This is a genomic window from Streptomyces sp. NBC_00090 (genome assembly GCF_045160815.1).
Lineage (GTDB): Bacteria > Actinomycetota > Actinomycetes > Streptomycetales > Streptomycetaceae > Streptomyces.
The window spans coordinates 8796054-8852493 of sequence record NZ_CP108224.1; the positions used below are offsets into that span (position 1 = coordinate 8796054).

Genomic DNA, 56440 nt, shown 5'->3' on the forward strand with positions numbered 1-56440 from the left:
CCACGGGTTGGGAGCAGCTCCTGTCGATGCAGTTGCGGTAGCAACTGGGGTTCGAGGAGCGCTCGCATGCCGTCACGCACGGCCAGTGGAGTTCTTCCTCGCAGGTGAAGTGCTGGGGTACGAGCCGGTCGTAGGGCGCGGCCGGCGGGCAGGTCGGGGTAAATCCTGGCAGGCTCATATCGGGTCACCGGGCCAGTGGTCACGTGCGTCGCCGATGGAGTCGGCGACGCACCTTGGGTAGTGGTTTCTCCCTTGGACGAGGTGTCTTTGGGCGCACGGTCAGCGGCATGTCTCCATGCAGGAGTCGTAACACTCGGACCACTCGGGCGAGTTGTAGTCGTGGCTGAAGCGGCACTCGGCACGGCACTCCCGTGCGCAGTACGATTCCAGCTGTGGGACGAGCCGGTCGCCCGGCATTTCCGGGGCAGGGTGGGCGCTCCGGGATGCGCTCTCGTGGCGCTCGAATCCGGGGATACGCATCCGGATCACCACTTGTCTCGGCAGGCCTTAGCCAGGCACCGCCGCACGCACACAGGGTAGTTGTAGGCGCCCTTGCACCGGTTGCGGCAGACCGGAGCCAGTTCCTCCTCGCAGGTGAAGAACTGGGGGCGGAGCAGGTCACCGGTGTTCATGCCGCGCGCCGACGACTCGCCGGCGAATCCGGGGATGCGCATGTCCGTTCGCCTCCTTCTCTCTCGTCGGTTATCGGGCGAAATATTCCTGGAACGGGGTCGCCAGGCGGGGGAAGATCCCGGCAACTTCGACGCGGACGAAGAACTTCACGACGACATTGGTCTGGCGGTGGGTGTACGAGAAAACGACCGTGATGACGGTCTGCGATCCGGTGCTGAGCCGTGAGGGTCCGGCTTCCACCGACGAGAGGATGTAGCCCTCGGCGCGCTTCTCATTGGTCTTCTGGTACATCTCCTGGCATCTCACCGCCAGGAAGTTGAAGGCCCGGCCGACCGGGTCGGCGCCCGCACTGTCACTGAGCTGAAGCAACTGGTCGAGCAGAGCTCCGGCGCCCTTCTCGAATTCCTTGCGGGAGGCGCCGTCGGGGCGGTCGATCGCACGGATCAGCTTCTTGCTGTCGAAGCCCCAGACGTGCGCGACGCTTACGACGGGGACGGAGAGCCCCTGGCAGGCGCTCGGGGGCGCGACCGGGCCGAGACGGCCGACGATCACGGCGAGGTCGCGCTTGTCGGTGACCGGGTGCAGGGCCTCCACGAGCTCGTCCAGCTCGGTGGGGTCCTCGGGCTTCAGGATGTAGGTGGCGATGTCCTGGACGGAGAGGACGAAGCACATCTGCCGGGCGATGTAGCGGTTCTCCGGGGCGGAGAGGACGCGGTACATCGCTTCGGCGTCGGTGACGTCGGTTCTGCCGTCGGCCCCCGCCACTTGGAAGAACTCATGCTGGACGGAGAGGTCGGGGAAGACCGCGTGAACTCGGCCCAGCACGTAGACGTACCCGTTGCCGGTGTCGCCGTTGCCTTCTCTGCCGCCGCCGGGGGAGGAGGCCTTGGCACAGCCGCAGGAGGCTTGGGTGACGGTCGGCTCGACGGCGCGAGCCGGGTGGAGATCCTCCGGGGCGAGCTCGGGAGTGGGGGGAGGGGGCCGTACATCGGCCTCCGGCGGGGGACTCGTGGCGGTGACGATGTCAGTGATCTCGGGGTCCATCAGTCACTCCTCACACACACTCTGTCGGGCCGTCAGGCCGGGGCGGAGAGCGCCGCTCGGCGCGCCCTGTCGCGCAGGTGCTTCGGCACGGTGCTCAGAGGTCCCGCTCGCCGCCGATCGCCATCCACTGGTTGAGCGCCTCGGCCCTGCGGGCACAGCCACCGCAGGGGCGGATCCCCGCGGCCGAGGTCACCCGGGCGACGGCGTCGCCCAGCCCGATCTCCGTACCTGCACGCGCGAAGCCGGGGATGCGGACCCGATGGCGGGGGCTGTCGTCGCGGCGGGTGCCACGCGAGTCGCGCGCCGCCTGCTCCCGGGCCACACTCCCACTGCTCGTTGCGCTGTCAACCATCCTGCTCACATCCCGGTGTTGCACCACTCGGCGGACGCCACTGGCGCGTACCCACCCCTTTTCATCTTGCTCCCGGGGTGCTCCCGCCGCACCCTGATCAGACTGGTCTGCTCTGGGCGTCGCCCCGTACGGCGGACGGGTTGCGACGGCGCAGCGCGGAGTCCGCCACCCTGGGGGAGACCCGCGAGGAGGCACTGCGCCGCGTCGACCACAAACGCATCGCCCACCCCACGGTCGGCATCAGCGAAGGCGATGTCCCCGGGTCGTAGGACGGCGTGTCTGCCGTCCTGGATGACGGTGCTCTCGCCCGAGATCTGGAGGCTGATGACGGCGGTCACTGCGGGCCCGCCCACCGCTGGGGCTTCAGGAGCAGCTCCCACTGCGGCCGGCCGGCGCCCGGCCCCGTTCGCAGGTGGGCCGAACCGGCTTCCTAACCCATGGCTGTCCGATGGCGACTGATGCTGTTGGCCTGCCACCCGACTCCTCGTGTTGTACCACTGACGGCCCGACTGCCACATCGGATGGGCGTGGGGTTCCCCAGCCTTCGGCCGGGCGGTACCTCCGGTTGACTGTGGAGGAGGACAAACCGTTGTCCCGGGCGAGCCGGCCCGGCGGGCGCCGGCAACGGCGACGAGGCCCGCCCCCGGAGGGGAGCGGACCTCGTCCTTCACCCGCGTGCCGTGCCGCGGCCCGTCAGGGCCTCAGGCGCAGGCGGGGTTTCAGGGGGTGACGATGATCGAGACGTCGTCGATCATGAAGGAGGTCTGTCGGCGGTAGTCCTCCGTGCCCGTGAACTTCAGGGTGACGCTCTGTCCGGCGAAGGAGGAGAGGTCGTAGGTCTTCTGCACGTAGCCGGAGTTCGCGTCCAGGTTGGAGAACGAGGCCAGGTAGGTCCCGTTCGCCTGGACATCCAGATGGTCGACCCGGGCCGTGGTCGTGTTCTCGGCGGTGTCGATGTTCTGCCAGTACGTCAGGGTCGCGTGACATCCGGCCGGGATGGTCACCGTCTGCGAGACGGTGTCGATGTGCAGGTTGCCGTAGCCGTTCAGCCATGCCTTCCACGAACCGGTGCGCGCCGGCCGGCCGGTGCTGTTGTCGATGACATCGGCGGTGCCGGCCCACACGGTGTTACCGGACTCGAAGCCGGAGTTGCCGAGCAACTGCGTGGGGTTGCAGGGGCCGGGCGTGTAGACGTTCCAGGTGAAGGAGCCTGTGCCGGTGGCGCCTGTGGAGTCCTTCACCGTGAGCTTGACCTTGCGGCTACCCGCGGCGGTGGGGGTGCCGGAGATCAGGCCGGTGGAAGCGTTGATCGACAGGCCCGCGGGCAGGCTGGTGGCCGAGTAGGTCAGCGGGCCCGGGTTGGTGCTGGTGGCCTGGATCTGCAGGCTCGCGGCGGCGTTGACCAGGCCGTACTGCGTGTCCGGGCTGGTGACCGTCACGCCCAGGACGACGCGGGGGCCGACGTTGATCGCGGCCCAGGCGTTGGTGGCGTTGAAGTAGGTGGGGCTGTACAGGCCGTACAGGTCGGCGGCGGCCTGCAGCGTCGCGGTGCGGGCGCCGGCGTAGGTGGTGGAAGAGGTCATGTACGTGCTCAGCGCCCGGTACCAGATCTTCGCGGCGGCGTCGCGGCCGATCGCGGTGACCGGCAGCCCGTCGGAGGTCGGGGAGTCGTAGCTCACCCCGTTGATCACCTTGGCGCCGCTGCCCTCGGAGGCCAGGTAGAACCAGTGGTTGGCCGGCCCGGAGGAGTAGTGGACGTCGATGCCGCCGATACCGGGGTACCAGGAGTCCTTGGAGCCGCCGTCCTTGGAGGGCTTGTCCATGTAGCGCAGCGGGGTGCCGTCGCCGTTGATGTTGATCTTCTCGCCGACCAGGTAGTCGCCGAGGTCGGAGGCGTTGTTCGCCCAGAACTCCACGGCGGCGGCGAAGATGTCGGAGGTGGCCTCGTTGAGGCCGCCGGACTCGCCGGAGTAGGTGAGGTTGGCGGTGTTGGCGGTGACGCCGTGGGTCATCTCGTGGGCACCGACGTCGATGGAGGTGAGCGGCCAGGCGTTGGCGTCACCGTCGCCGTAGGTCATGCAGAAGCAGGAGTCGTCCCAGAAGGCGTTGACGTAGGCGTCGCCGAAGTGGACGCGGGAATAGGCGGCCACGCCGTCGTTCTTGATGCCGTTGCGGGCGTGCACGTTCTTGTAGTAGTCCCAGGTCAGCTGGGCGCCGTAGTGCGCGTCCACACCGGCGGTCTGGGTGTTGGAAGGAGTGCCGTCGCCCCAGGTGTCGTCGGCGTCGGTGAACAGCGTGCCGGTACCGTCGGAGCCACCGCCCAGGTCATAGGTCTTGTTCCCGCCGCGGGTGGGGTCGCTCATCTGGTAGGTCGAGCCCGCCGACGAGGTGCCGATGGCGGCCTGGCCGCTGTACATGCTGTTGCCGACGCCGGTCCTGATGCCCTGGTACTCGAAGAGCTTGGCGCCGGTGGTCGCGTCGGTGATGACGTGCAGCTCGGAGGGGGTCTTGTCGTGCTGGATGCCGCCGACGACGGTCTCCCAGGCCAGGGTCGGCCTGCCGGCGGCGGCCCAAACGACCTTGCGGACCGAGTTGGCCTTCGGCGAGGTGGCGCCCTCGGCGTTGGCACGGCCCAGCGCGAAGGACTTCGCCGAGTCGGCGGTCTTGGCGGCGTTGGTGGAGGCAACCTTGACGGTGGCCTTGGTGGCCTTGGTCACGCTCTTCACGGCGCCCTTGGCGTCCGCGTGCACGACCAGGTCGCCGCCGAGGACCGGCAGGCCGGCGAAGGTGCGCTCGTAACGGGTGTGCAGCGTGCCGTCGGCGTCCTTCAGGACGGACTTCGGCCGCAGCTCCTCCTTCGCGCCCAGGCCCAGGGCCTTGGCCGTGGCAGCGCGGGTGGCGGTGGCGTCGGCGATCAGGGCGGCCCGCTCGGCCGGGCTGAGCTTGACCTGCAGCGCACCGGCCCGGGGGGTGGTGCTGACGGAGGCACCCTGAGCCGGGGCCGGAGAGCCGGTGCCGGCGGTGGCAGCGCCGGCGGGAAGCGCCACGGCAACCATCGCGGCACTGACTATCAGCACTCCCGCGGTGACAGCCTTGCGGGGGGAACGTCTCACTCTTAGCTCCTTGACTGGCGGCCGATGGTTTCGGCCGATTGACGAACCGGGCCGATGGGGATCGAGCCGCCCGGGCGGAACCGACGAAGTGGTGCGCGATCAACTGCCACTGGGAGCACGTGCGTTGTGCGCACTTCCCTGCGTCAGATTGCTCGGAAGACTGCCATGGTTACGTGAACATGTCATTCAAATCGCGAAAATTGGACGCACCCATCCACTCAGGGGACCCGTGCGTCCGATAACCGGAACGGCGAGCGTGGAACGCTGACCTCATGAGGCTCCGTTCACGACCTCCGAAGAGGCGCCACCGTGTACAGGGTCGGCGTGGCAGGACCGTGGTCCGTGGCCACGTACGGCCGCAGGACGTACCCGGTGCCGTCCGGAGTGATCGGCTCGAACTGTCCGACGCCCCTGGCGAGTCCCACATCGGCGACTTCCCCGACGACGTTGCCATCGCCCTGCATGGCGGTCTCACGCAGGTCCCGGAGCTGGGGAACAGGGCATGGCAGGAATCCGGGCTCGGCGCACCGGTCGACCTCGCCGAACTGCAGAGCGTCAGCACCTGCCTGGAACAGCACAACGCCGAACTCAAGCTGCACTTGGAGGAGCTTCAGGAGGAACACGACGCCGCGAGAGCTGCCAACCGCGACCCGACCAGAGCCCTCACCCAACGTGGATGGTCCAACCGCGAGAGTGCTCCAGCCCTCCACCGGACAGCAGGCAGTCAACCGGTCCCACGCCAGGATCCGTGCCCTCGTCGAACAGGCCGTCGCCATGCTGAAAGCCTGGCGGATCCTCCGCAAGCTCCGGTGCTCGACCACACGCATCACCGGACTCGTTCAGGCCGTCCTCTGCCTATATCTGGCCAGCTCGGCTTGAAGTTGGAGAGGGCTCACGGTGCTTGCGTGCGCGATTCCATCGCCGCGTCCAACTCCACGTTCCCGGTGCAGTCCATGAACCAGTGCGCGCGAAAGTCCACCGGCATCGGGATCGGGTGCTGGGGGTCGGTGAGCTGACGGAACAGGTACTCCGTAGCCGTGCAGTCGAACCGATCCCCTGCCTCCGGTTCCGCTCCGGTGACATAGACGGGCCACTGGTCGGGGTCAGGGCCCTCGGTGATCCAGTGAAACGACTGCTCGTGCTCGTTGCCCATCCAAGGCACCAGCCCACCCAAGGCCGGGAACGGCGGATGAGGCTCCCAGGCTGCCTGGCCCAGTCTCGCCGTCGACTCGGAGTTCTTGATCAGGTCATCCGGCATGAACACGCAGTGGAAACCGTCGAACATGCCATGGCCGAACGTCTCGACGAGCGCCTTGTAGTCTCTCGGCAAGGGCGTTCCCAGGCGGGACTCGACTGCCACCCAGTCAACCTGTCCCGCAGTTCTCGGCATCCATCCGGTCACAGCGACGAGTTTTTCCAGCCAGGAGTCCTCCATGGGCAACTGCTCCGCAACGGGCGTGCCGCGCAGGGCGATCACCAGGGTAGGTCCAGCGCCCTCGCTTTGAACGGTCTGGCCGAAGGCGACCCATCGGTTGCTGAACGGCCAGGCGTATTTCCAGTCAACCTGCCCCGACAAGGGCAGGGGCGGCAGCCGGTTGGCGCCGACGGAAGGCTCGCCGTACCGGTCAGAAAGCGTCGCGACGAGGTTCCCCAGGTCGGCACGAGCGGAGACGGGAAGGCAGACATGACCTGGCACACGCCAGTGTTCACGGCAGGCTAGGTCACGGAGATCCGGCCAAAGGATCTCGGCCACGGCAGTCAGGAGTTGTTCGTCGTCCATGCCCGCGAGTCAAGCACTCGCCGCCGACAGCAAAGCTCAGTGAGGCAGCCTCGTACCCTCTGGCCGACCATCCCGCCACCTGACCTGCTCCAACTGAGGTTGGAAAAGGCTCAGTGCTTCCTCGCGACCCTCAGCTGTGCAGCCCTTCCCATCCCTGACTGAAAGGAAGAAATGGCTCGCCCCCTTGCGGTGAAACTTGCTGAGCTCTTGGCGGAGATCCGCATGATTCCGTCGGCATCCTACCGTTTGCGTGCCCGCAATCAGGCTCCTCGAATGCTCAAGCTCCCGAACGGCGAACTCCATTGTCGTCGTGCGGACCTTGACGCTTGGTGGCAGGCGTGCGAAAGGGAGACGCCCGAGTGGCGATGAGTTACAAGGTCCGTTTCTGGGACATCCGGGAGCGGCCGAGGCGTCGGAAGCCGTTCGAGGTCCGATGGACGGTCAACGGCCGCGAGCGGTCGGAGTCCTTTATTACCAAGGGGCTGGCCGAGAGCCGGCGCGCGAAGCTCATGACGTCCGCTCGCGACGGTGAGGCGTTCGACGAGCGCACTGGTCTGCCAGCTTCCGAGATCCGTGCTGTTAGGCAGCAGACCACCTGGTACGACCTGGCTCATGCCTACATCGATGAGCGGTGGGACCGAACGCCGGGCAACACCCGTCGTACTCTCGCTGATGCCCTCGCCACCATCACTGCCTAGGTTCTGTCGTCAAATGTCACGCCCACATCAGGAGTGAGGCGAGGGCGACGGCGGCTTTGTAGGATTCGGCGGTCTTGTCGTATCGGGTGGCGATGCCGCGCCACTGCTTCAGACGGTTGAAGCAGCGTTCCACGACGTTGCGGTGCCAGTACGCCTCGCGGTCGAAGGCCGGCGGGCGGCCGCCTCGGCTGCCTCGCCGGGCCCGGTTGCGGACCTGGTCGGCCCGCTCGGGAATGGTGTGGGCGATGCCCCGACGGCGGAGCCAGGTGCGGATCGCTTTCGAGCTGTAGCCCTTGTCTCCCAGGACGTGCGCCGGTCGGATCCGGGGCCGTCCCGGTCCGATGCGGGGCACCCGGATCGCCTCCATCACGGCGGTGAACCGGGGGCAGTCGTTGGTGTTCCCGCCCGTGAGGACGAAGGCTAGCGGACGGCCCCGCCCGTCGCAGGCCAGGTGGATCTTGCTGGTCAGGCCGCCGCGGGACCGGCCGAGGGCCGGGTCACGGAGCCCCCTTTTCGGGCCCCGGCCGCATGCTGGTGAGCGCGGACGATCGTGGAGTCGACCGACACCAGCCACTCGATGTCGCCCGCCGCGTCCGCCTTCGCCTGCGCGGCCCGCAGCATCCGGTCGAACGTCCCGTCCGCCGCCCACCTGCGAAAACGCGTGTGGAGCGTGGCCCACGGCCCGTAACGCTCAGGCACGTCCCGCCAGGCCGTCCCGGTCCGGAACTTCCACACGATCCCGTTCAGGACCCGGCGGTCGTCCAGCCGCTTCCGCCCCCGCAACGACTCGGGCAGCAGCGGCCGGACGAACTCCCACTCGGCATCAGACAGTTCATGACGACGTATCACGACCCCATGATCCACCAGCAAAGATCATTTGAAGACACTGCCTAGTAGTGCTTGGTCATGTTGGTGCGGGGTCTGGCATGTCGCGGTGACAGGTGGGGCAGGCGCCGGTCCAGATCGCGAGGCCTGGCAGTTGGTGACCTTGCCCGCCGTGCCGGTGTACTGCCGGGTCACGCACGCGGACGCGTCCCCGTCCTTGAGGAACCCGGTGTCATCAATGATCAACGCGGTGGGCTTGATGACCGGCTGCATACGCCAGGCCAGACGGGCCCGCACATGCACCGCATCCCACGGGCTGGAAGTGACGAAGTGGGCCAGGGCCTGCCGGTTTCCGTCCTCGCCCAGGCGGGCGGCCATCGGCTCCACCGACTTGCGCCCGCCGTCCATCAGCAGGCCCCGCAGATAGACCTCGCCCCACCGTCGCTGGTCCGCTCGCGCGAACGGCTCGAACATCTCTGCCGCGAAGTCCTCCAGATCACACCGGACCGCAGCCAACTCCCCACCCAGCACATCCGGTCAACGACACGACCGATCAAGAAGACACGCCATCACAGAACACACATGACCAAGCACTACTAGGGGCTGTCGAGACGTTGTACGAGCTTCCAGCTCCGAGGATCCCGCGCGAGCGGCATGAGACCCCAAACGGCACGACGACTCCGCGATCGAATGGCCTTCCGCAGACTCGAGAACCAGCCGGGGACGATATCGAAAGATCCTGAGCCGTTGAGCGACGCCGAACCCACCTCTCGAGCACCGCCCGCTGGGCATCGGTCACAGACGACTCTGACTCAGGTCACTTGAGGGGTTCAAGTTGACGCTTCACCCCATCGGCGTAGCGTGAACCTAGGCCCTGTCCAGTGGCAGACGGCCTCGGAGCTCGCGGGAAGTTCCACCGTTCGCCGCCGCGCCGCTGCCACAGGCACCACGCCTTCCGAACCAGGGCAAGAGGAGCGATGGCCATGGGCAACCTCTCTGTGGACCAGCTGCGCCAACGGGTGCGCGGCGCGGTCGTCACTCCCGAGGACGAGGCCTACGACGAGGCTCGCAAGGTCTACAACGCCATGATCGACAGACGGCCGGCCGCCGTCGTGCGCTGCGCCAACGCGGGCGACGTCATGGCGGCCGTCGACTTCGCCCGGGAGAACGAGCTCGACCTGGCGGTACGCGGCGGCGGGCACAGCGTTCCCGGCTTCGGCACCTGCGACGACGGTGTAGTCGCCGACCTGTCCGCGATGCGCGGCGTCCGTGTCGACCCCGTACGCCGGACGGCGCGTGCCGAGGGCGGCGCGACCTGGGGCGACTTCAACGCGGCCACCCACGCCTTCGGCCTGGCGACGACCGGCGGGATCATCTCCACCACCGGCGTCGGCGGCCTCACCCTGGGCGGCGGCATCGGTTACCTCGACCGCGGACTGGGCCTGAGCTGCGACAACCTGGTCTCGGCCGACGTGGTGACGGCGGATGGTCGGCTCGTCGTGGCCAGCGAACAGGAACACGAGGACCTCTTCTGGGCGCTGCGCGGTGGTGGTGGCAATTTCGGCGCTGTGACCTCCCTCGAATTCCGGCTCAGCCCCGTCAAGGACATCTACGGCGGGCCGATCCTCTTCGAGCTGGACAGCGCCGGCACAGTCCTGCGTTCCTTCCGGGACTTCATCGCCGACGCGCCGGAGCAGCTCGGCGGGTTCCCGGCCTTCCAGATCGCCCCGCCGCTGCCGTTCATCCCTGAAGACCGGCACGGCGAGCCCTTCGTCCTGATCGTGTCGTGCTGGGCGGGTCCGCCGGAGGAGGGCGAGCGGGCGCTCCAGCCCTTCCACGACTTCGCCCCGGTGGTCGCGGAGCACGTCGGCGTCATGCCGTACCCGGCGCTCAACAGCGCCTTCGACGCGCTCGTGCCGCCCGGTCTCCAGCACTACTGGAAGGCCAACTTCGTGACGGAGCTGAGCGACGCCGCGATCGAAGCGCACCTGGTGCACGGCCCGCGCCTGCCCGCCGTGAACTCGACGGTCCACATCTACCCGATCAACGGCGCCTGCCACCGGGTCGCCCCGGATGCGACGGCCTTCGCCTACCGGGACGCCTCCTTCGCCACCGTCATCGCGGGCATGTGGCCGGACCCCGCCGACAACGAGGCGAACACCGCCTGGGTCCGCGACTACTACGAGGCCACCGCCCCGCACTCGGAGGAGGGCGGCTACGTCAACTTCATGGCCGACGACGACCAGGGCCGCATCCGCGCCAACTACAAGGGCAACTACGACCGCCTGGTCGAGGTCAAGCGCACGTACGACCCGGGGAACCTCTTCCACCTGAACCAGAACATCAGGCCCTAGCCTCGCCGTTTCGGTTGGGCGTGGCGGTTGTCGAGGCGGAAACGCGAAAGTGCCTTCCTGACAAGGTGGCCCTTACGGGATCGTCTGGAGGTTCCCGGGCCGGGGCGGCTTGACCAGCAGGATTCATCTGGCTTGCGACGCCTTCGGTTGCCCGCTCACGCTGCTACGCCGTCGGAACGAATCCACAGGCCGACGGGATTCCGGGCCCGGCCCGAAGGAGGAGACTCAGCATTGTGACAGGCCATGCAGCAGGACACGTAATCCCGTATGAGGTACAGGGCAACGGTCCGGAGCGAGTCCTCGCACTCCACCACTGGCTCAGCGACAGGTCGAGGCCATCTGCGCCCGTACCTCGACGGGAGCGCGTTCAGCTACGCGTTCTTGGACTGCCGTGGGTACGGCGAGGCAATGGACACCCCCGGCACGTACACGATGGAGGAGGTCACGGCGGACGTCCTCGCCGTGGCCGATGACCTCGGCTGGAACACCTTCTCGGTCATCGGTCACTCCATGGGCGGCAAGGCGGCCCAGCTGATGTTGCTGGACGCCCCCTCGCGGGTCCGCTCGATCGTCGGCATCTCACCGGCACCCGCGTCCGGGTTCCCGCTCGAAGGGGAGATGTGGGAGCTGTTCGTCGGGGCCGTGGAGGATTCCGGCAACCGCAGGACGATCTTTGACGTCACCACCGGCGGCTGGCACAACGATGCATGACTGGATGCCAGGGTGAGCGGCTCGGAACGCCCCCGGCGGGCGTCTGCTGCGCCGTTCGGCCGCCGCACCGGACCTGCCCGCCGCCTTCGCGGCTCAGTTCTCCCTCACCCACGCCTGCTGGCTGATCACCTACCCGCTCTCGGGGTGGCTCGCCTCCCAGGCCGGACTCGCTGTCTCGGCAACCGTGCTCACCACGCTCGCGCTCGCCGCCGCCGTGACCGCCGTACGCCTGTGGCCGCGTGAGGACCCGGCCGAGCTGGAGCACGTACACGCCGAACTCGCTCCGGATCACCCGCACCTCGCCGATGCCGGAGGACGCAGCCACCGCCACGACTTCCACATCGACGCCCTGCACCGACAGTGGCCGGCGCAGGCGCCCGTACGGGAGAAGTCCGCGGCTTAAGGGCCACCCAAGGTGCACCGGAGCCTGGCGGGGGCCGGCCACGGGCTCGTTCCTCATCGCGACAATCTTTGTACGAGGGAACCGGTGTCGTTCATGATGGGGCGGCCATGTCATGGAGAGCCGGCACCCGTTCCGCGCGCCGGCCCGGTCGGAATCCGGTGAGCGGTGCGTCGCATCGTTGTATCCGCGCGGGCCTGTTCAGCCTCGTCGGTACGGGGCTCGCGATCACCGGGCACCACCTCGTGTCCGGACACCCCGTGTCCTGGCAGGCCGCAGTCCTGGGGGCCGCACTGCTCTTCGTGCTTGCGGTGCCGTTCGCTCGCACCCCGCGGTCGCTGACCGTCGTGGTAGTGGGCACGACGGCCGCGCAGGCGGCCCTGCACTACTGGTTCCAGCTGGCCGGAGTCCACGGTGCGCACCCACCGCATGTGACGCACGGAAGCGACGCGGCCTGGCACACCGGCCACCACGGCACCTCGATGCTCGTCGCGCACGTTGTCTCAGCTCTCGTCGTGGCCTGGCTGCTGCACGGTGCCGACCTGGCCCTTCACCGTGCCACGTCTTCCACCGGGCGCCGCTTGGGCGCTCTCGTAACCGACCTTCTCGTACGGCTCACTCCCTTCGGCCACGTGCCGGCGCCCCTCGGCGTCGTGCGGTACGTGCCGACCAGGGCACAGCCTCCTCCGGGTCGCTTCTTGGTGCTGGCGCACGTGGTGGTGCGTCGCGGGCCGCCCGTCGGACGATTCCTCGCCGTCTGACCGAGGGCGTGCTCCGGCATGCCCGTATCCCGCGAACACCCCATGGAGTCATCTGTGTCCCGCACTACTCGTGCCCGCGCACCCTTTGTCGCCCTCGCCGCACTCGCTGCCTCCGTCGCGCTGGCGACACCCGCCTCGGCCCACGTCGAGGTCGAGGCCGAGGGCGCCCGAGCGCTCGCGCAGAACGTCGAGATCTCCTTCGACGCCGAGTCGCCCACGGCCGGCATCACCAAGCTGGAGGTCATCCTCCCCTCGGGCATCACCCCCGCCGACGTGGCGTTCAAGGAGGGGCCGAAGGGCTGGGCATTCACCACCACCGCTCGCGGTTACGTGGTCACCGGCCCGGCCGTGACGGCGGGGAAGGACGCCGCGTACGCGGTGATCGTCCGGCAGCTTCCCGACGCCAAGTCGCTCGCCTTCAAGACCCTCCAGACCTACAGCGACGGCCGCGTCGACCGCTGGATCGAACTGGAGCAGTCCCACGGCGGCGGCCACGGCAACTCCGCACCGCTCCTGGAGCTCAAGCCCGCAGCCGCCGGGGCCACCCCGGTCCCGGCCACAACCGCCCCCACCGCGACGGCCGCACCGACCACCGCCGCACCTTCGACTCCGGCGCCGACCACCTCGTCCGCGGCGGCGCCCTCCCCGACCGCCGACGACAAGGTGGCGAAGGAGTCGAAGGCAGAGGAGACCTCGCCGAACGTCGGGCTGGTGATCGGCGGCCTCGTCGTGCTCATCGCGGCTGCGGCCGGAACCTGGTGGTGGCTCCGCCGCAAGGGCGCCGACTCCTGACGGAGACAGCCCCCGGCCAGGCATCCGGCAGCACCGGGTGCCTGGTCAGGGGCTGGCGGTCACGGGTGTCGTAGAGCCGGGCGGGTGTGCCTGCGCTCACGCCATCGGCTGCCGCGCCGTCATGAGACGGCGAGCTGGCCGAGGACCGGCGTCAACAGGCGTTCCCCGGCGAGGCGTCTGTCGAGGCGCCGGGTACCCGCGGCGCCCTCGGCGGATCGGCTGACTCTCTCGCGTACTGGCGGCACTCGCCGGTGAAGACGACGGCGAGTTCGGCCTCGAGCAGGGGCGCCACGAACGGGACCACCGCCGCTTCGGCGGCGCCCTCGGGCTCGCGGTAGACCTGGAGTGCGAGGCCCTCCATCACGGCGGCGAGGCGGACGGCCGCCGCCGACGGATCCACGTCCTCGTCGACCTCGCCGCACTCCTTGCCGTTGTGGACGGCGCGGGCGATGTCCTCGCGCAGCTTACGAGCGGCCTCGGTGTCGACGGCCGCGAGGGCGGGGGCGTCGAGGGCTCGGCCGGCGAACGCGCGAGTGACGCGGTATTCGGCGCGGCGGGCCTCGTCCAGGGGGATGTACTCGGTCATCACCTCCGCCATGACCCGTGCGAGGGGCCGCTTGTGCTCGACCCCGTCCCTGATCCGCTCATCGACGCGCGCGCGGATGCGGGCCGAGACCTCGCGGAAGGCGTGGAGCAGCATCTCGTCCTTGGTGCGGAAGTAGTGCTGGACGAGCCCGACGGACATGCCTGCGGTGGCGGCCGTGCGGGCGACGGTGACGGCGTCGAGCCCGTGTGCGGTGATCAACTGGCTGACAGCGCCGGCGATCTGACGGCGGCGTTCTTCGTGGTCGGCGGTTCGCGGCACTTGATAACCGTACCAGCGTACGGCTATAACCGTATCCCCATATGGTTATTTGGCGTGCCTCACGGAAGGACGAATCCCCATGCTCAACCCGCTCCGCCGCGCCGCCGCAGCGACGACAGCCCTCCTGCTCGCTCTGCTTCCCTTAGGTCATGCGCCGGCCGCGGCCGATTCACCCATCCCCGCGGACCGCTTGGCGGCCGTGGACGCCTACGTGCACAACCGCATGGAGGCCACCCGTACGCCCGGGCTTTCCTACGCCGTCGTCGGACCCGACGGGCCGATCCACGCACGCGCCAGGGGAACGGACGGATCTGGCGAACCGGTCACGATCGAAACCCCCTTCCTCTGGGGCTCGGTCGCCAAGCCGATCGCCGCGAGTGCCGTGATGACCCTCGTGCAGGACGGGCGCCTCCGGCTCGACGACCCGGTCGTCGACCACTTGCCCGGCTTCCGTTTCGGCGGCTCCGGTCACGCTTCTCGCGTCACCGTCCGCCACCTGCTCCAGCAGACCACCGGCCTTCCCGAGTCGGCCACCTTAGAGGTCGCCGACTGTGTCGACGCCGGCTGCCCGGGAGCGGTGGAGCGCGTCACCGAACTGGACGACGTACATCCGCTCGGGCCGCCCGGCACCACGTACGCGTACAGCAGTGCCAACTACCTCGTGCTGGCCGCCGTCGTCGAGTCCGTGACCGGTCGCCCCTTCGCCGACCACCTTCGGGACAGCGTCCTGCGCCCGGCCGGCATGGACGGGGCGATCGCCGACCGGGCGTCCGCACGCGAGCGAAACCTTCCGCCCGGGCACCATCTCCTATGGGGCATACCGTCCGCGATCGCCGACGGCGTGGACGACGACGGCGCCGCCTACGGCTACACGGGCGGTGACCTGAACGACCTCGCCGCGTTCGCCTCCCTCCAGCTCCGGTCGGGGAGGACCGGCAACGGCACGACGATCCTGACGCCCGAGTCCGTCCGCCTGATGCGGCAATCCGGCCGACTCCACCCGTCCGGCGCCGACACCGGATACGGACTCGGCTGGCGCGTCGGGGGCCTTGAGGCTCCCCTCGACAGCGCGATCTGGCACACCGGTGCCACCCCTGGCTACTCCGCGATGCTCTTCCTCCTGCCGAAGCAGAACATCGCCCTCGTCCTCCAGCAGAACCTCCACGGCCTCCTCCACGACGGTGCCGTCATGGAGGTCGGTTTCGGTGCGGCCCGCATCCTCGCCGGCGGCACCGCCCCCACCGACTCCCCCTCGGCCGCGACGTACCACGCCACCGTCTGGGGCCTCACCGCCCTGGCCCTCACCCTCCTCGCGGGCACCTTCCAGTCCGCCCGCCTGCTCCGCCGACGGCCCGTGCCCCGCTGCATCGTCCCCACCGTCCTGTGGTGTCTGGCCGGCGCCCTGACCTGGATCGCCATGGGGGCAGCCCTCGCCCTCATCGGCCCCAGAGCGCTGTGGACCTGGACACCCGACGCCTTCATCGCCCTCTGCACGGCAACCGCCGCCGGGACCGCCACCATCGTCCTGCGGCTCACGACCGCGTACGTCGGCAGAGGCGGTGCCCGGTCTCCCCGGGGCGAGTCCGCAGTGCCTGAAGGGTGAGGATCGCGCGACCGTACGAGGAGCGGGCAGGTGCGTCGCAGTTGCGCGGCTCGTCAGCTCACCTGCTGCTCCGCAGGGCCGTCGGACTGCCCGCCTCCGCCGCGAAGAAGCCTGCGGGTGGCTCTGTTCACGAGAACGGGTTCTGGCTCAACTTCCGTGATTGGTGACAATCCGTCACGGCTACCGGACGAGTAGGGAGCGTGGTGCTTGCCGGTGGTGGGTGCCATGATCGGCTGTGGCTGGCTGAAAAGTGCAGAGATGGGGAGGACGAGTGGAGAGGTTCACCGTCGAGCCGCTTCGGGTGATCGACTTCGTGGAGCACGTGCGGCGCCGCCCAGCGAGGTATTTCCTCGTCGATCAGGGCAGCCCCGAGCTTCCCACCGGGGTCCTGCGGGCGGTGGCCTGGGACGCGCTGCACCGTCGCGACGGCAGGCATGGACAGATCAGTGTCGAGATCGGATCTGATCTCAGCTTCACAGTGGAGAGCGATCAGCGCCCCAGTACAGATGAACGGGAGAGGCTTCTTCCGGGATTCTTCGGTTCCTTGCTCGACATGTTCGACATGCGGCGTTGGGCTCCCTCCGCAGCTGCCGCACTCAGCGTCCGCACGGTCATCGAGGTGTGGCTGGATGGCCACGGCTATCGCCAGGAGCTGGTCGGGATGGACCCGACCGGCCTCAGGGGAGAGTTCATAGCGCCGAAACCGGTCGGGACCCGGACCACGTTCCACCTTGATCCTTCATTCTGCGGTCGGGGCGAGGCCATCGCCTGGGCACTGCGGCCCGAAGAACTGCACGGAGAAGCGTGCAAGGAACATCCTTCACCCACGACGTTCCCGATCTACGATCTCCGATCGGAGACTGAGGAGTCACTCAGCGAGTAGGACTCGTTTTCGCAGAAGGTCGAAGCTGGCGCGGCCGAACATCTGGCGCTTGAGCATCTTGATCCGGTTGACGTGTCCTTCGACTACGCCTGAGTTCCAGGGCAGGGTCAGACCGGCGATGACCGCGTCGCGGTCGCGGGTCGATGCCTGCGGCGAGGGTGTGGAGGCTGGGAAGGTCGTCCTGGCGGACGGCGTCGAGCCATTCGGGGAGTCGCTCCCCCTGGCGCTCGGTGAGCATCTGGGCGAAGGACCGGACGTGGCTGGTGAGGGCGTCAAGCTCAGGGCAGTTGGCCAGCACGGATTTGAGCCGGAGTTGCTCGACTTCCGTGAGCGTTTCCGGGCGGCTGAGAATCCATCTGGCCACCTGGCGGGGTGCCGGGGGTTGTGCGGTGACCGGCCGGGGTGAGGTGCGCTTTTTCCTGATGTAGGCGCTGACGATGCCGATGCTGCCCTTGTAACCGAGCGGGACGATCTCCTCCCAGAGCTTCCAGGCGTTGGTGCAGCCCTCGTTCCAGCGTTCGTCGAGGTAGGGCTTGTACTCGTCCAGCGCGGAGGCCCGGCTGAACTGGTACTGACCGGTGAAGAGGTCCTCTGGCCTGGCGGCATCGGCAAGGCTTTTGACGGTGCGGTGCGTCATGTGGAGTTGGCGGCCGATGGAACGGCGGCTGTGGCCGGCTTCCAGCATCGCGTGGACCGTGGCGTGTCTGGCCCGGATGCGGTTGGCGAACCGGACGCTCTTCCAGGGCGAGGCCGGATCCACCACGGAGGGTGCGGGCTCGGCAGGTTCCTCCTCGACCGGTTCTGGCGCCAGGACGCGCAAGCACCGGCGGTGGCGGGCAACGGCCCGATCGGCGGCCTCGCTGAGGTTGTGCCACAGATGTCACCGGTCAGCGACCTGGATTGCTTGGGGCCCCGGCTGTGGCGCCTTCGGCGAAAAACGGAGCACGGTCCCGGCAGATCACCTCGATGCCCGGTCGCTTCGACAGCCACTCAGCCAGGCTGGACGCCTCCCGGTCAGGCAGCAGGTCTACCGGCCGACGGGTCTCGCAGTCGACCAGCACGGTGCCGTAGACACGGCCCTTGCGGGTGGCGTACTCATCAACGCCCACCACCCGCGGGGCAGGCACGTCCGGCTCGGGCAGCACCTCGACCAGCCGCAGCACCGTACTGCGGCTGACGGACACCCCGAAGACACCCGCCATCCGGGCGCCGGCCCGGCCTGCGAGGGCGAGGCCGACCATGGCCAGGGTCGACCACAGACGTTCGGTCCACCGGCTATACCTCCTCGTCAGCCCCGGCATCCGCTCGACGAACGTCCGCCGTCCGCACGCAGCGTCCAGACAGAAGAACCTGCGGACGCGCAGGCACAGAACCACCCGTCGTCCCGCGCTGCGCACATCGGAGGGAAACCGCAGGTAGGAGCTGTGTATTCGGCTTGAAGAGCACCCGCAGCTCGGACATTCCCCCTCGGCCGTCGTGCTGCGGGCCTCGACGCGTACCGCCTCGTCGCACATGTTCACCGACAGCACCGTCACGTCCGCGACCGACGGGAACAACAGCCCCTCCAGCCGGAGCAATGTCTCTTCCACGACGTCGAACTGTCGGCCACCCCGAAATCGGCACTGATCATTTTCAGGCAACTTCCCGGAGACTGCCGCTGACGTCAGACGTCACTCAACGTATGCGCTTCACGGAAAGCGAGCCAGAACCGAGAACGGACAGCACATGTTCACCACTTCGGGAGGCGCTGGAGTGGTCCCTGGATTCGAACAGGCTCTGTGCGGAGATGAGCCGGACTCCCTCTGTGTAGGGCTATTTCGAGCCATGCGGCTGTTGATCCTGGCGATCGGGTCCGGAGAGCGTGGCCACGCCAGCCGCACATGCCTCCTGCGGTAGTTCCTGGACAGAAGGCCGTGGGGCCCCAGGGGCCGGGGGCAACACCTCAAAGGTGTAACAGCCTGTCACTAACCGCGCAGACACAAAGATGAAAGCCCGCGGCGGTCCCTGACCGAGCAGTTCCGCGACCACGGTGACCGACTCGCCCTGCCGCGTCACGCTGACGAAGCCCTTGGCGGGCTTCGAGGGAGGGAAGACCTGGGCGATCTCCGTATCGGGAAGGCTGCCGTCGGCCGCTGCCTCGCCCAGTCGGTCGCGGAGTCTTTCAGCGTTCTCCCGCAGGTTCTTGCGCGCCTGGGCCTCGTCCCGCGCCGGCTGCGTCTCCAGCCAGATCCACATGCCGACGACGGCGACGAGCAGCAGTCCCAGAATGGGCAGGCATCCGTTGAGAAGGCAGCCACCCGGCGGACCTGTCCGGACCTGTAATCGTCTCGCCATGGGCACAGCGCGCAGGTACACGCTGCGCCCTTCCACTTCCCGAGTCGTGACCGAAATGCATCATCACGAGCGAAGCACCTTGTGGGACCTCGCAGCCGAATTTCGTCCCGAGCCTGGCCGCCTCGCTGGCCGCCGTCCTTGACCAGCGCAAGCTGTTGGCCGGGCGGATCGAGGAACTCCTTGAGGCCCACCCTCTTTCGGAAGTCCTTACATCGACGGGGGTCGGCGTCAGGACCGGAGCCCGCATCCTGATCGAGGTCGGTGACGGCAGCACCTTTCCGACCGCCGGCCACCTTGCCGCATACGCGGGACTCGCCCCGGCGACCGGGAGCTCGGGCTCCTCGATCCGCGGTGAACAACCGTCCCGGAGAGGAAACAAACAGCTCAAACGGTCCTTCTTCCTCTCCGCGTTCGCCGCCCTGGGCGACCCGGCCTCCCGGGCCTACTACGACAGGAAGATCGCCCAGGGGAAGCACCACACTCAGGCCCTGCTCTGCCTCGCCCGGCGCCGCGCGGACGTCCTCTTCGCCATGCTCCGCGACGGCCCTTCTACGAACCCCAACCTGCAGGGGCCAGGTGACGGTTCAGACTCACCGGTCGGTCCTCCTCCGGCCGAAGCCGTCGGCGAGCGTCCTCAAGCCGCTGGTCATAGTCAGGCGCGAACAGTCCGGCAAGTGAGTTATCCAGCGTCCCGGCGATGCGATGGATCGGCGCCCAGGCCGCCGGATCGTCGACAACCCGGCTCAGGTCCGTCATCTGCAGCTTCTCCAACCAGTCCGACAACACCAGCGCCTCGTCACTCGTGAGCTTGATCGTGACCTGGCTATCACCCATGCACACCCCTCCGGCTCGGCCCCACCCTCGACCACGCGAACCTCCTGGCCCCCGACCTTGACCAAACACATAGACACCTCACGTGTCTAACGCGTCAAGTCGTCGGGTTGGGCTCTTCGAACACGGCGCGGTCGTAGAGCCGGTGGTGCCACTCGTTGGTGTCCGGGGCCGGCTTGGTGTTGATGACCGGGTTGGGGCCGGTCTCGATGAGGTGGAGGAGTGTCCAGGCGACCCCGTAGCAGTCGTCGGGGCCGAAGCAGCTGACGAGGGCAGCGGCTTCCTCTCCCGTCACTGGCTTGCTGATCGCTTCGAGCTGGGTGACGCGCCGTTCGATCTCTTTCTCCTCCGCGTCCCAGTCGGGCAGCGGGCCGTCGGCGACGAAGGTCTGCACTTCAGGTCTCATGCCCGAATCATCGACGCTCTCTCGTGGCCCGGACAAGCCTTCCTAGCAGGTCAGGCCGCGTTCTCGGTGAGGACCAGCCCGGTGGCGAAGGCCTCTCGCTCGTCGAACAACTTGTGGTGCTGGAGGCAGTGGTGGAGCTGGCCGATCATGCGGTTGAAGAGGTTGCGCAGGGCGGAGGCATGCCAGTCCGCGTGGTCGTCGCGGCGCTTTCGGTAGTGCGCTTTGGCACCCGGCGAAGAGGTCAGGGCGGCGAACGCCCAGAGGTATCCGGCGTGGTTGAGCCGGTCATTCTTGACCCATCGGCGGGTGACGGCTGACTTCTTCCCCGACGCCCTGGTGATGGGTGACGAGCCCGCGTAGGCCTTCAGCCCGCGGGCGTCGGCGAACCGTTGCCGGTCGTCGCCGATCTCTGCCAGGACCCGGGCGCCGAGCTGAATGCCGAGCCCGGGGAAGCTGAGAATGACCTCGGCGTCCTCGTGCTGGGCGAAGGACTCCTCGACGGCCTGTGCGAGGTTGTCGGCGGCGGTGCAGGCGGCTTCCAGCTGGAGGAGCAGGGCGAGCATCTGCTTGCCGAGGGCGTCCTCGACCAGTGGCAGCTGGCGCGGCCAGTCCGAGCGGAGAGCCTCGCGGAGCCGTTCGGTGTCCGCCTCGATGCCGCGCTTGCGGCCGGCCCGCTTGAGGGCGGCCATGATCTGGGTCCTGGTCAGCCGGCTGGCGATGGCCGGGGTCGAGGCGGCCTTGAGGAGTTCGCGGATCTCGGGCCGGCACAGACCGTTCTGCCAGGTCGCGGCGGCCGCCAGAGCAGCCGGGAAGTACTCGCGAAGCAGGGATCGGAGCTGGTTGGACATCTGCTGCCGGTTCCAAGTGGCATCCTGCTGGGCGCGGGCCAGGACGGCAACGGCGCGGGCCAACTCCGAGTCAGCCGGCAGGGGCCGGTGGGCATGCATGTCGGTGCGGAGGATGTTAGCCAGGACGAGGGCGTCGCCGGGATCGGACTTCTTGCGGGAGACGGCGTGCCGGTCTCGGTAGCGGGCCGCGGCCATCGGGTTGATGGCGAACACCGGCCGCTTCCCGGTCCGGAGGACGGCGACGAGCAGGCCGCGGCTGGTCTCGATCGCGACGGGGATCGGGGTCTCTTCGGTGTCGCCGTACTCGGCGAGCAGGTCCAGCAGGATCTTGTAGCCGGCCGTGTCGTCGGTGATGTGCCGTTTGGCCAGGAGCTGGCCGCTGTCGTCGACGAGGGCGACGTCGTGGGTCTTCTCCGCCCAGTCGATTCCGCAGTAGATCAAGATGTTCCCTCCCCAAGGGTGCAGACGTTTGCGCTGGTCACGAGCGCATGCGGGCCACGCAGCTACCTAATTCCAGGCCTCGGCCGCCAGGGCCGGGCCGCCACCTCACTAGCCGTTCGTGACACCAGCGCACCCCACGGGCCTCGGTCTATGCGGGAGCTCGGACGGCTCGGGCGTATCAAGAGGTCACCGCGGGGCGGGCTCGCACCACCAACACCAACGAGTGATCAAGGCACAGGGTGGTGACGGCCACGAGGACGCCGGACGCCGCCGCTCTATGTGTAGGCATCCGCTGCCCGGGGCACCCAAGGCATCCGCCCGACGCCCACGAGGCCGCCACCACCCAGCGGCCAGGCCGTCCGCACGATCTACCCAGAGGCCTCACGGACCACGGTTGCGACAGGCGTAACGGACCTCACCACTCGAACACCGCCGTGAAGCCACTCAGCACCACCGCGGTCCCTACGAAGGAATTAGGGGCACCCCCGGGCGCTGTCACTGCTGAGAGGGACACGGCGGGGGAGCGCTGAGGTCGCCTCAGGGGCCGAGGTGCCGTCGGGTGAACGGTGCCGTTGCCAGGACGAGAAGGGTGAAGGCTGCCAGCCGCTGAAGGCCGGGCTGGGCGCTGAGCGTCGAGCCTTGGATGTCGTGGGTCGCGTACCAGTTGGCAGCGAGGTCGGTCGCCATGATGGCGCAGGCGAGGTCGATCCCGGTGCGCCTGCCACGGAGCAGGAGCACGGCGGCCAGCGGGTCGAGGAACGCCAGCGACGTCCAGTAGAGGTTGAGCCACCCCGGCGCCCATGCGTAGGGACGCAGGGAGTGGCGGATGAGGTCGGAGACGTGGGCGACCGTGCCGACGAACAGCAGACCGGCTGCGACGAAGCACACCAGGACCACCACCCAGCGTGGAGTGCGGTGCATCCATGTGATCGCCATGACGAGGATCGTCCCACCGCGAAGCGCCGCGCTTCTCTTTGGGCGGCGCACGCGTAAGACCGTGTGCGAGGATCCCCTCCCGTCGCGGGAACGCGACTGTTCGACCAAGGGGGAGCCATGTCCGGATTCGAGATCGCTCTGATCATCCTGGCCGGGGGGTACGTCGCGGGAGGGGCCTACGACCGGATCAGGAAGGCCCTGGTCCAGCGGTCCAAGGCGCGCGAGCGGGCACTGGCCGGCCCGGAACCGGTGTGCGGCTGCGGCCATCACCTCGCCTACCACGATGCCCGGGACGGACTCTGCTATGCCTCCGTCAAACCACGCGGTGACAGCCTGGAGAAGACCGACGGGCAGGAGCGCCGGTGCTCGTGCCGGCGGTACGCCGGACCGGAACCGCTCGCCACGCTGTACGCGCCCGAGCTGACCACATCCGCACACGAGGATCCTGACGCCGGCCGGGCGGGCGAACTCCCTTCTGCTCGGTGACACCCATGCTGCTAGGCCGAGTTGCCGATCACTGACGGGCGGCACCGCGACCGCAGATCATGCGGGGCGTGCCTTTGCCGCACGCCCCGTCGTGGCCGGCGGAGGCTGTACGAAGGACCTTTTCGGACTTTCTCGGTGAAGCTGCCGTGACGTCACCCCACCTCGCTGTGACACGCTCTTCGTCGACCCCTGGAGGGCTGCTTCCGTGGCTGCGGTCGACCTCGACAAGGTGCTGGACAAGGCGTGGGCGGACAAGGAGTTGGCGGAGATTCTGGCCGTGCCGGTCGGAGCCTCAAGGGTGTGTCCGACCGTGACGGTGAGCTTCTCCAGGGGGCGTTCGGCGTCAAGACGATCGCCGACCTCGCCGAGCTGAAGTACGTCCGCTGGGCGCAGGGGCTCGCCGCACTCCACGCCGCGACGAAGTAACCCGCATACCGCCGTCGGCGCCCCACACCCCACCCGGGGCGCCGACGGCATCCGAACCACAGGCACGAATGAAGGAGTGAACGCCACGATGGTGTTCAAGAGGCTTCTCGGCTCGCTCGGCGTCGGCGGACCCGCCGTGGACACGGTCCTGGACCCGGGTGCTGTGACGCCGGGCGGCACGCTCAGCGGTCAGGTGCATCTCACGGGCGGCAGCGCCGACTTCACCATCGAGCACGTCGCCTTGGAGCTCGTCGCTCGCGTCGAGGCCGAGCACGACGACGGCGAGTCCGAGGGGGCGGTCACCTTCGGCCGCTTCACCGTCGGAGGAAACTTCCGCCTCGCCGAGGGCGAGCGGCGCACCATCCCCTTCAACGTCACCCTCCCCTGGGAGACCCCGATCACGGAGCTGTACGGCCACGGCCTCGGCATCGCCCTCGGAGTACGGACCGAACTCGGCGTCACCGGCGCCAAGGACAAGGGCGATCTCGACCCCGTCGCCGTACGCCCGCTTCCCGCCCAGGAGGCGATCCTGGAGGCCCTCGGGCAGCTCGGCTTCGGATTCAAGTCCGCCGACCTCGAACTCGGCCACATTCGGGGTGCCGGCCAACAGCTGCCCTTCTACCGTCTGAGGGCCATGACTCCGTGACCCGCTTCACCGTCAGCCACCACGGCGTCGAGCGCGTCGACTGGAACGCCTAGGTCGACGGCTGGATCCGCCGGCTCGTCAACAGCCGGGGCGGCCACGGCTCCCACGCCCCGTACGGCCATGCCGGGCACGACGGTCACCACGAAGACCACGGCGGCCACGGTCACCGCTCGGGCCCCGGCATGGGTGCCGCCGTGGCCGTGGGGGCGGCCGGCCTCGCGGTGGGTGTCGTCGGCGGCATGGTGGCCGCCGAAGCCGTCGACGAGATCGGCGACTTCTTCGAGGGAGATGACGAAGGCGACGACGAGGGCGACGAAGGCTGACACCAGCCCCAGAAAGGCGGTACGTCGTCCATTCCTGCCGCGACGTACCGCCTTCCCGGCCGTCCGGGCGCCCTTCCGCTCTCTGGAAACCGGACCGCCGCATCCGGTTCGCACCACAGGAACCTCTCCGTCCACTGCTACGTTCTACAAATAAGTAGAAGTAATCGACGTCTGGAGTACTGATGGCCCTGTGGGACCGCTTCAAGGAATCCGCATCGACGATGCAGACCCAGCTGATGGCGAAGAAGAACGACCTGAAGAGCGGCGCCTTCAGGGACGCGAGCATGGCGATGTGCGCGCTGGTGGCCGCCGCCGACGGGACGATCGATCCGGCCGAGCGCCGCCGGGTCGCGCAGCTCATCTCGACCAACGAGGTGCTGCAGAACTTCGACGCGAGCGATCTCCAGCGCCGCTTCGACGACAACCTCAACAAGCTGACGGCCGACTTCGACTTCGGCAAGGTCAGCGTCCTCCAGGAGATCGCCAAGGCGAAGAAGAAGCCCGCCGAGGCCCGCGCTGTCATCCAGATCGGCATCGTCATCGGCGGTGCCGACGGCGACTTCGACAAGACCGAGCAGGCCGTCGTCCGTGAGGCCTGCTTCACCCTCGACCTGCCGCCCCACGAGTTCGACCTCTAGAGGCGCCACCCACGGGAGGGGAACGATGGAGATCTCCGGAATCCTCAGCGCGATCGTGATCGGCATCGTCATCGGTACGCTCGGCCGCCTCGTCCTGCCGGGGAGGCAGCGCATCGGCGTGCTGTGGACGATCGCTGTCGGCATCGTGGCGGCACTCGTGGGAACTGCCCTCGCCGCCGGTCTCGGCGTGGCGGACACCGAGGGCATCGACTGGATCGAATGGACCATCCAGATCGCCCTCGCGGCCCTTGGTGTGACCGCCTTGGAGCGCTTCAAGGCCCAGCGCTGACCGGACGGTGGACGGGTGGGCGCGCACGCGCCCGCCCACCCGCTACATCGGTGTGGCCGCGTGCAGGATAAGGAACAGCGTCACCGCGGAGTTCGCCGAGGCCAGCGCCGACACCGTCGTACCGGCGGCGGCGCCCCACGCCGCGAGACCCACGGTGGTGAAGGCCGGCGGCCAGGCACGCCCCATCGGGGCCGGCCGCATCAGAGCGGCGACCCTCCGCGGTACCGGTCCGGCACCCGTCAGCGAAGGCAGCAGGGCCGCCGGCGTGACCGGGGCCATGAGAGCGGCCTTACCGATCGCCCGGGCGACCGTGCGGCGGCTGCCGATCACCGCGGCCGCCTCCTCGTCCGCCCAGCGCTCGGCGGTGTACGTGACCGCGGTACGCAGCGGGCGCAGGAACGGGTTGGCCCGGGCGGCGAGATGCACCGTCAACAGGTGGCGATGGTGGCGTCCTGCCAGGTGGGCCCGCTCGTGGGCGAACAGGGCCCGGCGCTCGGCGGAGTTCAGGCCGGCGAGCATGCCGGTGCTGGCCACGACCCTGCCACGGCGGCCGGGCAGGGCGTACGCGTACGGGGTGGGGTCCGGCAGTACGGTGACCGGGCGCGTCGGCAGACCGGCGAGCGCCCCCACCGCCCGACGGCGCGCCCGCAGCTGTCGCCAGGCGGCCCACCCGCAGGAGGTGACCACTCCGAGCAGTACCGGGATGGCGGCCCGGCCCGCCACCTCGTCGTACGGAACGGCCGCGCGCACCTCGGGGTCCGACCAGCCGTCCGGCAGCGGATTGCCAGGCAACTGTGCCGTACCCACGATCATGAGCAGCCCCAGGCACAGCGTGCTGCACACCGCGAGGATGCCTGCGACGGCCGAGAGCAGCCGGGTCGCTGTCCGGGGATGGAGATGCTGTTCGGCGAGGCGGGCGATGGGCCAGGCCGTCAACGGCAGGACGAGTGGCAGAAAGACGAAGACCCCCATGGCTTCAGTCTTCCCCCTCCCCGGAATCCTGAGCCAGCAGGTCGCGCAGGACGCGCTCGTCGTTCGGGGAGAGGGCGGTCACGAAGCTCGCGAGCACGGCCGCGCGGTCCGCCTCGGCGTCCAGGACTTTCCGCATCCGCAGGGCCGCGAGACCAGCCTCGTCGGCGACCGCGGTCCACTCGAACGAGCGGCCGACCCGTTCGCGGGTCACCGCCCCCTTCACTTGCAGCCGGGTGAGGATGGTGATCACGGTGGTGTAGGCGAGATCGCCGCCGAGGTGCTCCTGCACCCAGCCCGCGTTCACCGCGGTAGGGGCGTCCCGCAGCGCGCCGAGCACCTGAGCCTCCAGCTCCCCTTGGCCACGCCGCCGGGAAGGCAGGTCGCGCCCGCTCCTGCTCTGCTCCGTCATGCCGTCACTCTCCCGCCCACTCGCCTGCCCGGTGCGAGGCGGTTCATCGTACTGAGTTGTCACGCATGCGCCGGGATCCGTTTCCGCGGTGTTGGTTTTGGCTGCCCCGCCGGGATGTCCTGAACCTGTGAGCCGGGTTCGCCCTTCCGAGGTCTTCTACGTCACTGTAGATTTACATGCTCCAGCACTCTGCGGTTCGGCGCGAGCGTCCGACGCGCGACACGGAAGGGATACGCCGCAACGCCTTCATCCGCGTCGTCAACCAGTCCGGTGGAGCGGAACTCGCCCGCTACGACCTCTCCGAGGACGCGGCAACCGAGACCGCCATGGTGTTCGGCGAGCTTTACCGGCACGGCGCCGAGTGGAAGTTCCGGGCGGTCGGCCAGGGTTACGCCTCCGGGCTCGCCGGGATCGCGGCCGACTTCGGCGTCAACGTCTGACGACGCCCTCACCCCCGTATCGAAGCCTGGCGAGAAAGCGGAGAGCAGTGTTCGGAATCAGCGAGATCGCGATCATCCTGATCGTCGTCATAGTCCTGCTTGGCGCCAAGAAGCTCCCCGAGCTCGCCCGCAACGCGGGCAAGGCGGCCCGCATCCTCAAGAGCGAGACCAAGGCGATGAAGGCCGACAGCGCTGCCGCCGACCAGCAGGCCACGTACCAGATCAAGCAGCCCTCGTCCGGCGAGCCCACGTCCACGGGCGACCCGCGTGACCAGGCCTTCGGGAGCCCCCGAGCCTGACCCGGCCGGAGTCGTGTTGGTCGCACCACGCCGCTGGCCGGGCAGCGGTGCGCCCGGCGCCGCACACGTAGTCGGTGTCGACGAGGCGGCTGGCGTTCGCAGGCCGAACCCGGATGGATCCGGACCATTCCACTCGGCCACTTCACTGCCGACGGCAGTCGTGGCCCACGGGGTGGAGGGCGGTGTCGCGTTCCATGCTGATGAGGCAGGGGAGATTCCCGCGAGCCAGCGGCATTCTGGCGTGCACGGACCGTGTTGGTGGTCGCTGGAGACGCCGGGTGCTGCGGTCGGCTCGAGTCCTGCGGCCCGGAATACCGGGCGCGGACCGTGTGCCGGGTGTCCTGGGCGCTGTGCGGGTGCGGCGGCCCGGTCAGGGCTTGAGGAGGGCGGCTGCCTCGCGGGCGGCGTCGATGGCTCCGGCGCGCGCGGCGTGCCGGTCGTCGTCGCTGCGGGCGTAGGCCACGGAGATCACCATGTTGCTGCGGCGGAAGACGACCTGCGCGGTGATGTTCTTGCCGGGGACGGGCGGCCGGAAGCGGAGGAAGGCCTCGTCCCCGAGGCCGATCACGTCTTCCTGGGTGCCCTTCTCCCAGAGCGGTGCGCTGTCGGCGCGCTGCTCGCGCATGTCCTTCTGGGCCAGCTCGACGTCGAGCCGGCTGGCGAACAGATGGACGTTGGCCCGGTACTTCCCCTTCTCGCGAGGCGCGGCCCAGGTGCAGGACGCCACGTCCTCGCGTCCGCCGTACGACTCCGGCACGAGCCGGTGGATCGTCTCGGGGGTGACGAGCCGGCAGTACGGCTGCGGATCGGCCTTGAAGTCGCCCTCCTGTGCGCGGTCCCACCACCGCCACGCTCCGAAGGCGGCCAGGGGTATGACGATCAGTGCGATCGCCGCGGCGAGGGCGCGACGCGAAGGCGCGGCGGGCTTGGCAGGTGTGGTCACCGCCGCAGCATAGGTGCCGCGGTCCCGAGGGACTGCCGGGGACGACATCTCGGAATCCACGCATGGCTCTTCGGGTGGTCCGCCTCCGACGACCATGGACGCGGCGTCAGGGCAGCATCTCTGTCCGGCTGTTCCCTAGACGAGTCATTCCAAATGATCAGTGGTCGTAGGCGATCAGGGACCGGATGACCGGTTGTCCGGTCTTGTGGTTGTGCCAGATCGCCGCGGCCAGCGCGAGGATGCGCTGGGCGACGCGGACGGCGACGCCCTCGAAGGTCCGCCCGCCGTGTTGTTCCAGGTCGAGTTGGCCCTTGAGGGTGTCGTTGACCGACTCGATCAGCTGTCGCACCGACTTCAGCAGGGACTCGCCCTTGCGGCGTTTCTCCCGCTTGAACGACGGCCGCAGCAACTCCGCCCCGCGCAAGGCCAGGTCGGCCTCGAACTCCTTGGAGGCGAAGCCCTTGTCCGAGATCACCAGCAGGCCCGGCCGGTCCGTGACCGTCGTCGGCTCGCGGTCGAGCATCGCGGTCAGCACTTCCCGCTCGTCGATCTTCGGGCTCGCCAGGGCCCACAGGATCGGCATCCCGGTCGGGGTGCAGACCAGGAAGAGGCGAAGGCCCCAGAAGAACCGGCTGTGGCTGGCGCAGTACCCGTATCCGGCCCAGCCGGCCATGTCCGACCGCTTCACAGCCGGGCGCGAGCGGCCGCATTCCACCGGGGTGGAGTCGACGATCCAGTGCGGGTCGAACCAGAAGTCGGTGTCGACGGCCAGCAGCCGTATCGCCTTCTTGACCAGCGGCAACGCGGCCCGCAGCCGCTTGTTCCAGCCCGGCTGCTTGGGCACGTACGGGAACATCGAGCCGAGGCGGGAGTCGACGAACCGCAGCCACCTCGACTCCGATGTGAAGCCCAGGACTGCCTGCGCGACAGCGAGGGTGACCAGCTCGGAATCCGTCAGCTTCGGCGGTCTGCCCAGCCATCGGGTGCCTCCGATCTCGTCGTCGATCTTCACGTAGAGTGCGGTCAGCAGGGCGTCTAGGTTGTTCGTCACACAACGATCTTGGACGCCCTGTCTGCGTTCCCGAACGCATCGTCAGCATTCGGAATGACTCGTCTAGGTGTGCCACCCCGAGGCCCTCGCTGTGGTGTTCTGGGGTTCTAGCTAGGACTTGTCCGGTCGATCATGTGACTCCTCCGTGCCAGGGGCGTTGGTATGGCATGGGGCGGGGTGATCTGAGCGATGCCGAGTGGAAGCGGCTGCGGCCGTTCCTGCCGGTCAGCAACAGGCGTTGCGGCCGGTGGCGGGATCATCGGAAGGTGATCGACGGGATTCTGCACCGGGTGCGGACCGGGGTGCAGTGGCGTGACCTGCCCGAGCGGTTCGGGCCGTGGAAAACCGCCTACGAACGACACCGGCTGTGGTCGGCCTATGGAACGTGGGAGCGTCTACTCCGGCAGGTCCAGGCCGCAGCGGATGCCACGGGTGCCCGCACCGATCCGCCGTCGGCCCCGCGTCAGAGGGGGGCGAACCGCCAGAACACCAGGGCGAGACACCGTGGCAGAGCCTGCACGCCCACCTGGTGGAGGTGGTGCGGGAGGTGAGGGCCTGGGCCGCTCACGCGGCGGGTTCACCACCAAGCTTCACCGGACTGCGGACGGTCGCTGCCGCCCGTTGTCCCTGTCCCGGCCAGCCCCTGGACCAGCGCAACGAACTCCGCGCGCACTCCGCTCCCATCTTTGCGTTCGATCCGACACCCGTTCGGTGGCAATGAGGCGGCGGGGCGTGTCCCGGCCGCACTCGGTGGCCTTGCTTGAAAGGGACTCCGCAGCAGGGGTCCTCTTCAGCAAGGGGAAACGTGTGCGTATCACTGACATCCAGCGTTGCGAGGTCCGTCCGGGACGGCTCGTCGAGTGGACGCTGAGCCCGGCCACCGTCACGGCGGCGCAGGCCCTGCCGGTGGACTCCAGGCCGCCGGCATACATCCAGGAGACACACCTTCGTCGGGCACGAAGCGTGCGGGGTGACGGGGTGTTCGTGCCGACCTGGATCGGCGTCGCCTTCGACCTGCCGGGGCCGGTCGATCTCGATGCACTCCAGGAGGCGCTGCTGTCCTGGACCATGCGGCACGAGACGCTGCGCAGTGGATTCCGCTGGGTGGGCGATTCCGGCGACGAGCTGCACCGGTTCACACTCGACGCGGGGGACATGGCGCTGCACCGCGACGAGGTCGGTGACTTCCCCCGCGCGGACCGTTTGGTCGGGCATCTTCAGGACCGCTTCGACGAGGTCGCGGACGCGCTTGTCTGGCCGAACCTGATCTACGCGGCGGTCCTGCGGGACGACTCGGCCAGCGTGTACATGGCTTTCGACCACAGCAATGTCGACGCCTACTCCCTATTCCGCGTTCCGGCGGAGCTGCAGGAGCTGTATGTGGCCGGGCGGGCGCGAAAGGAGTATGCCCCGGCGGCGAGTTACGTCGACTTCTGCGAGATCGAGCGTGCCCGTGCGGACAGTGTTGACGGCGGCCACGGCAGTGTGGCCCGCTGGCAGGGGTTCATCCGGCGCTGCGGCGGCCGGCTGCCGAGCTTTCCGGTGGAGCTGGGGCTCACTGCTGACAGCCCACCCGCCCGGCAGCATCTGCTGTGCGAGCCGCTTGCCGACGCGGCCGAGGCCGAGGCGTTCGAGGCGTACTGCCGACCGTACGGCGGAAGCATGGCCGGTGTGCTGGCTGCGACCGCGCTGTTCGTCCACGAGATGAGTGGGCAGGACGTGTACCGCACGGTCGTGCCTTTTCACACGCGCGGGAAGTCCGGGTGGAACGACTCGGTGGGGTGGTACGTGGGTGGTGCCCCGATCGAGGTGCCGGTGGGCCGCAGCCCCCGCTTCCCGGATGTGCTGCGGACGGTGCGCGGTGAGCTCGTGGCCAACCGGCCGCTGGCCCGGATTCCGCTGACCCGCGTGCTGGCTCTCCTCGACGAGGACGACCGGCCCGGCTCGACGGACCTCTGCTCGCTCGTCTCCTTCGTCGACACCCGCGCTTTCCCGGGCTCCGAGCGGTGGCACGAGCAACGGGCCCATGGCCTGGTGCGGGTGTCGTACAGCGATCACGTGTACGTGTGGGTCAACCGGACCCACGAAGGGCTGTGGCTGGCGAGCCGCTACCCCGACACGGAGGCGGCGGCCAAACTGATGAGGCTGTACGCCGAGCGGCTGCGGGACCGCATCGCCTCGGCCGCCTGGTGACGTCCGCGGCCACTCCGTTGACGAGTGTCGGGAAAGGCGTCGAAGAGGAATTCGAGAAGCGAAAGGAGGAATGTCACCCGTTGGGGGGAGAAGGCGGTGGGTTCACTTCTCCGCTTGCTATGTTCTCGTGGCGGCCGGGCATTCCCCGAAACAGGGCCGAATCGAACAGGAGTGGTGGTTGGAGAAGTGTGCGGTCGTCGCCGGGTGGGGTGGGTGTCTTCCGCCGGGATCCGTCTCGAATGACGAATTGGCGACGCGTCTGGACACCTCGCACGAATGGATCCATCGGCGCACCGGCATCTCGGCGCGTCACTGGGTCGACGCTCGGACCAGCACATCCGACCTGGCCGTCGGTGCCGGACTCGCGGCAATGGAATCCTCCGGCTCCAACGCTGCGGATCTCGTCCTGCTGGCCACCACGACCCCGGACCGGCGCTGCCCGGCCACGGCTCCGGACGTCGCGTGGCGCCTCGGGCTCGGGAATGTTCCCGCCCTCGACGTCGGTGCCGTGTGCTCCGGGTTCGTCTACGGCCTGGCGCTGGCCGATGCCCTGATCCGGTCTCAGTCGCGGCAGCGCGTTCTGCTGATCGCCGCGGAGACGTACAGCAGGATCGTCAATCCTGACGACCGGAACACCGCGGTGATCTTCGGTGACGGTGCGGGAGCGGTCCTCCTGCGCGGAGGCACCCTCGACGAGCCGGGCGCTCTGCACAGCGTCCACCTCGGCAGTGACGGCTCCGGTGGTGACCTGATCACAGTGGAAGCCGGCGGGGCTCGTATGCCGCTCTCCGATAGCGGTGTTGCGCCTGAGGAGAAGTACTTCCGCATGAACGGAAAGAAAGTATTCGGGCTTGCCATTCGGCACATGGTCGCTTCGTCGAGGGAAGTCCTTCTGAAGTCCCAATGGGACCCTTCCTCTGTGGACGCTTTCGTCGGTCACCAGGCCAACCAGCGCATTCTCGATGCGGTCGCCGAACGCATGGGAATCGATCCCGGCAAATGTTTCGGAAACATCGGACGCGTCGGCAACACCGCGGCGGCGTCCATTCCCCTGGCCCTGGCCGATGTGTCCGCACGAGGAGTGGTCCGCCCCGGTGCCCGGACGCTGCTGGCCGCTTTCGGAGGCGGCCTCACCTGGGGGGCGGCCACACTCTCCTGGCCGACGGCCACGGCCGTCCACCGCGAACCCGTCCTCGCTGACCGTCCGTTCGCCTCACGACGTCCACCTCATCAACAAGAAGAAGGTACCGATGGACCACGTCTACGCATTCCTCGTCCGCACGCTGACGGAGAAGTTCGAGGTCGCGCCTGAAGCCATCTCCGCCACCGCCACCCTCGGTGAGCTGGATCTGGACTCATTGGAGATCGTCGAGCTGACCGACATCCTCCAGGAGTACTGCGGCACTCCTCTTGAGGAGGACGAGCTCAGGGAGACCTCGACCCTGTCCGACCTGGTGCAGTACGTGGGCTCCCAACCGCAGACCGCCTGATCCCACCCGGCTCGCCGTGCCGCCGAACCGCGGGCCGGGCCTGTTCACGGCCGAGGACGCGGTCGCCGCCGTCTTCGGCTCACCACCCCACCGTCGTGGCCAACGCTAGCTGGTCCGGCCTGACGGCTGCGCGCAAAGGACATGAGGCAATGACACGGGCCGTTCCCGTCGCGATCACCGGCATCGGCCTGGTCACCCCTGCCGGCCTGGGAACGAAGGCTTCCTGGCGACGTCTGCTGTCCGGGTCCCCGACGGCCGGCAAAGACCCCCGCCTGGCAGGTCTGAGCATCGACTTCTCCTGCCGCGTCCGTGATTTCGACACCGCGGCGGATATCGCTCCCGCCCTGACGCGACGCCTCGACCTGAGTGCCCAGTACGCGCTCGTCGCCGCGCGGGAGGCGGTCAGGGACGCCGGGCACGACTGCTCGGTCTGGGACGCCGGCCGCGTGGGCGTCGTCCTCGGTTCAGCCGCCGGAGGCGCCCAGGCCTACGAGCACGAGACCGAGCGCTACCTCGACCGGGGACAGGCCGGTGTGACAGCCGCGTTCCTTCCGAGGTACCTGCCGAACATGGCCGTCGGTCATGTCGCCCAGATCCTCAACGCTCAGGGCCCCAGCCTCCACACGAGCACCGCGTGCGCCTCCGGCACGACGGCCATCGGGCTCGGTGTCTCTCTCCTGCGCTCCGAAGCGTGCGACATCGTCGTCGCAGGCGGCACCGAGGCCTTCACCACCCCCGTCATCACCAGCGCCTTCGCCCGCATGCGAGCCCTGTCGAAACGCGTCGACGATCCGTCCGCCGCCTCACGCCCCTTCGACGCGGACCGCGACGGCTTCGTGATGAGCGAAGGCGCGGGCGTACTCGTCCTGGAACGCGCCGACCAGGCACGCCGCCGAGGCAACCCCGGTTACGCCCACATCGTCGGCTACGGTGCGTCGTCCGACGCCCATCACCCCGTGGCCCCCCACCCCGACGGCCGGGGCGTCCGGGCCGCCATCCTGGCAGCACTCGACGACGCCCGCGCACGCCCGCAGGAAGTCGATCACGTCAACGCGCACGGCACCAGCACACCTGCCAACGACGCGGTGGAGGGCGCGGTACTCGCCGAGCTCTTCCCTCATCACCCGGCGGTGACCGCCTCCAAGGGCGTGGTCGGACACATGATCGGCGCCGCCGGAGCCGTCGAGGCCGCCTTCACTGCTCTCTCCATCAGCCACAGAGTGATCCCGCCCTGCGTGAACCTCGACACCCCCGACCCCTCCATCCGGGTGGACACCGTGCGCGGCGGCGCACGCCACGGCGACATCGCTCTCGCCCTGAGCAACTCCTTCGGCTTCGGCGGACACAACGCCGTCCTGGCCATGCGACCCACGACGTGAAGAGGAGCCGGCCGCTCGATACCGCGCGTGGCAGGCCTGAGTCCGGCGAGGTGCGCTTGCGGCCTACGCCGTGCTGCAGCGGAGCTTCCGCAGCAGGCGCCAGCCCTTGGACGCCGCCGGCGCCTTGATACGCCTTGTCCGCCCAGCATTTGAGTCCTGCTTCGGTGAGGGCTTCGATGATTCCGTGCGTCGCGCGGCGGTCAGGTCGTGAGTCGAGCCGGGCAGAGTCGGCGAGGCCCAGAGCAGCCGCCCGAACGGATCGGTGAGGACCTGGACCGAGGCTGGGGTTCGTCCACTCGGCTCGACCCGCTCATGCATCTGGTCGGCTGCCGGTCGGACCCTCCGCCGTGGTACCCAACCGTAGGTAAGTGTCTGTCTGGCCTGACCCCACGAAGATCGACGAAAAGGCGGCTCCAACACGACTACTGTTTAAAGAAGTTGGTCAAATCAGTGGCACAAGATGGCATCGTCGACCGGGGGACTCATGTCTTCAGCTCCACCTCCCTCTGCACCGACGCCTTCATCGGCTGACCCTTCAGGCGAGGGGGAAGCCGCGACATCTTCTGCGACTGCGGCCCCGTCCGGAACGGACGCGCGGCCCGACGGCGACACTCAGGAGACGGGTGCAGGCTCGCAGGAGCCCGCGTGGTGGCGCTGGACGCTCAGAGCGTTCGCGGCAATCGGCGCCGCCGGGGTGATCGTGGAGTCTCACGGGAAACGCCTTCGCGAAAGGGATATACCTCGACGGGGGAAGGATTTCGATGCCAGGGCATTCGACCTCTCCTTCTTCACCGGGAAGGAAGACTGCGAGTTCGAGGTCGAGGTCAATGTCACGACCAGCACGGGGGATGAGTGGTCGGCCCGCCGCCGCCCCGCCAGCGCCGCCGACGGTGGCCGGTGACCGCCGTGGCCCTCGCCCTGCTGCTACTCGCCGGCGCCGGCGTGTACACCCTCGGTGAGCGCCCAGGACCGGACCGTGCGGGATCGAACAGCGCCGGGCAGGGCGGTGCCGGTTCGGAGAACGGCGCTCCGTCGACCACGGCGCCGCCCACGGCGAGTGCCCGCCCCACCCCTTCGCCAACCCGCATCCCCACCGCCGCGGAGATCGCGCAGCGCCGCATGGCCGGCGAGGCGAGCGCCTGGATCGTCGACGACCGCACCGACCTGCCCCGCCGGAACATCCCGACCGAGGACCTCTGGATCGTCGGCGACACCGCCGTCCAGGCCATCTACACGAGGGTCGTCGCCCACCGGCTCAGCGACGGCGTCCAGTTGTGGAGCGTCGACCTCCCGAAGCCCGTCTGCGAGACCCCGGTCAACGCGACCCCCGACGGCAAGGTCGTCATCGTCCTGCAGAACGTCGAGGCCTGGAGCGGCGTCCGGTGTAATCAGCTCCGGATGATCGACCTGCGCACCGGAAAGGCGGGTTGGCACAAGCAGCTGACCGAGACCGGCGCGGGGGACGACACGATCATCGCCCACTGCGCGATCAGCGCGCTCGAGAAGGCGTACGACCAGGTCCGGGAGATCGACCCGGCCACGGGCAAGGTTCGCTGGCGCTACCGGACGGAGCCGGGCCGGAGGGTTGGTCAGGTGCTCTCTGTCTCACCGGCCGTGATCACTACCGCGCATCGGGAGACCCACGCCGGGGACGGGTGGGTCGTTGTCCTCGGTCCCGACTGCAAGGCCCGCACGACCATCGACCCCCGGCCGAAGGGGTTCAAACACTGCGGCGATTCCATGGACACCAGTGCCAACGCCCAGGCGTGCCGGGAGGCTGTCGTCGGTGGGGGTCTCGTGCTGCTTGGCGGCACTGACCGTGTCGGCGCCTACGACCTCGGCACCGGGAAACTGGTTTGGGGCGTGAAGGCAGGGGGGGGGACCTCGTACGGCTATTTCCCCCTGCGCGTCGGACCGGGAAGGACCGGGCTCGTCCACCGGCTCGGCACGTACAGCGAAGCCGGGCGCGTCTTCCGGGTCGGTCCAGGGGCGTGGACACGGTCAAGGACGTGCTGCGGCTCCCCGTCTCCACCGCGAGGGTCGAGTTCGGGATGGGGGTCGTCGGGGAGAACGCCTACGTGGGCGACCGGCTCGTGATCACGCCCGCCGGTCTGAACGGCGACGACGCCCAGCATGGACCCCGCACGCTCTCCTTCGCTCCCTGACATCGACGCATTATGCCGCCAGCGGTCGTTGAGGGCGGCACCTACTACGACGCACTGCTCCTCTACTTCTTAGTCTGATCCTCGGCTACGTCAGGGCATCTGCCAGAGCAGGACCGAGGTCTTGGCTTCATAGGTGATCGCCATGCCGAGGCCGATCGCCACGGTCTTGCCGTCCGGGCTGACGGCCACCGCCTCGACCTGGTTGGGGCACTCGTAGCTGCCGACTTCCTTCCCCGCGACCGTGTCCCACACCTGGACGGTCGAGCCGGCGCCGGCGACCAGGAGGCGTCCCTCCGGATGGAACGCGAGGGCCGTGGCCCAGCCCTTGACCCGGATGACCTCCGAGCGGGATTCGGTGTTCCACAGCACGATACGATCGCCGTTGTTCCCGTAGGCGAGGAGGCTTCCGTCCGGGCTGAACACGGCCACCTTGGCGTTGCTGCTGTCCTTGACCGTGCCGGTGACCTTGCCCGCGGAGGTCAGGGTCTCAAGGGAGTTCCAACCGCTGATCAGCATTTTACCGTCGCCGCGGAACGCCACAGGGCCGCCGGGTTCGCTCAGGGAGACGGCCGTGTGCTTGCCGGACGGCAGCTCCCAAAGGTGCAGGTCCCACCCGGTGCTCGCGGCAAGCCTCTTACCGTCCGCGCTGATCGCCAGGCCCGTGGGCCAGCCCTCCTGGGTCGGGCCCTTCGCGGTGGGCAGCGTGAACGTGTGCACGATCTTGCCGGTGGTCGTGTCCCAGATGCGGACCTTGTGCTCCTCCGCCCTGGCCAGGAAGCTGAGGTCCCGGCTGAACACCACTTCCTGCCGGTACCTTTGGGCGCCGATGTGGACCGGGCCGCCTGCCCCGGTGCTCGGATTCCAACGCCAGATGGGTTTCTGGTCGGCGCCGTACAGCTGCCGGCCATCCCTGCTGAAGACGAGCGCCCGCCCGCCTTCGAGGCCCTTGAGGAGGATGACCTCTTCGGTTTCGTCCGGCTTCGAAGTACCCGGCGGCGGGCCGGGCTCGTCACCGGCTTCGGACGATCCGCCTGCCTTGTCGTCGTTGCGCAGAAGAATCGGCACCCCGACCGCCGTGGCGGCTGCCGCCGTCCCGAGCCCGGCGAACAGGAGCGTACGCCGCGACAGCCCGCCCGGGCGCGGCCTGGCGCCCGCATCGGCGGTGGTGATCACCGGCCCGAACCCCGGTGGCGGAGTACTAGGGGCCGCGGCAACGGTCGGCGGGTGAGTCACCTGTGGGGACACGGCAGCCGCGGGTGCACCTGCGGGAAGCATGGAGATACGAGGGTCTACCGGGCCGGCTCCCACCGGCCGCGGCCCCACAGCCCCAGCCCCGCCAGCGGCCGCACGTGTCGCGAACCACCCGGGCAGCTCATCCACGGCCGGCCGCGCCTCGGGGTCCTTGGCCAGGCATGCGGTGAGCAGCTCCCGCAGCGCGGCGTCGTCGATGCCGTCGAGCGCGGGCGCCTCGTCCAGGATGCGCTGGACAATCTCGATCAGCGTGGGCGCGTCGAACGGCCCGCGCCCGGTCGCGGCGAATGCGAGTACCGAGCCGAGCGAGAACACATCGCTCGCCGCCCTCGCCCGGTCGGCGCGGATCTGCTCCGGCGACATGTACGAGTAGGTGCCGATGACCGTGCCCGTCGCGGTGAGCGAGCTGGCGTCCACGGCACGGGCGATACCGAAGTCGATAACGCGCGGCCCGTCGCCGGCGATGATCACGTTGCCCGGCTTCAAGTCCCGGTGCACAAGGCCGCACTTGTGGATCGCGGCGAGCGCTTCTGCGAGCCCCGCACCGAGCCGCCGCACGGCAGTGGCATCCAGCGGTCCGTCCTTGGCGACGACTTCATACAGCGTCGGGCCCGGGATGAACGCTGTGACGAGCCACGGGGACGCGGCCTCGGGGTCGGCGTCGACCACCTGCGCGGTGTGGAAGCCGCCCACCCGCCGCGCCGCGTCGATGCCGTGGGTACGGGCGGCGGTCAGGTCGTGAGTGGAGCCGGGGAGCGCGGGCGAAGCCCACAGCAGCCGTCCGAATGGGTCGGTGAGGACTTGGACGTTCATGCCGTGGCGCTTGTGCTTGCCGGAGTAGTACGGGGTGTCGGCGGCGATCCGGTCGATCGGCAGGAGCGTCCCGTCGAGGATGACGAAGGCTAGCCGGCGTGCGGTCCGCATCGCCTCGGCCAGGCTGGGAGCGAGTGCGGCCAGGACCTGTATCGCTTCGCTGACGTAACGGTGGACGGTCGCGATCCCGATGCCGAACGCGGCGGCCGGCTGAGCGTAGGTGTCGCCGCAGCGCAGGTGAGCCAGGACCAGAAGCGCCTGCCGGCTCGGCGTGATGCGACGCCGTCGGGTGCCGATCTTGCGGCGGTGAGCGGCCGGGCACCGGGCATGGTGACGAAGGTGCGCGCTGGACAGATCGATCGTCGATGGGTAAACAAGCACGCGAAGCTCCTGGTCGGCGCGGGTGATCTTGGTCGTGAACCCGTCTACCAGGAGCTTCGTCGTTCACCTCGCGCAGGGTGCCCCAACCTGCCAGCCGCGCCAGCAGGTTGGACAAGGTTCAGTGCCATCTGCCCGAGACCGGGTGGGGCATGCTCAACCTGTCGGGTGGTGTCGTCACCGCAGGCAAGGAGTGGACAGATGACGGCGCGGTGCATGAGGTGCACTCGCTCAAGCGTCGCGCAGCTACCGCGACTCGGCCTGTGCCCATCCCGCCGCAGTTCGTTCGTATCCTCCGCGCACACATCGAACGCTTCGGTGTGGCACCGGACGGTCGGCTGTTCCGGAACCAGGCCGGCAACTACGTGGACCCCGCGGCCTACGGCACGACGTGGGCGCGGCACGGGAGTACGTGCTGACACGCATGGAGCTCACTTCCGGGCTGGCCAAGCGGCCCTACGATCTCCGACACGCAGGCATCTCGTTCTGGCTGTACTCCGGAGTGGACCCGGCCGAATGTGCTCGCCGCGCGGGCCACTCATTGAGCAGTCCATGGAGGAGTGGGACCGCGTCAGCCAGGGTGACCCGCCGGCGGGGTGAGTCGGGGATTCGGTCCGTGACTGGTCCGGAAGTGCTGGTCAGGAGTGGGATGCCGGTGGGATGAACTGGGAGTTTTGGTGTAAACGCGCCCCCTACCTGCGTGGGGCGAGCGAGAGGCGCATGACGGGTAAAAGCCCAGGTCAGGTGCCTCTTTTCGTGCCGCTAGAAGAAGCCGATCTTCTTCGGCGAGTAGGACACCAGCAGATTCTTCGTCTGCTGGTGGTACACGAGCAGCAACCGTGCTGACCAGCGGAAACGGTGTCCTCTGGGATCAGGCCAGTGGCCTGGACCGGATATGGTCCGGATCTTGGTCAACCGGCAGGTGTCACCGGTGCGCCGTGGGGGCCCTGAGTTCGCGGCGGGCGAGGGAGGGCTTGTGGACCTCGTCGGGCTGCCCTGTGGGCGGCCGCCGCCCGCGCCCGCCCCCCCCACATGCCTTCGCCGACGTCGAACCGGCCGACTCGGGGCGGCCACGGTCGCCGTCGTGCTGTGGCTGCCGCTGCGCCGGACGTCCGGCCCGGCTGTCACGACATCCGAAGTCAAGGCCCCCGCACACCGGTTGAGCTGCGGCCAGACGGCCGACCTGATCGGCGTCGTGACCAGACGGTCGTGGCGGGCCCGCCGCGTACCGCTGGTTGCGCAGCGATGGCCACCAGTCCGGCGAGCTGCCCCAGACGCCCGCCGCGGCGACCTCAGTCACTGTCCATCTCCGTTGGACAGTCCGCGGTCCCGGCCTGATCCGGGGCACCGCCCGCCTCAAGGTCCTATGTCCCGCGAGCTCGCCGATCGAGGCCGAGGGCACCTTCAGCCACTCCTGCGCCTGAGGCGAGGGGCGGTCGCACCGCGGAGGTTCAGGGCTGCTCCAGCCGGGCCGCGAGCTCCCCAGGCAGGACGCCCCGGTTTGCCGCAGTGAGGTGCACGACCTCGATGTCGGCACGCCGCCTGAGGGCGTCGGTGAACGGATCGCGTTGCGTGTGGACCGTGGCAACGACGTCGACCTCTGCGACGAAGAGAGCATCGACCGCGCCCCGGAACGCGGTACACGCCAGTTCCATCCGCCCCAGCTCGTCGATGAGCACCAGCCGCCCTGCCGACACCGCCGTCGCCGTCGGCCGCAACGTCGGCAGCGCCAGTCGTTCCATGACGCCCAGGTCGACGCCGTATTTCCCTACCCGCGGCGGACCGGGCAGGTCGACATGGGCGAGCACCTCACGTCGGCCTGCCAGGGTCTCCAGGGCGAAACCGACCCGGACGCCGGATTGCCGGATCTCCTCGGTGGTGAAGCCGGTGACCGGGCGGGCGGGCAGCATCGCGGCCAGCCGGCGGAGGGCGGTTGTCTTGCCCGCGCCAGGGCGGCCCTCGAGCAGGATCCTTGTCGGCACACTGCCATTTTCACCCAGGCCTCCCGAGGGGCCGGGTGGGCTCGGCCGAACGAGGGATTTCGGGGTCCGGACCGGTGCCGACTCCGCCGCCCGCGGGTATGGCGGCGCGCATGAGCGGAATGGAACTCAGCAGCACCGCGTTCGACGACAGAACGGTGATCCCCCGTCGCCACAGCGGGGAGGGAGGGAACATTTCACCGCCCCTGACCTGGTCGGGGGTGCCCCACGAGGCCACGGAGCTGGTGCTCCTGTGCGAGGACCCGGACGCGCCGGGGACGACCTTCCTGCACTGGCTGGTGACCGGCATCGATCCGGGAACCAGGGGGGTGGTGGAGGGCCGGACGCCCCAGGGCGGACGGGCGTGGCCCAACGGATTCGGGCGCGTCGGCTGGGGAGGGCCGATGCCTCCACCGGGTCACGGGAAGCACCGCTACTTCTTCCGCCTGTACGCCCTGTCCGAGGCGCTGCCGTTGCACGACCACCCAGGCGCCGAGGACGTGCACCGTGCACTGAAGGGCAGGGAACTGGCCTCGGGCACTCTGGTCGGGACCTATCAGCGCTGAGGTGAGCGCGTCATCACCGGTGGTGTCACCGCTGGTCGTAGCCGTGGGCGCCGAACCGCCGGACGAACCGGGCCGCGGCGACGGTCCACCTCGTCCTCGGGCGCACGCACGGCCCGCGATCCGGGAAGCACAGCGCGCCGGCGTCAGGACGGGGTCCCGGGGTCGGTGTACCGCAGCAGGGCGCCCACGCCCTCGTACAGTCTCAGCTCGCTCTCCGGTACGACGACCAGTTCGGCACCAGTGCCGACGAGGGCCCTGACGAGGGCCTCGTCGGCGGGCTCCTCATGCGGGGCCCGCACGCCGAAGGACGTCAGCTCCGCCTCGGTCAGAGCGAGCTGAGTGGGCTGCGAGCCTGCCCAGAGCCGCAGCGAGGACCCGGGCGGGCGGTTCAACAACAGTGCCGCCACCTGGCCGCGCTGGAGGGCGGCCACAGTGGCGGCCGGACCCTCCGTCACGGGTCCGTCCAGGGCACGCCGGCCGATGAAGATGCCCACGAGTTCCCGGTCGTGCGCGGCCATGCGGCCGCGGAAGACGCCGTCGAGCTGCGGTTCCAGCAGGGCGCGTCCGGTGTCGGTGGGGGTCCGGCCGCCCACGCGTACGACCTTGTCCCGAAGGGCGTGCGGCAGGCGGCGGACAAGTACGTTGCACGCCCACTCGTCGCCGCCGACGACGACGGCGTCGGCATGGGCGTGCCGCGCCCGTTCGTCCAGCCGATGGCCGAGCCGGAGGGCGGTGCGGTGCCAGGTCGCCACCGCGACCCTGCGATGCAGCCGCTCACCCGGGGTGACGATGGACACGGGCCAGGTGCCGGTCTCCGCCTCCAGCGTCACCCAGCCGTGGGTCTCGGCGGTCGGCAGGCCGCCGTAGTGGACGACAACGGCCATGTAGGGGATCTCCGGAACGTGCTGGGTGACGAGGGGCATCGCGTCCGGCAGGGTGCTGTAGCACGCGGAGTCGTGCTCGGGCGGCCAGGGAAGCTCCCCGTTCAGGACGAGCATGCCGTGGGCGGTGAAGAGGGTCTGCCCGTGCACCCCGGGCACCTCGGTGTCGGTGCCGACCACCTCCTCCAGTACGTTCAGCAGCCCCCGGTCCGCGCCCTGACGGGACAGGCTCTCGCGCAGCCGCCGCCACCGCAGCGCGATCGCCCGCTCGGGATGCTCGATGTTCCGGGAGGTGTCCAGGTACACGGAGACGTACGGGCCCGGCTCTGCGTAGACGGGCTCAAGGAACGACAACCTCATCGCCACTCCTCGTCGATCGTGCCGATGGTCTCCCCACCTTCGATGATGCATGTCCCAGCGGGCGACGGAGCCCGACGAGCGCAGAACGGTGGTGGCACAGCAGTCGCCGATCCAGTCCGGGCATGGCCCCGATCCTGGTCACGGCCGGCACGACATCCGGCTACCACGGCCGCCGCAAGGCGCGCCGCCCCGCGGACAGGGGGCGGTCGAGGGATGACTCACGCGTGGCAGTGACGCTCGATCAGGTCAGGCGGGCGCCCGGGGTGCCGACCACGTCACCCCATCTCGACAGGAGCCCGCACCAGCGAGCCGTACTCGGTCCAGGAGCCGTCGTAGTTCTTGACGTCCGAGTAGCCGAGCAGTTCGTGGAGTGCGAACCAGGTGTGCGAGGAGCGCTCACCGATTCGGCAGTAGGCGATGACCTCACGGTCGGAAGTGATGCCCTTCCCCGCGTAGAGCGCCTTCAGCTCGCCGGCCGACTTGAACGTTCCGTCGTCGTTGGCCGCCTGCGACCAGGGGACATTGGCCGCGCCCGGAATGTGGCCGGGGACCTGGGCCTGCTCCTGCGGCAGGTGAGGGGGTGCCAGCTTCTCGCCCCGGTACTCCTCCGGGGACCGGACGTCGACCATGCGCACCGCGGAACCCACGCTCTTCAGCACTTCGACGCGCAGCGCGCGGAACTGCGGGTTCTCCTCGCCCGTCACCGTGAAGTCGGTGCGCTCGTGGTCCGTGACCCACTGCGTCATCCCGCGGCTCTCCAGCTCCCACTTCTTCCGGCCGCCGTCGAGCAGCTTCACCTTGTCGAAGCCGCGCAGCCGCAGGATCCAGTAGGCATACGCCGCGAACCAGTTGTTGTTGCCTCCGTACAGGATCACGGTGGTGTCCTGGTCGACGCCGGCCTCGGCAAGGAGCCGCCCGAGCGTGTCGCGGTCCAGGTAGTCCCGGCCCACGGCGGTGTGCAGGTCCGTGGTCCAGTTCCAGCCCACGGAGCCCGGGATGTGGCCCTGCTCGTACGCGGTGGTGTCCTCGTCCACGTCGATGACGCGCACTGCCGCGTCGTCGAGGTGTGCGGCCAGCCACTCGGTGTCCACCAGTGTCTCCGGATGTGCATAGCCGTTGCCGTTGCCACCCATGGCCTTGTCCTTCCTTCCTCGTCACGCATGTGCCATCAGGTCCCGCACGCCACCCCTGATCACCGCCGTCACGGGGATGCCCGCCTGATCGAGGAGACTCGCAGCGATGGTGGCCCGGCGGCCGCTCCCGCAGACCGTCCATATCTCGCGGTCCCGGGGCATCTCGCCCAGTTTTCCGGGCAGTTCGGCGAGAGGCACGGCGAGCGTGCCCGGAATCCCGCCCTCCGGGCGCTCCGGGCGTACGTCGAGCACCCGCCTCTCGGCAATGTGCCCGGCCAGCTCGGACGCGTCCGCGGTACGGAAGGCACGCAGGGGGCGGCCGGCGGCGGCCCAGGCGTCCGTACCATCCGGCAGATACCCCGCGACGTTCTCGTATCCGATCCGCAGCAGCTGGAGCACCGCCTCGTCGGCCGCCTCCTCGGCGGGCTCCGGCAGCACAAGGACCAGGCGCGTACCGAACGGTACGACCTCGCCGACCAGGCTCGCGAAGCGTTCGTCCAGCTCGTCGCAGAGCGAGCCGGGCAGATGGGCGGCGGCGAACGTGCTGCGCTCGCGACCGTCGACGATCTGTGCGCCACTCCCGACCAGACCTTCCACCATGGCCGGCGTGAGCGGCCGGAGCATGGGCGGGCCGCCGAGTACGTCCGGCCCGGACCGGTTGATCCCCGCCATGTATCGGTAGTAGGCGGGGTACGGCGGCAGGTCCGCCATCCGCCCGCTGACGAACTCCTCCTCGTCCTGGGTGGTCAGGGCGGGGTTGGTGCGCCGCTCGGCGCCCATGACGGTCGTCCTGGCCCCCGACGCCGGCCCGGCCGCGCAGGAGCTGCCCGCTCCGTGCGTCGGCAGAACCCGCGTGGCGTCCGGCAGAAGCGCCAGTCGTCGAAGCGAACGGAACTGGGCCCGGGCGAGCTCCTCCGTGCGGTCCGCGCCGGACAGGTCGGTGCGGCCGGCAGAGCCGACGAGGAGGCTGCCTCCGGTGAAGGCGGCCGTCGGCGGCTGCCGTATGTCGTCGAAGACGAGATACGAGGTGTGCTCGGCGGTGTGCCCGGGCGTCTCCATCGCCCGCACGGTCACGTCGCCGAAGGAGATCTCGTCCTCGTCCGCCAGCCCCAGATGATCGAACGCGTACACGGCGCGGGCCGGGCCCGCCACCGTGGCGCCGGTCGCCGCGCGGACCTCCAGAGCCCCGGAGACGTAGTCGTTGTGCACGTGCGTCTCCAGGACGTACCGGATCCGCACGCCCCTGGAGGCACAGGACTCCATCAGCCCCCAGCTGTCCCGCTGCGGGTCGACCAGCGCGGCCTCGTCGCCGCTGACGAGGAGATAGCTGGTGTCACCGAGCGACGCGGTAGTCATGATCTCGATCTCGCTCATGCCCTCTCCTGAACCCCTCACACGACGACCACCTCGACATACGCCACGGGGTTGCAGCCGTAGCCGCCGGCGTTCCACGGCGTCCGAAGCGGCTGGGTGTCGCCGTGCTCGTCCGTCGCACGGGCCAGCAGCCGGTACGGGCCGGGCCGGCGGGGCGTCCACCGGTACGACCAGCCGGTCCAGGCATACGGCCCGGACGACGGCTCGAGCACGGCGTCGTGCCACTCTTCGTCGCCGAGCGGGCCTTCGTCCCCGTGGTCGTCCTCACCGCTGTGACCGTCCGCTTCCTCGTATGCGGCCCGCACCTCGACCCGCCGCACGGGAACCCCGCCGCCCGACCAGGCCCGGCCTCGTACCAGGGTCTCGTGGCCGCGGCGTACCGCCGAGTCCGGCTCGGGGGTGGTGATGAAGGACTTGACCTGCACGGTCGTCACGGGTCCGTCCGGGGTGCCGCGCGACGCGCGATAGACGTATTCCTCGACCTGGAAGACCCCGCTGAAGGGCTTCGTCACGGCCCGCGCCTCGACCAGCCACTTCACGTCGGCGACCGCGTACCGCCCGGGGACCACCAGCCGGAGCGGCGCCCCGTGCTCGGGCGCGAGCGGCTCGCCGTTCATGTGGGTGGCGAGGAGGGTGTCCGGGTGGAGGGCCACGGCGAGCGGGAGGCTCCGCTCGAAGGCCGCCCGGCGGCCGTGCACGGTGCCGGAGTCGGCTCCGGCGAAGACGATCTCCGCGGCTGCCCGGTCGATCCGGGCCAGGGCGGCAAGGCGCTGGAAGGGCACCCCTGCGAAGTGCGCGCATCCGACGGCCCTCTGTCCCCATGGCAGACCTGGCGGCCGGGGTGACATCTGGCTGCGACCGTTCCCCGCGCATTCCAGTACGACGTCGAACTCCCGGCTCTCCATGGTGAGCAGCTCGTCGTAGCCGATGTCGAACGGCTCGGCCACGGCCCCGCGGAGCCGCAGCCGCCACCGACGGGGTGTCGTCCGCGGGATGCCGAAGTGATCGCGCACGAAAAGAGCGCCTGCCGGGGTGACCGGATCGGCAAGCGCGGCCGACGGCGTCTGTGCGTTGTACGGATCGGCTGTGACCGTCTCGGGTGCCCAGACCGTCGCGCCGGGCCCGCGGAGTATGGGCCATGTGGTCACGGCGACCCCTTCCGTCGGGCTCTAGCCGGGCACGACGCGGGTTGCCTTCAGTTTACGTCCGGGACTCGGTTCGCGTGAGTTCTCCCGCGATGTCCAGAGGGGGCAAGGCCCCTCTGTCGGTACGCCGCGCCCCTGGTAACACTTGGGAGATCTCATGTCCGTTCGAATGGCCGCGGTGGGTCACGGTGACGTGCCGCAGCCATCAAGTCCCGCGTCGTGATCACGAGGTTTCGCCATGAGTTCAGTCAGTTGCCCACGAGTGTCGCGAAGGTGCCGGACCGTGGGGCGGCCAGTACGTCGGACTCGATGTCGTCGCCGATCATCAACGTCTCCGACGCGCCGGCGCCGAGGTGGGCGAGGGCGCTGGCGAAGAACGCGGGAGCCGGCTTGCCCGTCACCTCCGCCTCGGTGCGGGCGGCCCTCTCCAGCCCTTCGAGGAAGGCCCCGGTGTCCAGGTCGAGGCCGCCTTCGGTGCGCCGGTACAGATTGCGGTGCATCGACACCAGCCGGGCCCCGCCCTGCAGTTGCCGGAAGACCCGGTTGAGAGCCTCGTAGCCGAATTCGGCCCCGGCGCCGCCGAGCACGACGACGTCGGCGTCACCCTCCTCGACGAGCGTGACGCCCGTCAGATCGTCCCGTACGTCTCCGCTGTTGAGCAGAAGGCAGCGCGCGCCGGGGAAGTGCTCGCGCAGATACGCGGCCGTGGCCGCCGGGGCGGTCAGAATGTCTCCCGCATCGACAGGGAAGCCGGGTCGGCCAGACGTGAGGCGATGGCGGCCCTGGTGCGGGATGTGTTGTTGGTGACGAGCGCGAGGTGGAGCCCCGCGCCGCGCAGCTGCTCCATGGCCGACACCGCTCCCGGCAGGGCCTTCCAGGAGACGGTGAGGACGCCGTCGATGTCGACCAGGACCGCTCGGATTCGCTCCATGGAGCCGACGGTAGCCGTGGTGCCGGGCACCCGCGCCTCACCTGCGTCGACGACGCCGTACGTCACTCCACCTGGGCGGTACGTGCGAGGGCGTCCCGGGCCGCTCCTTCGGCCGTGGAGCGGTCTTCCGGGACCAGGCCGATGCGGGTGCGGCGGTCGAGGAGGTCGGAGGTGTCGAGAGCGCCTTCGTGGCGGACGGCCCACAACAGTTCGGCGCCCGTGACGGGGTGGCCGGGTACAACGGGCCGGGCGAGTGCGGGGTCTTCGAGACCGAGCGCATGAACGGCGGATGCTTCGGAGCCGTAGCGGTGCACGAGACGGGGCGCGACGCCGAGCCCGGCGAGGATCTGTGGCCGGGCGGCGCCGACGAGGGGGACAGAGGCGGTACGGCACGGGCCGGCGGTCAGGCCCCCGGCGGCCACGGCGGCGTCGACGGCGTCCTGGGCCATGCGGCGATAGGTGGTCAGCTTGCCGCCGACGACGGTGACGACACCGGAGGGAGAGGTGAGCACGGCGTGCTTGCGCGAGATGTCGGCGGTGCGGCCCGCCGCGTCCCGGGTGTCGAGCAGGGGCCGCAGGCCGGCGAAGGCCCCGACCACGTCGGCGCGCTGGACGGTGACGTCCAGTGCGGAGCCGAGTACGTCGAGGAGGAAGCCGATGTCGGTCTCGGGGACCTCCGGCACGTCGGGGATGTCGCCGTCGACGGGTTCGTCGGTGAGGCCGACGTAGACGCGTCCGTCGCCCTGGGGCAGGACCAGGACGAAGCGGTTCGTCTCGCCGGGGATCGGGATGTGCAGCCCCGCGGAGAGCTGGCCGAGGTCCTCGGAGCGCAGGACGAGATGAGTGCCGCGCGAAGGCCGCAGGCGTACGTCGTCGACGAGGCCGCCCGCCCAGACGCCGGCTGCGTTGACGACCGTACGTGCGCGGATCCGCAGCTCCTGGCCGGTGGTCTCGTCGCGGACCAGCGCGCCGTCGCGGTGAAGTTCCAGGGCCCTGGTGCGGGTGAGGACACGGGCGCCGTAGGCCGCCGCCGTGCGGGCGATCGCGGTCACCAGTCGCGCGTCGTCGCAGAGTCGGCCGTCCCAGGAGAGCAGTCCGCCGCGCAGCCCGGTGGGGCGTAGGGCCGGGGCGAGATGACGGGTCTCGACGGCGGACAGCGTGCGCGGCTGGGGCAGCGTGCTTCGCGAGGTGCGGGCGCCGACGCGCAGCAGGTCGCCCGCGAGGAATCCGGCGCGGGCGAGGGCGGCCTGGCCGCGGCTGACGAGCGGGGTGAGGGGCAGGACGAAGGGCTGCGCGCGGACGAGGTGGGGGGCGGTGCGTTCCATGAGGATGCCGCGCTCGACCGCGCTCTCGTGGGCGACGTCGAGCTGTCCGGACGCGAGGTAGCGCAGTCCGCCGTGGATCAGCTTGGAGCTCCAGCGGGACGTGCCGAAGGCGAGGTCGTGGGCATCGATCGCGGCGACGGTGAGCCCGCGGGTAGCCGCGTCGAGCGCGGCTCCGGCCCCGGTGGCACCGAGCCCGACCACCAGTACATCGACCACGCTGTCGGCATCGCCGTCGGCGAGCCGGCCCAGTTCGCGCAGGCGCCGCCGGGCGTTGAGGGAGGAGCCGGGCAGGGCGGGGCTGGTCGTGGGGTTCATGGGGCGATGGTCCTCTCCAGCAGGGTGCGCAGCTCGTCGAGGAAGGCGGCTTCGCTCAGTTCGGGATCGGTGTCGTCGGTCATGGTGCGCAGCGAGAGCGTGAAGGACTGGACGACGAGCAGAAGGGACCGGGCCTGCAGGTCCGCCCGGACGCGGCGCACGGAGCCGTCCTCGTGGCCGTCCTCGAGCGCCGTGTGAAGGAGCCCGAGCAGGGCGTCCTGGCTGGCGCCCCGGCGGTCGAGGATGTAGGGCAGCAGCAGCTCGGGGTCGACATCGATGATCTTGTGGAAGAGCGGGTGGGCCCGGAACGCCGCGGCTCCCGCGACGAGCCCTTCGACGATCCGCTCCCGTTCGGGCCGGTCGTCGTCGGAGGGCGGCATGGCGCCGGCGGCGACGCCGATCCACTCACGGGTCATCAGGTCACCCACCAGGCTGCGCACGTCGGGCCAGCGCCGGTAGATCGTCATCCGGGACACGCCCGCGCGGCGGGCGATATCGGTGAGGGTGGTTCGCCGTACGCCGACGGCGAGCACGCAGTCGCGTGCGGCGTCGAGCACGGGATCTGCGTCTTCATGGTTGTGACGAATGGGCGTCATCTGTCACAGTGTAATGCCAGCGTCGGCGGAGTGGCAGCGCCATCCGTGAAACAGACCGTTAGGAATCCTTTCGAATGGACATGTTGTGGAGCGGTTGGGGCGACCCGGCCAAGGCGGCACCCCTGCCCGACTCGGTCACCGGCCTGCTGCGTGACCTGCTCGGTGTCACCCCGCGTGAGAGTGGCCCGACCGCCCTCACCGACATCGAACCGCCCGCCCCGGCGCTGCCCGACGAGGCCCGCACCGCGCTGCGGGCGGCCGTCGGCGCGCCCGACGGCCTGCGGGAGGACGCCGAGAGCCGCATCCGGCACACCCGCGGAAAGTCGACCCCCGACCTGCTGCGCATCCGCGCCGGCGAGGTCGACGACATCCCCGCCGCGGTCGTGCTGCCGGGCAACCACGACGAGGTCCTCGCCGTGCTCCGCTCCTGCGCCGAACACGGCGTCGCCGCCGTGCCCTTCGGCGGCGGAACCTCCGTCGTCGGCGGCCTCGCGCCCACCACGAAGCGGCCGTTCGTCGCGCTCGACCTGCGGCGGCTCGACCAGCTGCTCGCCGTCGACGAGGTGTCCCGCACCGCGACACTGCAGCCCGGTCTGCGCGGCCCGCAGTGCGAGGCGCTGCTCAACGAGCGGGGCTGGACCCTCGGACACTTCCCGCAGTCCTTCGAATGGGCGACCGTCGGCGGCTTCGCCGCGGCCCGCTCCAGCGGCCAGGCATCGGCCGGATACGGCCGCTTCGACGAGATGGTCCTCGGTCTGACGGTCGCCACCCCCGAAGGCACCCTGGAGACCGGCCGGGCCCCGCGCTCGGCGGCCGGCCCCGACCTGCGCCAGCTGATCCTCGGATCCGAGGGCGCCCTCGGAGTGATCACGGCGGTGACCGTGCGCATCCGTCCGCTCCCCTCGAAGCGGATCTACGAGGGCTGGCGCTTCGCCTCCTTCGAGGCCGGCACGGCGGCACTGCGCCGTCTGGCCCAGGACGGCCCGCGGCCCACGGTGCTGCGGCTGTCGGACGAGTCGGAGACCTTCATCGGTCTCGCGCAGCCGGACGCCATCGGCAGCGCCGAACTCCCGCAGAACCCGGGCTGCATGGCCATCGTCGGCTACGAGGGCACCGAAGAGGAGGCGATGGACCGCCGCGCCGTCGCCCGCGAGGTCCTCCTCGCCTGCGACGGCGAGCTCATCGGTGAGGAGCCCGGCGACCGTTGGGAGCACGGCCGATACAACGCGCCCTACCTGCGGGACGCGCTGCTCGACGCCGGCGCGTTCGCCGAGACGCTGGAGACGGCGGCCTTCTGGTCAGCCATCCCCGGCCTCTACACGGCCGTGCGGGACGCGCTGACGAGCACCCTCACCGAGGCCGGCACGCCGCCGCTCGTCATGTGCCACATCTCGCATACGTACGAGAACGGCGCCTCCCTGTACTTCACCGTCGTCTCCGCACAGGGGGAGGACGCCGTCGCGCACTGGGAACCGGTGAAGCGGGCGGCCAACGACGTGATCCTGGCCGCGGGCGGCACCATCAGCCACCACCACGGAGTCGGCACCGACCATCGCGACTGGTACGCCCGAGAGATCGGCCCCCTCGGCATGCGCATGCTGCAGGCTGTCAAGGCCGAGGTCGACCCTTCCGGCGTGCTCAGCCCCGGAGTCCTCATCCCCGTCCGCTGAACCCTACTTCTGCCGCCCGGAGGCCAGATCCATGCGACAGTTCACCGCAGTCGTCAACCCCACCGCAGGGGGTTCCAGCGGCACGGCGGGTCTGCTCCCGCTGGCCCGTCTGCTGCGGGAGGCGGGTGCGAGGCTCGACACCGTCTACAGCCGCAGCCTGGAGCACGCACGAGAGCTCGCCCAGGACGCCGGAGGACAGGGGCACGTCGTGCTCGCCGTGGGCGGTGACGGGATGGCCGGCTGCGTCGGGGGTGCCCTCAGCGGTACGGACACGGTCTTCGGCCTGGTCCCGGCGGGGCGGGGCAACGACTTCGCGCGCGCCCTGGGTCTCCCCACGGACGCCCAACGGCTCGTCGAGATACTGCTCCACGGCGAGCCGCGGGCAGTCGACACGATCGAGGTGGAGTCCGCCGTGCACGCGCGGACCTGCGTCCTCGGAAGTGTGTACGCGGGCGTCGACGCGGTGGCCAACCGCCACGCCAACGACTCCCGCGTGCTGCGCGGCGCGGCGTCGTACTACGCGGGCGGCCTGCGGGCGGTCCTCGCCTGGAAGCCCGCCACGTACCGCGTCACGATCGATGGGGTGAGGCACGGGCGCACCGGCTACACCGTGGTCGTGGCGAACTCGGGTTTCTACGGCTTCGGGAGAAACGTCGCACCGGGCGCGCGTATCGACGACGGGCTGCTTGACGTCGTGGTCATCAAGAAGGCACCGAAACGCCTCTTCTTCGCCATGATGAACGAGCTGAAGACGGGCGTGCACGTGAACCGACCCGAGGTCGAGATCCTGCGAGGCAAGGAGATCCACATCGAAGCGGACCGCCCTCTCCCGTACGGCGCGGACGGTGAGGTCGACGCGGCCCTGCCGGTGACCCTCAGGGTGCGGCCCGCCGCTCTGAACGTCCTGGCCTGACCAGGACGTCCGTCGGTACATCGGGGAACACCACCTGACTTCGGCTGCCATCGAGCTGCGACTCCGTATCGAATATGCAGCCCAGGCGTCCAGCAGCGGTGGGGTCACCGAACGCCGTCGGCCGGGTCCGTGGGTGACCGCGTGCCGCACCGTCGCCGGGGTGGCCTTCGGGAAGGCCGAGAGGAGGAGGGCGACCGTACCCGCGACGAAGGGCGCGGCGGCGCTCGTGCCGCTCAGGATGAGGGGGGTGGCCGTCGAGGCCCAGGCCCGGGACGCGGTCGCCGGGGGCGCCGACTCCGTGGCGGCCGATGGACACGCCCCGGTTGGACTGAGGCATGGGGTGCCCGGCGCGGTCGTAGGCGATCACCGGGATGACCCACGGGTGGTCGGTGAGTACGGTGGAGCCCACCCGGCCCTGGTTCCCGGCCGCGACCACGACGATCACGCCCCGGTCGGCGGTGCCGACGCCGTCGCGGCGACGGCGTCGATGGGCGCGGCGGTTGTTTGGTTCGTGACTGTCGGTCAGGCCCGCGGGGCGCGTGGCTCCAGCCGGAACTCGAAGCCGAGGGTGCCGGGGTCGAGTGCGGTCGCGCCGCCGTCGACGGTGAGCACCGCACCGTTCACGAACGAGGCGGCGGGCGACAGCAGCCAGGCGATGGCCTCCGCGACCTCTTGCGGCTCACCGGGCCGGCCGGCGGGCAGGACCCGGGTCACCTCCTCGTACGCCGCTTCCAGACCGTTCCCGTCCAGGCCCGCCTCGTCGGCGAACCGGTTCATTCGGCGGTCCGCCATGTCGGTGCGTACCCAGCTTGGGCACACGGTGTTGGCGCGCAACCCCGCGCCCCCGTAGTCGACCGCGAGTGAGCGGCACAGCTGGAGCAGCGCCGCTTTGGAGGTGGCGTAGGCGGCGTTCCCGACGCCGTTGCGCAGGGCGGACACCGAGGCCACCGCGACCACCGCGCCGCGGGCGTCGAGCAGGTGCGGGAGCGCGGCGCGCAGCAGCAGGAACGGACCGGTGAGGTTGGTCCGCATGACCTCGTCCCAGTCCTCCAGGGTCACCTCTCCCACCCCGCCGCCCCGCCCGATGCCGGCGTTGAGCACCAGACCGTCGAGCCGCCCGTACGTGCCGACCACCGTCTCGACCAGCGAAACCACCGCGGCGGGGTCCCCGATGTCCGACGGTACGGGCAGGGCGCCGGTCTCCTCGGCGACCAGCCGCAGCGGTTCGGGGCGGCGTCCGGACACCGCCACCTTGTGTCCCGCCCGGGCCAATGACTGCGCGGTCGCCGCCCCGATCCCCGTTCCGCCCCCGGTCACCAGGTACACACGCTCGTCCGCCATGTCCGCCGCCTCTCCCGTGTCTCGTCCGCCGTCCCCCGTCCCGGTGATCTTAGGCGCGCGCCGCTCCGGGGCCGGGCTGGCCGGCGAACCACACGACAAGGCGCAAGGGTGCAGCAGATGCACCCGTTGGTCATTTCGACCAGCCGCTCCTCGGTCCGCGACAGTGCGGCCTCGCCGCCGCGGACGAGCGCGGCGTCGATGATCCTCGAGCAGGCCTACGACGCTGCCACCCGGCAGGGGAAGGAGTACCCCCGGCACGTCATGCGTTCCGGATGGCATGAGCCATGAGGACGCCTGCACCCGCGCTGACCAGCCGGAACGGCCGTGCCACGAACCGCGACGCATGCCCGCTGGAGACCGTCAGAGCCGGACCGTCCAGCTGACCGTGGACCTCATCGTCCGGGCGATGCCGCGGTCCCGCACCGAGGGCGTACGGTCCTCGGCCGTGAGGGACAGTGTGTGCCTCCGAAGGTCGAGCAGCCGCAGGGCCAGGTCGGACACTCGTACGTCGGTGCGGCCCGCGAGAGACTTCATCTCCCGCCCGTCCAGATACCAGCGGATCGTGAGTTGACGCCCGTCCGCCCCTGTCAGCCGGGGTACGAGGGCTTTGGCGGTGTCGCCGGCGCGGAGGGTGCGATCGGTGGCCGTGACGGGGGAGGCGATGCGTGCCTCGCGGTAGAAGCCGGCGATCATCGCCTCCACTCCGGGCAGATTGAAGGGCTTGCCGAGGGAGCGCATCAGGGAGTTCTCGGTGGGGCGCCGCAGCCCGGTGACGTAGTAGCCGCCGCCCTCGTACGCGCCGACGGTGCCGCCGTCGGGAGACTGCTCACCGAGCCAGCGGTGCCACTTGGTGCCCCGGTCGGCCATGTCGTCGGCAGTGAGGGTGGTGATGTTGGAGTCGGCGGGCTCGGGGCCCAGGTACCGCTCGTAGCCGGGGTAGTCGGGGTAGAAGTACTCGTCGGCGAGCTTGCCCAGGGAGTGGCCGGTCTCGTGGATCGCGACCTGGCCGGACTTCTCGTTGCCCGCCGAGGCCGTTGATATGCCCTCGTAGCCGAGGGTCTCGCTGGGCTCGTTGTAGCCCGCGCCGCCGTACTTGGTGCTGTTGGCGAGGACGAGCACCAGGTCGGCCTCCGGCGCCTTCGCGACGTATCCGTCGACCTTGTCCTGATCGATGCAGAGCAGCCGCTCGATCTTGTCGCACCAGAAGTACGAGCCGAGGGCCGTGTCCCGGAGGGTGTCGGGAGAGGGGTCGCCGGAGACGCCGGACTGGTTCGAGACGGCGTCGACGGTCCAGACGTTGAAGAGGTTGCGGTAGGTGGTGTACGGCTCGACGGCCGTCAGCTCGGCCCATTTCTGCTGGGCGTCGGCGTGGAAGCGGGGCAGTTCGGCGACGGTGTAGCCGTCTCCGACGACGACGACGTCGAGCCGGTCGGCGGTGGGGCCGTTGTCGACCATCTTGGCCACCTCGCCGTCGGCGGCCACCTCGGTCGGCGTCAGGCGGGAGGTTGTCTGGTTCCGGCCCTCCGGCGGCACATGCGTGTGGCCGGATCCGGCGAACGTCCCGTGTTCCGGCCCCGGTATCTCGACCTCGACTCCGGCCGTGGAGGGTGCCGTCGGGTCCGCGGCGGCGCTGCCGGGTGCGGCGGCGAGTACGGCCGTGAGGGCGACGGTCACTCCGACCGCCATGGCTCCTCGTCGTGCTGAACGCATGAAATCAGCCCCTTGCCAGGCGAGTTAAGTGCATCAGTAAATGTGCTGAACGAGTCGCTTAACCTAGGGGGAAGGCGAGGGCGTGCGCAATGCCTACTGCTTCTGGATACTGGGCAGTTCACGAACCAGGGGGTCCACATGGACGATCCGGCCACGATCGGCCACCGAGTGCAGCGGCTGCGCGCTCAACGCGGGCTGACACAGCGGCAGTTGGCCGAGCCTTCGTACACCCCCGCGTACGTATCGACGCTGGAGTCGGGCAAGGTCAGGCCCTCGGAGACCGCACTGCGCTTCCTCGCGGAGCGGCTCGGTACGTCGTACGAGGAGCTGGCCACCGGCAGGCCCGCGCACCTTGCCACGGAGCTGCGGCTCGCTCTCGTCGAGGCGCGCCGGCAGCTGGCCACCGGGACGGCGGAGGAGGCCGCCGTGCGCTACCGGCGCCTGCTCACCGACGCGGAGCACCTCGGCCTCATGCCCGAGCAGGCCGAGGCGCTGCTCGGGCTCGGCGACTGTGCCCTGGAGACCGGTGAACTGGTCGACGCGGGCCACCACTTCCAGGCCGCCGAGCGGCTCCTCGCCGAGGAGCCGCTGCCCCGCCGCGCACGCGCGATCCGGGGTCGTGCCGTCGCGCACCTCCTGGCTGGGGAGCTGCGTTACGCCTGCTACCTCCTCGAGTCCACCATCGACGAGCTCGGCGCGAGCGGCCTGGCCGACCCCGAGGCGCTGGTCATCCTGTACGCCGCCGTGATCGGCCCGTACATGGACATGGGTGCCCACGCCCGTGCCGCGCACGCCGCCGAGCTCGCCCTGGCGCTGGCTCCGCAGGTCGACGACCCGGCGCTGGTGGCGGGCATGCACCGGCAGGTGGCCCGCACTTTCCTCGCCGAGGGGCGCACGACTGACGCGGACGCCTCACTGGCCAAGGCGCAGGCGATCTACCAACAGCTGAGCCTGCGTACCGATCTCGCGCACTGCCACTGGATGCGCGGCTACGTACAGG

General features: G+C 69.7%; 52 protein-coding genes and 11 pseudogenes (1 of these 63 running past the window's edge). 28 read left to right on the top strand and 35 right to left on the bottom strand.

Going from position 1 to position 56440, the window contains the following annotated elements; translation table 11 throughout:
• Positions 1-485 precede the first annotated feature (485 nt).
• The 3 genes from OG361_RS38855 to OG361_RS38865 form a co-directional block, all read right to left on the bottom strand.
• A complete protein-coding gene (locus OG361_RS38855; RefSeq protein WP_405861304.1) occupies positions 486-674 on the bottom strand; it encodes a hypothetical protein in 189 nt (62 codons plus the stop codon).
• 28 nt (positions 675-702) lie between these two features.
• Positions 703-1677, bottom strand: coding sequence for a hypothetical protein (locus OG361_RS38860; RefSeq protein WP_405861305.1), 975 nt, complete (start codon positions 1675-1677; stop codon positions 703-705).
• 94 nt (positions 1678-1771) lie between these two features.
• Positions 1772-2029 carry a hypothetical protein gene (locus OG361_RS38865; RefSeq protein WP_405861307.1) on the bottom strand — a complete coding sequence of 86 codons (258 nt, stop codon included), beginning with the start codon at positions 2027-2029 and terminating at the stop codon, positions 1772-1774.
• Positions 2030-2169: 140 nt separating this feature from the next.
• Here OG361_RS38865 and OG361_RS38870 point away from each other — a divergent pair, with 140 nt between their 5' ends.
• Entirely contained in the window at positions 2170-2298 is a 129-nt protein-coding gene (locus OG361_RS38870; RefSeq protein ID WP_405861309.1) for a hypothetical protein, read from the top strand.
• A gap of 450 nt (positions 2299-2748) precedes the next feature.
• Here OG361_RS38870 and OG361_RS38875 read toward each other — a convergent pair whose 3' ends face one another.
• Complete coding sequence (locus OG361_RS38875; protein WP_405861311.1) at positions 2749-5142, bottom strand: M4 family metallopeptidase; 2394 nt, start codon at positions 5140-5142, stop codon at positions 2749-2751.
• A 284-nt stretch (positions 5143-5426) separates the two neighbouring features.
• Positions 5427-5741: a hypothetical protein gene (locus tag OG361_RS38880; protein WP_405861313.1), complete on the bottom strand. Its 315-nt coding sequence runs from the start codon at positions 5739-5741 to the stop codon at positions 5427-5429.
• A gap of 106 nt (positions 5742-5847) precedes the next feature.
• On the opposite strand from OG361_RS38880, the pseudogene OG361_RS38885 reads away from it, so the two are divergent.
• Positions 5848-6021 (top strand): annotated as a pseudogene (locus tag OG361_RS38885) (transposase family protein); the annotation flags it as partial.
• A gap of 13 nt (positions 6022-6034) precedes the next feature.
• On the opposite strand, the gene OG361_RS38890 reads toward OG361_RS38885, so the two are convergent.
• Positions 6035-6922, bottom strand: coding sequence for a hypothetical protein (locus OG361_RS38890; RefSeq protein ID WP_405861315.1), 888 nt, complete (start codon positions 6920-6922; stop codon positions 6035-6037).
• A gap of 359 nt (positions 6923-7281) precedes the next feature.
• Here OG361_RS38890 and OG361_RS38895 point away from each other — a divergent pair, with 359 nt between their 5' ends.
• A complete protein-coding gene (locus tag OG361_RS38895; RefSeq protein ID WP_405861317.1) occupies positions 7282-7620 on the top strand; it encodes a hypothetical protein in 339 nt (112 codons plus the stop codon).
• 16 nt (positions 7621-7636) lie between these two features.
• Here OG361_RS38895 and OG361_RS38900 read toward each other — a convergent pair.
• A protein-coding gene (locus OG361_RS38900; protein WP_405862671.1) for an IS5 family transposase occupies positions 7637-8466 on the bottom strand; the annotation gives its coding sequence in 2 pieces (ribosomal slippage) (positions 7637-8122 and positions 8125-8466; 828 coding nt in all).
• Between the two features lie 114 nt (positions 8467-8580).
• Positions 8581-8919: pseudogene (locus OG361_RS38905) on the bottom strand (transposase); the annotation flags it as partial.
• A gap of 509 nt (positions 8920-9428) precedes the next feature.
• Here OG361_RS38905 and OG361_RS38910 point away from each other — a divergent pair.
• From OG361_RS38910 to OG361_RS38930, 5 genes are all read left to right on the top strand, one after another.
• Positions 9429-10799 (top strand): FAD-binding oxidoreductase, encoded by a 1371-nt coding sequence (locus OG361_RS38910; RefSeq protein WP_405861319.1) that lies wholly within the window; start codon positions 9429-9431, stop codon positions 10797-10799.
• Between the two features lie 267 nt (positions 10800-11066).
• Positions 11067-11510 (top strand): alpha/beta fold hydrolase, encoded by a 444-nt coding sequence (locus OG361_RS38915; protein WP_405861321.1) that lies wholly within the window; start codon positions 11067-11069, stop codon positions 11508-11510.
• A 184-nt stretch (positions 11511-11694) separates the two neighbouring features.
• Positions 11695-11913 carry a hypothetical protein gene (locus OG361_RS38920; protein WP_405861323.1) on the top strand — a complete coding sequence of 73 codons (219 nt, stop codon included), beginning with the start codon at positions 11695-11697 and terminating at the stop codon, positions 11911-11913.
• Positions 11914-12071: 158 nt separating this feature from the next.
• Positions 12072-12671 (top strand): hypothetical protein, encoded by a 600-nt coding sequence (locus tag OG361_RS38925; protein ID WP_405861324.1) that lies wholly within the window; start codon positions 12072-12074, stop codon positions 12669-12671.
• A 54-nt stretch (positions 12672-12725) separates the two neighbouring features.
• The gene (locus OG361_RS38930) at positions 12726-13463 is read left to right on the top strand and encodes a DUF1775 domain-containing protein (RefSeq protein ID WP_405861326.1); all 738 of its coding nucleotides are present in this window, start codon (positions 12726-12728) and stop codon (positions 13461-13463) included.
• A gap of 151 nt (positions 13464-13614) precedes the next feature.
• Here the strand turns inward: OG361_RS38930 and OG361_RS38935 are convergent, their stop codons facing one another.
• Positions 13615-14328, bottom strand: a complete 714-nt coding sequence (locus tag OG361_RS38935) for a TetR/AcrR family transcriptional regulator (RefSeq protein WP_405861328.1) — start codon at positions 14326-14328, stop codon at positions 13615-13617.
• A gap of 199 nt (positions 14329-14527) precedes the next feature.
• Between OG361_RS38935 and OG361_RS38940 the strand changes: the two genes are divergently transcribed.
• On the top strand, positions 14528-15931 hold the full coding sequence (locus OG361_RS38940) for a serine hydrolase domain-containing protein (RefSeq protein ID WP_405861330.1): 1404 nt from the start codon (positions 14528-14530) through the stop codon (positions 15929-15931).
• Between the two features lie 271 nt (positions 15932-16202).
• A complete protein-coding gene (locus OG361_RS38945; protein ID WP_405861332.1) occupies positions 16203-16814 on the top strand; it encodes a hypothetical protein in 612 nt (203 codons plus the stop codon).
• Here OG361_RS38945 and OG361_RS38950 read toward each other — a convergent pair.
• The 3 genes from OG361_RS38950 to OG361_RS38960 form a co-directional block, all read right to left on the bottom strand.
• The gene (locus OG361_RS38950) at positions 16804-17499 is read right to left on the bottom strand and encodes a hypothetical protein (protein WP_405862752.1); all 696 of its coding nucleotides are present in this window, start codon (positions 17497-17499) and stop codon (positions 16804-16806) included. The genes OG361_RS38945 and OG361_RS38950 overlap by 11 nt on opposite strands.
• A gap of 202 nt (positions 17500-17701) precedes the next feature.
• Positions 17702-18403: an ISL3 family transposase gene (locus tag OG361_RS38955; RefSeq protein WP_405861334.1), complete on the bottom strand. Its 702-nt coding sequence runs from the start codon at positions 18401-18403 to the stop codon at positions 17702-17704.
• Positions 18404-18626: 223 nt separating this feature from the next.
• Complete coding sequence (locus OG361_RS38960; RefSeq protein WP_405861336.1) at positions 18627-19169, bottom strand: hypothetical protein; 543 nt, start codon at positions 19167-19169, stop codon at positions 18627-18629.
• 83 nt (positions 19170-19252) lie between these two features.
• Between OG361_RS38960 and OG361_RS38965 the strand changes: the two are divergent.
• Positions 19253-19728: pseudogene (locus OG361_RS38965) on the top strand (transposase); the annotation flags it as partial.
• On the opposite strand, the gene OG361_RS38970 reads toward OG361_RS38965, so the two are convergent.
• The 4 genes from OG361_RS38970 to OG361_RS38985 form a co-directional block, all read right to left on the bottom strand.
• Positions 19698-19982: a hypothetical protein gene (locus OG361_RS38970; RefSeq protein WP_405861338.1), complete on the bottom strand. Its 285-nt coding sequence runs from the start codon at positions 19980-19982 to the stop codon at positions 19698-19700. The pseudogene OG361_RS38965 and the gene OG361_RS38970 overlap by 31 nt on opposite strands.
• 94 nt (positions 19983-20076) lie before the next feature.
• Complete coding sequence (locus tag OG361_RS38975; RefSeq protein ID WP_405851233.1) at positions 20077-20385, bottom strand: hypothetical protein; 309 nt, start codon at positions 20383-20385, stop codon at positions 20077-20079.
• Positions 20386-20435: 50 nt separating this feature from the next.
• Positions 20436-21674: an IS110 family transposase gene (locus tag OG361_RS38980; RefSeq protein WP_405851234.1), complete on the bottom strand. Its 1239-nt coding sequence runs from the start codon at positions 21672-21674 to the stop codon at positions 20436-20438.
• A 537-nt stretch (positions 21675-22211) separates the two neighbouring features.
• On the bottom strand, positions 22212-22610 hold the full coding sequence (locus OG361_RS38985) for a hypothetical protein (protein WP_405861340.1): 399 nt from the start codon (positions 22608-22610) through the stop codon (positions 22212-22214).
• Positions 22611-22727: 117 nt separating this feature from the next.
• On the opposite strand from OG361_RS38985, the gene OG361_RS38990 reads away from it, so the two are divergent.
• From OG361_RS38990 to OG361_RS39010, 5 genes and pseudogenes are all read left to right on the top strand, one after another.
• Positions 22728-23096, top strand: coding sequence for a hypothetical protein (locus tag OG361_RS38990; RefSeq protein WP_405861342.1), 369 nt, complete (start codon positions 22728-22730; stop codon positions 23094-23096).
• 205 nt (positions 23097-23301) lie between these two features.
• Positions 23302-23522, top strand: a pseudogene (locus tag OG361_RS38995) (hypothetical protein).
• An 88-nt stretch (positions 23523-23610) separates the two neighbouring features.
• Positions 23611-24491, top strand: a pseudogene (locus OG361_RS39000) (sporulation protein).
• A gap of 182 nt (positions 24492-24673) precedes the next feature.
• Entirely contained in the window at positions 24674-25129 is a 456-nt protein-coding gene (locus OG361_RS39005; RefSeq protein ID WP_405861344.1) for a tellurite resistance TerB family protein, read from the top strand.
• Between the two features lie 25 nt (positions 25130-25154).
• Positions 25155-25418, top strand: coding sequence for a GlsB/YeaQ/YmgE family stress response membrane protein (locus tag OG361_RS39010; RefSeq protein ID WP_405861346.1), 264 nt, complete (start codon positions 25155-25157; stop codon positions 25416-25418).
• Positions 25419-25460: 42 nt separating this feature from the next.
• On the opposite strand, the gene OG361_RS39015 is transcribed toward OG361_RS39010, so the two are convergent.
• Together OG361_RS39015 and OG361_RS39020 are read right to left on the bottom strand one after the other, a co-directional pair.
• On the bottom strand, positions 25461-26390 hold the full coding sequence (locus tag OG361_RS39015) for a M56 family metallopeptidase (protein WP_405861348.1): 930 nt from the start codon (positions 26388-26390) through the stop codon (positions 25461-25463).
• A gap of 4 nt (positions 26391-26394) precedes the next feature.
• The gene (locus tag OG361_RS39020) at positions 26395-26799 is read right to left on the bottom strand and encodes a BlaI/MecI/CopY family transcriptional regulator (RefSeq protein WP_405861350.1); all 405 of its coding nucleotides are present in this window, start codon (positions 26797-26799) and stop codon (positions 26395-26397) included.
• Positions 26800-27035: 236 nt separating this feature from the next.
• Between OG361_RS39020 and OG361_RS39025 the strand changes: the two are divergent.
• Both OG361_RS39025 and tatA read left to right on the top strand, forming a co-directional pair.
• Positions 27036-27239 (top strand): annotated as a pseudogene (locus tag OG361_RS39025) (TerD family protein); the annotation flags it as partial.
• 47 nt (positions 27240-27286) lie between these two features.
• Entirely contained in the window at positions 27287-27538 is a 252-nt protein-coding gene (gene tatA, locus OG361_RS39030) for a twin-arginine translocase TatA/TatE family subunit (protein ID WP_405861352.1), read from the top strand.
• 370 nt (positions 27539-27908) lie between these two features.
• Here the strand turns inward: tatA and OG361_RS39035 are convergent, their stop codons facing one another.
• Together OG361_RS39035 and OG361_RS39040 are read right to left on the bottom strand one after the other, a co-directional pair.
• Complete coding sequence (locus OG361_RS39035; protein ID WP_405861354.1) at positions 27909-28481, bottom strand: hypothetical protein; 573 nt, start codon at positions 28479-28481, stop codon at positions 27909-27911.
• Between the two features lie 157 nt (positions 28482-28638).
• On the bottom strand, positions 28639-29532 hold the full coding sequence (locus OG361_RS39040; RefSeq protein WP_405853814.1) for an IS982 family transposase: 894 nt from the start codon (positions 29530-29532) through the stop codon (positions 28639-28641).
• Between the two features lie 167 nt (positions 29533-29699).
• Between OG361_RS39040 and OG361_RS39045 the strand changes: the two genes are divergently transcribed.
• The 5 genes from OG361_RS39045 (at position 29700) to OG361_RS39065 (ending at position 34594) form a co-directional block, all read left to right on the top strand.
• Positions 29700-30083, top strand: a complete 384-nt coding sequence (locus tag OG361_RS39045) for a transposase (protein ID WP_405861356.1) — start codon at positions 29700-29702, stop codon at positions 30081-30083.
• Positions 30084-30339: 256 nt separating this feature from the next.
• Positions 30340-31725, top strand: a complete 1386-nt coding sequence (locus OG361_RS39050) for a condensation domain-containing protein (RefSeq protein ID WP_405862672.1) — start codon at positions 30340-30342, stop codon at positions 31723-31725.
• Positions 31726-31972: 247 nt separating this feature from the next.
• Complete coding sequence (locus OG361_RS39055) at positions 31973-33037, top strand: beta-ketoacyl-ACP synthase III (RefSeq protein WP_405861358.1); 1065 nt, start codon at positions 31973-31975, stop codon at positions 33035-33037.
• A complete protein-coding gene (locus tag OG361_RS39060) occupies positions 32976-33215 on the top strand; it encodes an acyl carrier protein (protein ID WP_405861360.1) in 240 nt (79 codons plus the stop codon). The genes OG361_RS39055 and OG361_RS39060 overlap by 62 nt, the downstream gene beginning before the upstream one ends.
• A gap of 149 nt (positions 33216-33364) precedes the next feature.
• A complete protein-coding gene (locus OG361_RS39065; RefSeq protein WP_405861362.1) occupies positions 33365-34594 on the top strand; it encodes a beta-ketoacyl-[acyl-carrier-protein] synthase family protein in 1230 nt (409 codons plus the stop codon).
• Positions 34595-34657: 63 nt separating this feature from the next.
• Here the strand turns inward: OG361_RS39065 and OG361_RS39070 are convergent.
• A pseudogene (locus tag OG361_RS39070) lies at positions 34658-34873 on the bottom strand (transposase family protein); the annotation flags it as partial.
• Between the two features lie 618 nt (positions 34874-35491).
• Between OG361_RS39070 and OG361_RS39075 the strand changes: the two are divergent.
• Positions 35492-36691, top strand: coding sequence for a PQQ-binding-like beta-propeller repeat protein (locus OG361_RS39075; RefSeq protein ID WP_405861364.1), 1200 nt, complete (start codon positions 35492-35494; stop codon positions 36689-36691).
• Between the two features lie 158 nt (positions 36692-36849).
• On the opposite strand, the gene OG361_RS39080 is transcribed toward OG361_RS39075, so the two are convergent.
• From OG361_RS39080 to OG361_RS39090, 3 genes and pseudogenes are all read right to left on the bottom strand, one after another.
• The gene (locus OG361_RS39080) at positions 36850-38703 is read right to left on the bottom strand and encodes a protein kinase domain-containing protein (protein WP_405862674.1); all 1854 of its coding nucleotides are present in this window, start codon (positions 38701-38703) and stop codon (positions 36850-36852) included.
• Positions 38698-39204: pseudogene (locus OG361_RS39085) on the bottom strand (transposase family protein); the annotation flags it as partial. The gene OG361_RS39080 and the pseudogene OG361_RS39085, both read right to left, overlap by 6 nt.
• 1448 nt (positions 39205-40652) lie before the next feature.
• Complete coding sequence (locus tag OG361_RS39090; RefSeq protein ID WP_405861366.1) at positions 40653-41183, bottom strand: nucleoside-triphosphatase; 531 nt, start codon at positions 41181-41183, stop codon at positions 40653-40655.
• A gap of 110 nt (positions 41184-41293) precedes the next feature.
• On the opposite strand from OG361_RS39090, the gene OG361_RS39095 reads away from it, so the two are divergent.
• Positions 41294-41746 carry a YbhB/YbcL family Raf kinase inhibitor-like protein gene (locus tag OG361_RS39095; protein ID WP_405861368.1) on the top strand — a complete coding sequence of 151 codons (453 nt, stop codon included), beginning with the start codon at positions 41294-41296 and terminating at the stop codon, positions 41744-41746.
• Positions 41747-41889: 143 nt separating this feature from the next.
• Here OG361_RS39095 and OG361_RS39100 read toward each other — a convergent pair whose 3' ends face one another.
• From OG361_RS39100 to OG361_RS39130, 7 genes and pseudogenes are all read right to left on the bottom strand, one after another.
• The gene (locus tag OG361_RS39100; protein WP_405861370.1) at positions 41890-42987 is read right to left on the bottom strand and encodes a hypothetical protein; all 1098 of its coding nucleotides are present in this window, start codon (positions 42985-42987) and stop codon (positions 41890-41892) included.
• Positions 42988-43262: 275 nt separating this feature from the next.
• Positions 43263-44120 carry a sulfurtransferase gene (locus tag OG361_RS39105; RefSeq protein WP_405861372.1) on the bottom strand — a complete coding sequence of 286 codons (858 nt, stop codon included), beginning with the start codon at positions 44118-44120 and terminating at the stop codon, positions 43263-43265.
• A 21-nt stretch (positions 44121-44141) separates the two neighbouring features.
• Positions 44142-45494 (bottom strand): rhodanese-like domain-containing protein, encoded by a 1353-nt coding sequence (locus OG361_RS39110; protein WP_405861374.1) that lies wholly within the window; start codon positions 45492-45494, stop codon positions 44142-44144.
• Between the two features lie 17 nt (positions 45495-45511).
• On the bottom strand, positions 45512-46642 hold the full coding sequence (locus OG361_RS39115; protein ID WP_405861376.1) for a molybdopterin-dependent oxidoreductase: 1131 nt from the start codon (positions 46640-46642) through the stop codon (positions 45512-45514).
• 254 nt (positions 46643-46896) lie between these two features.
• Positions 46897-47570, bottom strand: a pseudogene (locus tag OG361_RS39120) (HAD-IIA family hydrolase); the annotation flags it as partial.
• 62 nt (positions 47571-47632) lie between these two features.
• Entirely contained in the window at positions 47633-49210 is a 1578-nt protein-coding gene (locus OG361_RS39125; protein ID WP_405861378.1) for a glycerol-3-phosphate dehydrogenase/oxidase, read from the bottom strand.
• On the bottom strand, positions 49207-49806 hold the full coding sequence (locus OG361_RS39130; RefSeq protein WP_405861380.1) for a TetR/AcrR family transcriptional regulator: 600 nt from the start codon (positions 49804-49806) through the stop codon (positions 49207-49209). Before OG361_RS39130 ends, OG361_RS39125 begins: the two co-directional genes overlap by 4 nt.
• 74 nt (positions 49807-49880) lie before the next feature.
• On the opposite strand from OG361_RS39130, the gene OG361_RS39135 reads away from it, so the two are divergent.
• Positions 49881-51476, top strand: coding sequence for an FAD-binding oxidoreductase (locus tag OG361_RS39135; RefSeq protein WP_405861382.1), 1596 nt, complete (start codon positions 49881-49883; stop codon positions 51474-51476).
• A gap of 31 nt (positions 51477-51507) precedes the next feature.
• The gene (locus OG361_RS39140; RefSeq protein WP_405861384.1) at positions 51508-52389 is read left to right on the top strand and encodes a diacylglycerol/lipid kinase family protein; all 882 of its coding nucleotides are present in this window, start codon (positions 51508-51510) and stop codon (positions 52387-52389) included.
• A 180-nt stretch (positions 52390-52569) separates the two neighbouring features.
• On the opposite strand, the pseudogene OG361_RS39145 reads toward OG361_RS39140, so the two are convergent.
• The 4 genes and pseudogenes from OG361_RS39145 to OG361_RS39160 form a co-directional block, all read right to left on the bottom strand.
• Positions 52570-52629: pseudogene (locus OG361_RS39145) on the bottom strand (hypothetical protein); the annotation flags it as partial.
• Positions 52630-52911: 282 nt separating this feature from the next.
• The gene (locus tag OG361_RS39150) at positions 52912-53730 is read right to left on the bottom strand and encodes an SDR family NAD(P)-dependent oxidoreductase (RefSeq protein ID WP_405861386.1); all 819 of its coding nucleotides are present in this window, start codon (positions 53728-53730) and stop codon (positions 52912-52914) included.
• Positions 53731-53834: 104 nt separating this feature from the next.
• A pseudogene (locus OG361_RS39155) lies at positions 53835-53933 on the bottom strand (GTP-binding protein); the annotation flags it as partial.
• A 157-nt stretch (positions 53934-54090) separates the two neighbouring features.
• The gene (locus OG361_RS39160) at positions 54091-55416 is read right to left on the bottom strand and encodes a M64 family metallopeptidase (RefSeq protein ID WP_405861388.1); all 1326 of its coding nucleotides are present in this window, start codon (positions 55414-55416) and stop codon (positions 54091-54093) included.
• A 162-nt stretch (positions 55417-55578) separates the two neighbouring features.
• Between OG361_RS39160 and OG361_RS39165 the strand changes: the two genes are divergently transcribed.
• On the top strand, positions 55579-56440 hold the 5' portion of the coding sequence (locus OG361_RS39165) for a tetratricopeptide repeat protein (protein WP_405861390.1). It continues 479 nt past the right edge of the window; the window shows 862 of its 1341 coding nt (coding positions 1-862); it begins with the start codon at positions 55579-55581; its stop codon lies off the right edge, out of view.

Coding starts and splice junctions, on each gene's coding strand:
- OG361_RS38915 (WP_405861321.1), top strand. CDS start 11,067: ATGAGGTACAGGGCAACGGTCCGGAGCGAGTCCTCGCACTCCACCACT.
- OG361_RS39125 (WP_405861378.1), bottom strand. CDS start 49,210: ATGAACCCCACGACCAGCCCCGCCCTGCCCGGCTCCTCCCTCAACGCC.
- OG361_RS39110 (WP_405861374.1), bottom strand. CDS start 45,494: ATGAGCGAGATCGAGATCATGACTACCGCGTCGCTCGGTGACACCAGC.
- OG361_RS38970 (WP_405861338.1), bottom strand. CDS start 19,982: ATGGGTGATAGCCAGGTCACGATCAAGCTCACGAGTGACGAGGCGCTG.
- OG361_RS39020 (WP_405861350.1), bottom strand. CDS start 26,799: ATGACGGAGCAGAGCAGGAGCGGGCGCGACCTGCCTTCCCGGCGGCGT.
- OG361_RS39010 (WP_405861346.1), top strand. CDS start 25,155: ATGGAGATCTCCGGAATCCTCAGCGCGATCGTGATCGGCATCGTCATC.
- OG361_RS39160 (WP_405861388.1), bottom strand. CDS start 55,416: ATGGCGGTCGGAGTGACCGTCGCCCTCACGGCCGTACTCGCCGCCGCA.
- OG361_RS38990 (WP_405861342.1), top strand. CDS start 22,728: ATGTCCGGATTCGAGATCGCTCTGATCATCCTGGCCGGGGGGTACGTC.
- OG361_RS39105 (WP_405861372.1), bottom strand. CDS start 44,120: ATGGGTGGCAACGGCAACGGCTATGCACATCCGGAGACACTGGTGGAC.
- OG361_RS39150 (WP_405861386.1), bottom strand. CDS start 53,730: ATGGCGGACGAGCGTGTGTACCTGGTGACCGGGGGCGGAACGGGGATC.
- OG361_RS39015 (WP_405861348.1), bottom strand. CDS start 26,390: ATGGGGGTCTTCGTCTTTCTGCCACTCGTCCTGCCGTTGACGGCCTGG.
- OG361_RS39100 (WP_405861370.1), bottom strand. CDS start 42,987: ATGAGGTTGTCGTTCCTTGAGCCCGTCTACGCAGAGCCGGGCCCGTAC.
- OG361_RS39095 (WP_405861368.1), top strand. CDS start 41,294: ATGAGCGGAATGGAACTCAGCAGCACCGCGTTCGACGACAGAACGGTG.
- OG361_RS39135 (WP_405861382.1), top strand. CDS start 49,881: ATGGACATGTTGTGGAGCGGTTGGGGCGACCCGGCCAAGGCGGCACCC.
- OG361_RS39060 (WP_405861360.1), top strand. CDS start 32,976: ATGGACCACGTCTACGCATTCCTCGTCCGCACGCTGACGGAGAAGTTC.
- OG361_RS39005 (WP_405861344.1), top strand. CDS start 24,674: ATGGCCCTGTGGGACCGCTTCAAGGAATCCGCATCGACGATGCAGACC.
- OG361_RS38890 (WP_405861315.1), bottom strand. CDS start 6,922: ATGGACGACGAACAACTCCTGACTGCCGTGGCCGAGATCCTTTGGCCG.
- OG361_RS38985 (WP_405861340.1), bottom strand. CDS start 22,610: ATGGCGATCACATGGATGCACCGCACTCCACGCTGGGTGGTGGTCCTG.
- OG361_RS39045 (WP_405861356.1), top strand. CDS start 29,700: ATGGGGCGGGGTGATCTGAGCGATGCCGAGTGGAAGCGGCTGCGGCCG.
- OG361_RS38865 (WP_405861307.1), bottom strand. CDS start 2,029: ATGGTTGACAGCGCAACGAGCAGTGGGAGTGTGGCCCGGGAGCAGGCG.
- OG361_RS39065 (WP_405861362.1), top strand. CDS start 33,365: ATGACACGGGCCGTTCCCGTCGCGATCACCGGCATCGGCCTGGTCACC.
- OG361_RS38860 (WP_405861305.1), bottom strand. CDS start 1,677: ATGGACCCCGAGATCACTGACATCGTCACCGCCACGAGTCCCCCGCCG.
- OG361_RS38855 (WP_405861304.1), bottom strand. CDS start 674: ATGCGCATCCCCGGATTCGCCGGCGAGTCGTCGGCGCGCGGCATGAAC.
- OG361_RS38910 (WP_405861319.1), top strand. CDS start 9,429: ATGGGCAACCTCTCTGTGGACCAGCTGCGCCAACGGGTGCGCGGCGCG.
- OG361_RS38950 (WP_405862752.1), bottom strand. CDS start 17,499: ATGCTGGAAGCCGGCCACAGCCGCCGTTCCATCGGCCGCCAACTCCAC.
- OG361_RS39130 (WP_405861380.1), bottom strand. CDS start 49,806: ATGACGCCCATTCGTCACAACCATGAAGACGCAGATCCCGTGCTCGAC.
- OG361_RS38975 (WP_405851233.1), bottom strand. CDS start 20,385: ATGAGACCTGAAGTGCAGACCTTCGTCGCCGACGGCCCGCTGCCCGAC.
- OG361_RS39140 (WP_405861384.1), top strand. CDS start 51,508: ATGCGACAGTTCACCGCAGTCGTCAACCCCACCGCAGGGGGTTCCAGC.